The sequence below is a fragment of the Pseudomonadota bacterium genome (assembly GCA_039033415.1).
Taxonomy (GTDB): Bacteria; Pseudomonadota; Gammaproteobacteria; order Xanthomonadales; family SZUA-38; genus JANQOZ01.
The window spans coordinates 57,672-115,342 of sequence record JBCCCR010000004.1 but is presented as its reverse complement, the minus strand read 5'-3'; the positions used below and the strand labels follow the sequence as shown (position 1 = coordinate 115,342).

General features: G+C 60.1%; 43 protein-coding genes (2 of these 43 cut by a window edge). 22 read left to right on the top strand and 21 right to left on the bottom strand.

The genetic code is table 11. From position 1 onward, the window contains the following. A protein-coding gene (locus tag AAF358_04450; GenBank protein MEM7704778.1) for a TonB-dependent receptor crosses the window boundary here: on the bottom strand, positions 1-1,018 show its start. Its footprint begins 1,940 nt before the window's first position; only the first 1,018 of its 2,958 coding nucleotides appear in the window; the start codon lies at positions 1,016-1,018; its stop codon lies beyond the left edge, outside the window. A gap of 309 nt (positions 1,019-1,327) precedes the next feature. On the opposite strand from AAF358_04450, the gene AAF358_04445 reads away from it, so the two are divergent. Continuing rightward, positions 1,328-2,782: an MFS transporter gene (locus AAF358_04445; GenBank protein MEM7704777.1), complete on the top strand. Its 1,455-nt coding sequence runs from the start codon at positions 1,328-1,330 to the stop codon at positions 2,780-2,782. A 93-nt stretch (positions 2,783-2,875) separates the two neighbouring features. Here the strand turns inward: AAF358_04445 and AAF358_04440 are convergent, their stop codons facing one another. After that, the gene (locus AAF358_04440; GenBank protein ID MEM7704776.1) at positions 2,876-3,754 is read right to left on the bottom strand and encodes an FkbM family methyltransferase; all 879 of its coding nucleotides are present in this window, start codon (positions 3,752-3,754) and stop codon (positions 2,876-2,878) included. 145 nt (positions 3,755-3,899) lie between these two features. Here AAF358_04440 and AAF358_04435 point away from each other — a divergent pair, with 145 nt between their 5' ends. Together AAF358_04435 and AAF358_04430 are read left to right on the top strand one after the other, a co-directional pair. Further along, complete coding sequence (locus tag AAF358_04435) at positions 3,900-8,492, top strand: Ig-like domain-containing protein (GenBank protein ID MEM7704775.1); 4,593 nt, start codon at positions 3,900-3,902, stop codon at positions 8,490-8,492. After that, positions 8,485-9,327, top strand: a complete 843-nt coding sequence (locus tag AAF358_04430) for an FkbM family methyltransferase (protein MEM7704774.1) — start codon at positions 8,485-8,487, stop codon at positions 9,325-9,327. The genes AAF358_04435 and AAF358_04430 overlap by 8 nt, the downstream gene beginning before the upstream one ends. A gap of 75 nt (positions 9,328-9,402) precedes the next feature. Here AAF358_04430 and AAF358_04425 read toward each other — a convergent pair whose 3' ends face one another. Further along, entirely contained in the window at positions 9,403-10,932 is a 1,530-nt protein-coding gene (locus AAF358_04425; GenBank protein ID MEM7704773.1) for a carboxypeptidase, read from the bottom strand. Between the two features lie 266 nt (positions 10,933-11,198). On the opposite strand from AAF358_04425, the gene AAF358_04420 reads away from it, so the two are divergent. Beyond that, on the top strand, positions 11,199-11,837 hold the full coding sequence (locus AAF358_04420) for a hypothetical protein (protein ID MEM7704772.1): 639 nt from the start codon (positions 11,199-11,201) through the stop codon (positions 11,835-11,837). 126 nt (positions 11,838-11,963) lie between these two features. On the opposite strand, the gene AAF358_04415 is transcribed toward AAF358_04420, so the two are convergent. Next, positions 11,964-12,572 carry a TetR/AcrR family transcriptional regulator gene (locus AAF358_04415; protein ID MEM7704771.1) on the bottom strand — a complete coding sequence of 203 codons (609 nt, stop codon included), beginning with the start codon at positions 12,570-12,572 and terminating at the stop codon, positions 11,964-11,966. Positions 12,573-12,802: 230 nt separating this feature from the next. Here AAF358_04415 and AAF358_04410 point away from each other — a divergent pair, with 230 nt between their 5' ends. Beyond that, a complete protein-coding gene (locus tag AAF358_04410; protein ID MEM7704770.1) occupies positions 12,803-13,585 on the top strand; it encodes a sterol desaturase family protein in 783 nt (260 codons plus the stop codon). An 87-nt stretch (positions 13,586-13,672) separates the two neighbouring features. Here AAF358_04410 and AAF358_04405 read toward each other — a convergent pair whose 3' ends face one another. After that, on the bottom strand, positions 13,673-14,710 hold the full coding sequence (locus tag AAF358_04405; protein MEM7704769.1) for an alpha/beta hydrolase: 1,038 nt from the start codon (positions 14,708-14,710) through the stop codon (positions 13,673-13,675). A gap of 239 nt (positions 14,711-14,949) precedes the next feature. Then, entirely contained in the window at positions 14,950-16,011 is a 1,062-nt protein-coding gene (locus AAF358_04400) for a hypothetical protein (GenBank protein ID MEM7704768.1), read from the bottom strand. Positions 16,012-16,213: 202 nt separating this feature from the next. Here AAF358_04400 and AAF358_04395 point away from each other — a divergent pair, with 202 nt between their 5' ends. Next, positions 16,214-16,618, top strand: coding sequence for a hypothetical protein (locus tag AAF358_04395; protein ID MEM7704767.1), 405 nt, complete (start codon positions 16,214-16,216; stop codon positions 16,616-16,618). Here AAF358_04395 and AAF358_04390 read toward each other — a convergent pair. Further along, positions 16,615-17,517 (bottom strand): hypothetical protein, encoded by a 903-nt coding sequence (locus AAF358_04390; protein MEM7704766.1) that lies wholly within the window; start codon positions 17,515-17,517, stop codon positions 16,615-16,617. The two genes, AAF358_04395 and AAF358_04390, sit on opposite strands and share 4 nt — an antisense overlap. Positions 17,518-18,027: 510 nt before the next feature. On the opposite strand from AAF358_04390, the gene AAF358_04385 reads away from it, so the two are divergent. Together AAF358_04385 and AAF358_04380 are read left to right on the top strand one after the other, a co-directional pair. Then, entirely contained in the window at positions 18,028-19,944 is a 1,917-nt protein-coding gene (locus AAF358_04385) for a bifunctional serine/threonine-protein kinase/formylglycine-generating enzyme family protein (GenBank protein MEM7704765.1), read from the top strand. A 234-nt stretch (positions 19,945-20,178) separates the two neighbouring features. Beyond that, positions 20,179-20,637 carry a GNAT family N-acetyltransferase gene (locus AAF358_04380; protein MEM7704764.1) on the top strand — a complete coding sequence of 153 codons (459 nt, stop codon included), beginning with the start codon at positions 20,179-20,181 and terminating at the stop codon, positions 20,635-20,637. Between the two features lie 78 nt (positions 20,638-20,715). Here AAF358_04380 and AAF358_04375 read toward each other — a convergent pair whose 3' ends face one another. After that, on the bottom strand, positions 20,716-22,929 hold the full coding sequence (locus tag AAF358_04375; protein ID MEM7704763.1) for a putative Ig domain-containing protein: 2,214 nt from the start codon (positions 22,927-22,929) through the stop codon (positions 20,716-20,718). A gap of 108 nt (positions 22,930-23,037) precedes the next feature. Here AAF358_04375 and AAF358_04370 point away from each other — a divergent pair, with 108 nt between their 5' ends. Next, complete coding sequence (locus AAF358_04370; GenBank protein ID MEM7704762.1) at positions 23,038-25,230, top strand: acylase; 2,193 nt, start codon at positions 23,038-23,040, stop codon at positions 25,228-25,230. A 14-nt stretch (positions 25,231-25,244) separates the two neighbouring features. Here the strand turns inward: AAF358_04370 and AAF358_04365 are convergent, their stop codons facing one another. Next, positions 25,245-25,901, bottom strand: coding sequence for a Crp/Fnr family transcriptional regulator (locus AAF358_04365; GenBank protein ID MEM7704761.1), 657 nt, complete (start codon positions 25,899-25,901; stop codon positions 25,245-25,247). A gap of 84 nt (positions 25,902-25,985) precedes the next feature. Here AAF358_04365 and AAF358_04360 point away from each other — a divergent pair, with 84 nt between their 5' ends. The 4 genes from AAF358_04360 (at position 25,986) to AAF358_04345 (ending at position 31,447) form a co-directional block, all read left to right on the top strand. Beyond that, entirely contained in the window at positions 25,986-26,810 is an 825-nt protein-coding gene (locus tag AAF358_04360) for a sterol desaturase family protein (GenBank protein ID MEM7704760.1), read from the top strand. 163 nt (positions 26,811-26,973) lie between these two features. Beyond that, a complete protein-coding gene (locus AAF358_04355; protein ID MEM7704759.1) occupies positions 26,974-27,324 on the top strand; it encodes a hypothetical protein in 351 nt (116 codons plus the stop codon). Positions 27,325-27,327: 3 nt separating this feature from the next. Further along, complete coding sequence (locus AAF358_04350) at positions 27,328-27,816, top strand: ATP-binding protein (protein ID MEM7704758.1); 489 nt, start codon at positions 27,328-27,330, stop codon at positions 27,814-27,816. Between the two features lie 250 nt (positions 27,817-28,066). Then, on the top strand, positions 28,067-31,447 hold the full coding sequence (locus AAF358_04345) for a mechanosensitive ion channel domain-containing protein (GenBank protein ID MEM7704757.1): 3,381 nt from the start codon (positions 28,067-28,069) through the stop codon (positions 31,445-31,447). Between the two features lie 31 nt (positions 31,448-31,478). Here AAF358_04345 and AAF358_04340 read toward each other — a convergent pair whose 3' ends face one another. Together AAF358_04340 and AAF358_04335 are read right to left on the bottom strand one after the other, a co-directional pair. After that, a complete protein-coding gene (locus AAF358_04340; protein MEM7704756.1) occupies positions 31,479-32,789 on the bottom strand; it encodes an MFS transporter in 1,311 nt (436 codons plus the stop codon). 102 nt (positions 32,790-32,891) lie between these two features. Beyond that, complete coding sequence (locus AAF358_04335) at positions 32,892-33,584, bottom strand: HAD-IA family hydrolase (protein MEM7704755.1); 693 nt, start codon at positions 33,582-33,584, stop codon at positions 32,892-32,894. 262 nt (positions 33,585-33,846) lie between these two features. Between AAF358_04335 and AAF358_04330 the strand changes: the two genes are divergently transcribed. Next, entirely contained in the window at positions 33,847-34,704 is an 858-nt protein-coding gene (locus AAF358_04330) for an alpha/beta hydrolase (GenBank protein ID MEM7704754.1), read from the top strand. A gap of 89 nt (positions 34,705-34,793) precedes the next feature. After that, a complete protein-coding gene (locus tag AAF358_04325; GenBank protein MEM7704753.1) occupies positions 34,794-36,410 on the top strand; it encodes an AMP-binding protein in 1,617 nt (538 codons plus the stop codon). A 12-nt stretch (positions 36,411-36,422) separates the two neighbouring features. On the opposite strand, the gene AAF358_04320 is transcribed toward AAF358_04325, so the two are convergent. Then, complete coding sequence (locus AAF358_04320) at positions 36,423-38,390, bottom strand: M64 family metallopeptidase (GenBank protein MEM7704752.1); 1,968 nt, start codon at positions 38,388-38,390, stop codon at positions 36,423-36,425. A gap of 200 nt (positions 38,391-38,590) precedes the next feature. On the opposite strand from AAF358_04320, the gene AAF358_04315 reads away from it, so the two are divergent. Together AAF358_04315 and AAF358_04310 are read left to right on the top strand one after the other, a co-directional pair. After that, positions 38,591-39,145 (top strand): TetR/AcrR family transcriptional regulator, encoded by a 555-nt coding sequence (locus AAF358_04315; protein ID MEM7704751.1) that lies wholly within the window; start codon positions 38,591-38,593, stop codon positions 39,143-39,145. A 63-nt stretch (positions 39,146-39,208) separates the two neighbouring features. Then, on the top strand, positions 39,209-39,982 hold the full coding sequence (locus tag AAF358_04310) for an SDR family oxidoreductase (protein MEM7704750.1): 774 nt from the start codon (positions 39,209-39,211) through the stop codon (positions 39,980-39,982). A 72-nt stretch (positions 39,983-40,054) separates the two neighbouring features. Here the strand turns inward: AAF358_04310 and AAF358_04305 are convergent, their stop codons facing one another. From AAF358_04305 to AAF358_04290, 4 genes are all read right to left on the bottom strand, one after another. Next, the gene (locus AAF358_04305) at positions 40,055-40,546 is read right to left on the bottom strand and encodes an anthrone oxygenase family protein (GenBank protein ID MEM7704749.1); all 492 of its coding nucleotides are present in this window, start codon (positions 40,544-40,546) and stop codon (positions 40,055-40,057) included. After that, positions 40,546-40,977: a DUF4345 domain-containing protein gene (locus tag AAF358_04300; GenBank protein ID MEM7704748.1), complete on the bottom strand. Its 432-nt coding sequence runs from the start codon at positions 40,975-40,977 to the stop codon at positions 40,546-40,548. The genes AAF358_04305 and AAF358_04300 overlap by 1 nt, the downstream gene beginning before the upstream one ends. After that, on the bottom strand, positions 40,974-41,783 hold the full coding sequence (locus AAF358_04295) for an NAD(P)H-binding protein (GenBank protein ID MEM7704747.1): 810 nt from the start codon (positions 41,781-41,783) through the stop codon (positions 40,974-40,976). The genes AAF358_04300 and AAF358_04295 overlap by 4 nt, the downstream gene beginning before the upstream one ends. Before the next feature lie 157 nt (positions 41,784-41,940). Then, the gene (locus tag AAF358_04290) at positions 41,941-42,963 is read right to left on the bottom strand and encodes an AraC family transcriptional regulator ligand-binding domain-containing protein (protein ID MEM7704746.1); all 1,023 of its coding nucleotides are present in this window, start codon (positions 42,961-42,963) and stop codon (positions 41,941-41,943) included. 121 nt (positions 42,964-43,084) lie between these two features. Between AAF358_04290 and AAF358_04285 the strand changes: the two genes are divergently transcribed. Both AAF358_04285 and AAF358_04280 read left to right on the top strand, forming a co-directional pair. Beyond that, positions 43,085-43,489, top strand: a complete 405-nt coding sequence (locus AAF358_04285; protein ID MEM7704745.1) for a VOC family protein — start codon at positions 43,085-43,087, stop codon at positions 43,487-43,489. Positions 43,490-43,652: 163 nt separating this feature from the next. Further along, positions 43,653-44,510, top strand: a complete 858-nt coding sequence (locus tag AAF358_04280) for a hypothetical protein (GenBank protein ID MEM7704744.1) — start codon at positions 43,653-43,655, stop codon at positions 44,508-44,510. 374 nt (positions 44,511-44,884) lie between these two features. On the opposite strand, the gene AAF358_04275 is transcribed toward AAF358_04280, so the two are convergent. Next, positions 44,885-45,373 carry a MarR family transcriptional regulator gene (locus tag AAF358_04275; protein MEM7704743.1) on the bottom strand — a complete coding sequence of 163 codons (489 nt, stop codon included), beginning with the start codon at positions 45,371-45,373 and terminating at the stop codon, positions 44,885-44,887. Between the two features lie 114 nt (positions 45,374-45,487). Between AAF358_04275 and AAF358_04270 the strand changes: the two genes are divergently transcribed. After that, entirely contained in the window at positions 45,488-46,024 is a 537-nt protein-coding gene (locus AAF358_04270) for a VOC family protein (GenBank protein ID MEM7704742.1), read from the top strand. A gap of 214 nt (positions 46,025-46,238) precedes the next feature. Here AAF358_04270 and AAF358_04265 read toward each other — a convergent pair whose 3' ends face one another. After that, positions 46,239-46,799 (bottom strand): hypothetical protein, encoded by a 561-nt coding sequence (locus AAF358_04265; GenBank protein MEM7704741.1) that lies wholly within the window; start codon positions 46,797-46,799, stop codon positions 46,239-46,241. Positions 46,800-47,081: 282 nt separating this feature from the next. Here AAF358_04265 and AAF358_04260 point away from each other — a divergent pair, with 282 nt between their 5' ends. Together AAF358_04260 and AAF358_04255 are read left to right on the top strand one after the other, a co-directional pair. After that, positions 47,082-49,439 (top strand): TonB-dependent receptor, encoded by a 2,358-nt coding sequence (locus AAF358_04260; GenBank protein MEM7704740.1) that lies wholly within the window; start codon positions 47,082-47,084, stop codon positions 49,437-49,439. 36 nt (positions 49,440-49,475) lie between these two features. Next, entirely contained in the window at positions 49,476-50,603 is a 1,128-nt protein-coding gene (locus tag AAF358_04255; protein MEM7704739.1) for an NAD(P)-dependent alcohol dehydrogenase, read from the top strand. A gap of 42 nt (positions 50,604-50,645) precedes the next feature. Here AAF358_04255 and AAF358_04250 read toward each other — a convergent pair whose 3' ends face one another. The 3 genes from AAF358_04250 to AAF358_04240 form a co-directional block, all read right to left on the bottom strand. Next, complete coding sequence (locus AAF358_04250) at positions 50,646-51,917, bottom strand: calcium-binding protein (protein MEM7704738.1); 1,272 nt, start codon at positions 51,915-51,917, stop codon at positions 50,646-50,648. A gap of 252 nt (positions 51,918-52,169) precedes the next feature. Then, positions 52,170-53,660 (bottom strand): alpha/beta fold hydrolase, encoded by a 1,491-nt coding sequence (locus tag AAF358_04245; protein ID MEM7704737.1) that lies wholly within the window; start codon positions 53,658-53,660, stop codon positions 52,170-52,172. 59 nt (positions 53,661-53,719) lie between these two features. After that, on the bottom strand, positions 53,720-57,671 hold the 3' portion of the coding sequence (locus tag AAF358_04240) for an ATP-binding protein (protein ID MEM7704736.1). The gene runs 62 nt beyond the window's last position; the window shows 3,952 of its 4,014 coding nt (coding positions 63-4,014); its start codon lies off the right edge, out of view; its stop codon occupies positions 53,720-53,722.

Here is a 57,671-nt window from a genome sequence, read left to right as displayed (position 1 = left end):
CGCCGCCGATGGACTGCGGGCCGATCACGGTGACGCCGCGGGCAAAGCCCGTTGAGTCGAACTGCGAGTAGTACGAATCAAAGGTCAGCTCGAAATCGTCGTTGGGCTGCCACTGAAAGGACGCAATATAGGCGTCGCGTGTGTCTTCACCGCCAAGCTCCTCGGCACCATAGCGGAATGGAACGAAGTCGTTAACGCCGTTGCCGTCAAAGTCGGAACCGGTCTGGGTGAAAGTGTCGGTGCCGAAGCGCGAAGCCACGTTCGCCTGCTGCAGCCTGGCGTAGCCCAGCACAACGCCGAAGGTCTCGTCGGCGAAAAGGCCGCGGTAGGTGAAGCTCCCGCGGTAGCCGTAATCGTCGGAGTCCACCGAGTCGCCGGCGAGGTCGTTGTAGGACGCGCGCAGGTTGAGATTCAGATTGTGCTGCTTATCCAGCGACTGCGACAGCGGGCGCGCCAGCTTCAAAGCCACCGTACCCCCGAGGCCTCCCTCAATCAGCTTAGCCTCGCTGCCTTTGTAAACGTCGACGCCGGAAATCAGCTCCGATGGATACTGGGAGAAGTCGATTGCCCGGCCGCCGCTGGTGGCAACCTGCTCACGACCATTCAGCGTTGAGAGCACGAGGCCCTGGTCGAGGCCGCGGATGTTGATCGCGCCAGCCTGACCTCCGGTCCGCTGCGCCGTGACGCCCGGCAGGCGTGCAATTGAATCGGCGACGGAGATATCCGGCAGTCGGCCGATGTCTTCAGCCGATATTGATTCGATAATCGTTCCCGCATCGCGCTTGTTGTCGATGGCGTTTTCCAGGCTGCGGCGGAACCCGGTGACCACAAGTTCTTCCAGGACTGCCTGATCATCATCACCCTGGTCATCCGCGGTTTGCGCAAACGCGGGCACGCCGGCGAAAGTGGCGGCGGCAACCGCTGAAGCGATAAGGTTGCGTCGCAGGCCTGGAAGCCCGGGCGCCGTGATTTTGTTTTGGGCGGCTGCTGTTTGAAGCCGGCTGCGGGAGCGATTCATGTGCACCTCGTTATTTGGACTGACGGTTCCCTATTCCAGATTCCAGGAATGTGCTTCAAACAGCAATGGCCTGCATACGTATTCACTATTGAGCAGGTCCGCCGGAGCGCCCTAAGATCGACGGATTCGCGAATTTACCGGCCAAAATTTTGACAATAGACGAGAATCGATCCGCTTTCCGGCCACCACGGTCTTGGGACCCACTGTCAAACCTCTGGCCCGATTTTTCGTTGAGCCGGGTGCGATTCGCTTCGCTTGCAGGGGTCGGTGAAACGCGTCTTTTGTCCCCTGAGCCCCGGGTGTCCTGTCATGCTTGAGATGCAGCGCAAAAGCACGTCGCCCTTTCTGGCGCTGCTCAGTCTCCCCGCAACGGCCATGGGCTTTGCTCTGTCGGTCCAGATCTCGGCGCTGAGCTGGATTCTCACAACGCAGTACGGGCTGGACATTCATGATGTTGGTTTGGTGTGGGCTGCCGGCCCGCTGGCGGGCATCATCGGCCAGGTCATCATCGGCATCGTCAGCGACAACACCTGGCTCTGGGGTGGACGGCGCCGTCCCTATATTCTCATCGGCGGTGTGCTGGCCGCCCTCATGCTGCTTGCATTGCCCAACATCGACGTGATTGCGGACGGTCTGGGCGTTGAAGGCATTTTGGGCATTGCGATTCTGATTGCCCTTGCCCTGGACCTCTCGATCAACGTTAGCTTCAACCCTACCCGATCGATCATCGCTGACGTCACCACCAGTGGTCCGAACCGCACGCGCGGGTATACCTGGATGCAGACCATTTCAGGTAGTTTTGGTGTGCTCGCTTATGGCATCGGCGCGGTCTGGGACAACTACACGCTCATCTACTTCGGCGTGTTCTTGGTGCTGCTGTTCTCTGTGCTTCCACCGCTGTTCGTGGAAGAGCCCCGCGAGCTCAAGGAGAGCCACGAGGCTAAAGACCAGCAGCCGGTGAATCTTGGCGCTGTGCTGATGAACATTCGACCCCTTTGGGGGTTTTTGGTCTATGGCGCTTATGCGCTCACGATGAGGCTGCTGCATATTGAGGTGGAGCACTACTGGATCGAGGGGATATGCGCCGTCGCCACGTTAGTGCTCGTCGTCCAGACACTCTTTAGCCGCAAATCCACGGACGGTCAGGGCGGTGGCAGCCTCGAGGGATTCCGGCGCGTGCTGGCAGCCCATGCGTTCAGCTGGCTCGGCGTTCAGACCATGTTTGTCTACATGTTTGCCTACGTCCAGCAGACGTTGCCCGACCTGAACGACGTGGATATGGGCCGGGTTGTATCCATCAGTTTTCTGATTCTCAACGCCGTCGCCGCCGTGCTGCCGGCGTTTGTTCTGGAGCCGTTGACCCGTCGGCTAGGGCGGGTCAAAACGCACGTACTGTGTCTGCTGATCATGACGATCGGCTATGGGGCCATTCTCCTGGCGGGCAGTTCGCTAACGATGCTGTACGCCTGCATGGCGCTTCTGGGAGTCGGCTGGGCCGCGATTGTCAGCCTGCCGTTTGCCATTATGTCCAACAAGGTGGACCCGGCCCGCATGGGGCTGTTTATGGGCCTGTTCAATCTGGCGGTTGTTCTTCCGCAGCTGACCGCGAGCCTCGGGGTTGGCGTGGCGGTAAGTCGCGCGGAGGACAAAGGCTTGATCTTCGTGATCTGCTGCGTGTCGTTGCTGCTTTCCACCATCGTCTGGATGCGGGTCGAAGAAGACAAAGGTGCAGAATCGGAGCTGGTACCGAGCTCGGGTCACTAGGCCGAGTTTCCTTCGGCGATCGTCAGCACGTGATGGTCGGAGTCGATGGCAGGCCGCCACTTGTCTGGCCGTGAGCGGTCTTTGTTCAGGGTGTCACTCGATCGGTTTATGGCGTCCAGGCCAGTCGGGCAGGCTCGGATGCTCGTCTGGGTGCACAGGAATCAGTTCTGGGCCAGTGAGGTGATCACTCTCATGGGCCGCCACCATGTTGGTGCTGACCACACCAGGAAACAGGTTCTCACTGTTGCCCGCAAAGTTGTTGGGGTTAAAGAGCATGACCCGGTGCCAGTAGAGGCGGTAATTCAGTGCCTGGACACCTTCGATCAGTGCCTTTGATCGTTCGACACGATCGTTCTCCAGGTATAGCAACGGATGGAATTGGTGAATGAGGCCTGCCGCACCGTTGACCACCGATAGCTCCATGCCCTCAACATCCGCTTTGATCAGGCGCAGGGAAGGCGGGTCCAGATATCGGTCCAACGCCTCCGCCCGGGTCGCGCGGCCCAGGCCATCCGTCTGGAGTGATACTCCCCCGACATTCTGCTCAGACCGGTCATAGAACAGCGGGCGCACCGACAGTGTCTGCTCGTGCTCCGCCAGTGCCAGCGGATGCATATGAATCTGGCGAAGCCCATTTATGGCCGCGTTGGCGCCAAGCAGGCTGGCCGTCTCAAGCTGAGGCTCGAAGGCATGCACCTGCCCCTCAGGCCCTACCGCACGAGCGAAAGCCAGGGCGTGAGATCCGACGTTGGCACCCGCGTCAACCACGACGTCACCCGGTCGACAGGCGCTTCCCATAAGGGTCATTTCTCCTTCGCACCACTCCCCGTAATGGCCCAGCGAGCGGCCGATGTAACGATCGAATCGCCAGTGCAGCATCAGGCCGTAACGGGCCTGAACCAGCCCGCAGGTATCAGATGTGCCGTCGAGAAAATTGGTGATCGTCATCGTTTGCCCCACTTGAATCGGCATCAGCTTAGCCGATTCGGCGAGGCCGGCACCCTGACTTTTTGGGGCTTGAAGATATTCGTTAAGGAACAAAATTTTGTTCGTTTTTCCGTCCGCTGGCATTTAATAGGTAGAGGGCCCAACCCAACCGCACGAAAAAGGAAGCAGGATGCCCACCAAAGTTCCCGGCAATAGAGTCCAGCTAACGCTTGCCATCCGTCGTGCGATAGCCGCTGCGATGGCCAGCGGTGCTGCCGCCACGGCCATAGCTCAGGACTACACTCGCTTTGCCGGGCTGGACGGCGTGGACAAAGGTGCCCAGTCGGGAACCGAGCTGGTGGTTAACAGCAGCGCCGGCGACTTCGACGGCGAATGCGGCGTTGCGGTGGACGAATGTTCTCTGGCGGACGCTTTGGTGGTTGCCAATCAGCAATCGCCGCAGCCCGTGTCTATCACGTTTGACCCGGCGGTGATGACCGGCGCCACCATCATGCTCACGACCACGCTGCCGACCGTGACCAACAACATCACGGTGACCGGGCTGGCCGGCTTGAAGGTTCAACGAGATCCCGCGTTGGGCTGCAGCTTCAACAACGAGCTGGACGCCGGTGAATTCCGTCTGCTGACCGTTTCCCGCGGTAGTCTGGATCTTGCTGACGTTACGCTTGCGGGTGGCTGCGCCGACAGCATCGATGGTGGCGCCCTTGCCGCCGGCGTGCCGGTGACGCTCAGAAGAGTCACGCTGCAGGGCAACTCTGCCTCCAGCGGCGGTGGTGTGGCCGCCAGTGACGCGCCGCTGACCCTAGTGGACAGCACCGTAACGGGCAACTATGCCGAGGACAACGGCGGCGGGGTCTACGGGAATGGCGGTGATGTCTCCCTGATCCAGTCGACCATTTCCGGCAACACCGCGGAGAATGGTGGCGGTGGTCTCTTTCTCTTCGGTTCTTCCGCCGGCGATCATCGCCTGATCGATTCCACGATTGCCTACAACTTTGGTCTGGAAGGCGCTGCATTGGCCTTGAACGGTGCCGACCTGGTCGCCGAGCGATCGCTGTTGGCTGGTAGCGAATCCCAGTTGCTGTGCCAGATCAGCGGTGGCCAGGTTAATGCGACGAACGTGTTGGCCTCGGACGCCACCTGTCAGTCGAACACGATGGATCTCGAACAACTGAGGCTGGAGCCGCTACAACAACTCGGCGTCGCCACGCCCTTACACCCTCTTGGGGAAGGCTCCGCGGCCATCGACGCTGCCGGGACCGGTTGTTCCGGGTTAGATCAGCGAGGTCAGCCGCGCGGGTTCGACGGCGACGGCGATGGTGAAGGCCAGTGTGACGTAGGCGCTTTCGAGGTTCAGGAGCGACCTCAGCAGAGCCAGAACCTAGTGGTGAACAGTGCGGAGGGAACCTTCGACGGCATCTGTGGCGACACCGAGGGTGGCTGCACACTCCCCGATGCGGTGGCGGCAGCCAACCGAACGCCTGGCTTATCGGAGATTCAGTTCGATCTTCAGGCCAACACCATCACCCTCGAAAACAGTCCCTTCGACACTCTGGCGAACGGTCTGAGTGCCCTACCGCCAGTCATTCAGCCGCTGGCGATTGAGGGTGGGGAGGGCGTCACAATCGGTCTGTCATCGAGCGGCTTGTGTCGAAGATTCCTCTACGCCAACGGCTTTGATCTTCGCCTAAGCAATCTCTCGCTTTCCGGCGGCTGTGCCACAGGCCAAGCCGGCGGAGCGCTGTGGGTGAATGACGCTGCCCTGGTGTCGAATACCGTTACGCTCACCGCGAACACCGCGGATCTTGGCGGGGGAATCTACGCCAGTGCCGCCACTGTCTCGACGGTGAACTCCTCGCTGTCGGCCAATACGGCTGTTCGCGGCGGCGGTCTATTGATGCTCGGGTCCACCTTGGTCGCCAATACATTCTCGCTGCTCGGCAACACCGCGTTCGAACAGGGCGGCGGGCTGGCGGTGACCGACACCGAGGTAACGCTCAACGGATCAACCATCACCGGGAACACCGCGTCCGACGGCGCAGGTTTTTATGGTGATGTCACCCAAACCTGCTGCCCGGCTAGCGCACAGGTCACCATCGACCAGAGCATCATTACCGGCAACACCTCATCAAACCGTGGCGGCGGCGTCATGCTGGCTGGCATCCCGAGCCCCACGGTGAAGTCGAGTGTCACCGGTAGCCGCTCGCCAAAGGGTAGCGGCAGTGAGCGGCCGGTCACCATCCAGCTCACCAATAGCTCTATCAATGACAACGGCGCGCAGACGGGCGGCGGGCTCTGGATACAAGAGGCTACGGTGCTCGCCAACACTTTCGACCTGACGGGAAACACGGTTTCCAACCTGGGTGGCGGCGTTTACGGCTCGGCAATGACCCTGGACCTGTCCAACTCCACCATCTCGGGCAATACCGCCAGCTTTGGTGGCGGTATCTATGGTCGCGCTCAGACCTGCTGTCCAGCTAACGCAAATGTTCGGTTGAGCCAGAGCACCATCAGCGGCAACAGTGCGCTGGAAGCCGGCGGTGGGGCGATGATCTATGGCAACACCTTTGACATCTCCAACTCGTCCATCGTGTCCAACACGGCCCAGCGCGCGGGCGGCATATTGAGTGCCGGCGACAGCCGCCTGGCCGTGACCGATAGCGCCATCGCAAGCAACAGCGCGGGTGAAGCGGGCGGCCTGATGATCAGCGACAAGAGCGCCTTAGCAGCCAGCAACAACACCTTCAGCGGCAACACCGCCAGCAGCGGCGCCGCAGCCCTGTTGGTCAGCGATGCGGTCGAGGGTACCGAGGTCAATATCTCCGGCAACGTCTTTTCGCTTGGCGGTGGCGTGCAGCAAAAGGGTGGCTCGCCGGTCGGCCTTTGTGATCTTGCGAATACGGCCGCTGCAGCAACCAACTTCGCGACGGATGGCAGCTGCGGCGAGGCGACCGTTGTGACGGAGGAAGCGCTAAGTCTGGCCAGCGACGGCAACGGCGTCTTCGCCATTCCTGGACCTGGATCGGTGCTGGTTGACGCCGTGTCGGACTGTACTGGTTTCGATCAACGGGGCTTGCCTCGAGGGGTGGATGCTGACGGTGTGCCGGGCAACGACTGCGATATCGGTGCCGTTGAAGTCCAGAACACACCCGTCATGGCCACCGCCGATGAGGGTGCGACCAGTCAGAATCAGGCCACCGTTGGGGACGTAACCGGAAACGACGTCGACCCGGCAGATGAGGATAGCGGCACGCTGAACGTCACCGCCGTGGCCGGAAGCGAGGCCGCGGTCGGTGTTGCGCAGCCCGCCTCCGGCGGCGGGACGGTCACCATCTTTGGCAATGGACAGTGGACCTTCGATCCCGGGGCCGACTTTGTAGCTCTGGACCAGGGCGGTTCGGGCAGCGCCACGGTCAGCCACACCGTGAGCGATGGCTATGCGGAGGATATGACGGAGCTGGTCATTGAGGTGATGGGCCTGAACGACCCACCGGTGGCGAACGCCACGTCCGCCAGCACCGACCAGAATACCTCGGTAGAGGCACCGTTCTCCGCAACGGACCCGGACCTCAACGAGCCGCTGACGTTCTCCGTGTTGAGCGCTCCCGCCTCGGGCGCGGTGACCGAGGTCAACAATGATCTGGGGACATTCACCTTCGACCCGCTCACGGCGTTTCGCGACCTGGACGATGGCGAATCGCAAGAGGCAAGCTTCAGCTTCGGTGTCGCAGACGAAGCCAGCAGCGACACCAACGTGGTTACCGTCACCGTCAGCGGTGTGAACGATCCACCGGTCGCGGAAAACGATCGCTATTTTGTTGTGCAGGGTGAAACGCTCAATGTGAGCGTTACGGAGGGACTTCTGGCCAACGACGTTGATGTGGACGTTGAGCCTCTCAGCGTGACCACCGTCGGGAGCTTTAGCGCCGGCGGAGCCGGAGGTGATCTGACCCTGGCGGCGGACGGAAGTCTTCAGTTTGACGCTCCCTCGCAGACCGGGGTCTCCACGCTGACGTATATGGTGTCGGACGGCGATCTCTCGACCTCGGCGGAGGTGCTCATCGACGTGGTGACAGCCAATTCCGCGGACCTTCGCATTGAGAAAAGTGACGGCGAGACCGTGGTGGAAAACGGGCAGCTTGTGACCTACACCATCACCGTGGCGAACGACGGGCCCGCGGACGTAACCGGAGCGCAGGTGGAAGACCTTTTGCCGTCGTCGCTGGTCGCGGCCAGCTGGACCTGTACCGCCTTTGGCTCAAGCCAGTGCACCGCCAGCGGCGACGGTGATATCCAGGAAGCGGTGGATATCGGTGCCGGTGACCGCGTGGAGTTTGAGCTCACCGCGATGGTGGCTGCGTCGCCCGACGCCTTTACTGTCACTAACGTTGCCTCCGTGACCGCGCCGCCGGGCACCCCGGAGATCAACAGCGAGAACAATGACGCCACCGACAGCAATCAGACCGGGCTGGTTTTCCGCAGCGGTTTCGAAACCCTGCCGGTATTGAAACGATTCGAGAGCCGAGGGGCGTTGTTGGGCAGGAAGGAAATTACTGGGCTGCTGAGCGCGGGCCAGGAGCCACAGCTCGTGTTGCGTGCACCCAGCGCTCCCGGTGTACCCTTGCGCCTAGTACTGGTGTTTGCCAGGTGGAATGAGGGTGAGCTCGAGCTACGGGTTGACCGGTTCGGGAATGCCATTTGGCAGCGCGGTGGCTGGACTCGATGGGGCCCGGAAAATCTAAACGTGAAGATCGATTGGTAAGCAGAAAACCAAGCTGACCCCCGAGAGCTTTCGGGGGAGACCGCTCCAGGAGCTCATCGATGCTGCCGCAGACCTGGCCCGGCAGGGTGGAGCGCAGCTGCAGCAGTCCGCGGAGCTTCTCCGCACGGCCGTCGAACATCCGGTCGAACCTTACGCGCTGGGCATCCTTAGACAGCAGCTTTGGACGGTAGAGCAGCAGCTTGGCCTGCACAGGGCCTATTATTCTCAGGCTGGCCAGGACCGCTTCGCGTATGAGCGGTTCTTCTCCGACACAGCGTCCGGCACCTTTGTCGAGATTGGCGCCTACGATGGTGTCAGCGGGAGCAACACCTGCTTTTTCGAAATATTTCTAGGGTGGCCGGGGGTATTGGTTGAACCGGTGCCCAGGCTTGCGCAGGCGTGCCGGCAAAATCGCAGCACAACCGTTATTGAGGCCGCGGTCAGCAGTCGCGAAGGATACGCCGATTTCCTGGACGTGACTGACGGTTTTCTGCAAATGTGCGGGCTGCTGGAACACTACGCTGAGGACATGCTGGCGACCGTCCGCCAAAACGTCGGACACGATGAGCAGACTATCCGTGTGCCCGTCATGACGCTGAACCAGATCCTGGCTGAGAACGATTTGAAACACGTGCAGTTTTGTTCGATCGACACCGAAGGCGCGGAGCGCGAGGTTTTGAGCGCGATAGACTTCGATCGATTTCGCATCGACGTGCTGGCGGTGGAGAATTCGGGGATGAAGGCGGAAACGGGTGTCCGCGACCTGCTGGAGGCAGCCGGCTATGAGCTGGAAGCCGTGATCGGCGTCGATGAAATCTACCGGCGGCTGCGTTGAGCAGCGCCGCTAGCCAGACCAAACCCGGGCCCGATGGTGCTGGGTTTGGCCCCCCAAAGCGAGCCAGTTCGTTCGTCAGAGCCGGTCCGTATCTCGAATGAAGCCAGCCAGGTCGCGCCGGAACTTCTCCAGCGACGGCTCGTGCAGGTACATCATGTGGCCGGCCTCGTAGTACTCCATCCGAATGCGGTCGCGAGCTTCTTCCGGGATGTCGAGGTGCTTGATATCGAACCGGGTGGCGCCGATCGGCGTCGCCATATCGTAGTAACCTTGCTGCACCAGCAGATGCAGCCCCGGGTTGGTGCTCAGCGCCATGGAGAGATCCGGGCGCAGGTCCGCCCACGGCATGGCCCAGCCTGACGAGGGAGGCGTGTGCGACCAGTCCCAACTTGAGCCGACTTCCCCAAAGGCGGACACCTGATAGGTCTCGTCCTGCCCGAACTCGAGCTCGTTGTGCAGGTAATCGAGAAACGCCGCCGTGTAGGCGGGGCCAACGGACGGGAAGAACGGGTCATAGTTCATCGCCTCGGCGAGTGGATTAACGGCCGGGCCGAGGAAGCGGCTGTCGACACGGCCAGTCACGATGCGTTTATCACGCTGCAGTTCCTGCAAGAACTGCTGATGGCTAACGCGTAGGTCGGCCTTCAACCAATAGTCTGCAGAGACGCTCGTGTAGGCAGCCAGGCGCTCGGCTACGGCCGCCTTCTCTGCCGGGGAAATCGTGTAACCCTTCAGGAGTGCTGCGGTGTATTCCGACAGCGCAAACTCGTCGACTTCCTGGACAAAAGCTTCAAGATTCTCCGGCCGATCGTCGAGCAGGTTGTGATACCAGGCGGTGGCCGCAAAGGTCGATAGATAAAGCGCGTGCGGCAGGTCGATGTTCGCTCCATCGAAGCCTGAACCCATGCTCAGGAAGGGTGAAACCACGACCACCCCGTTGAAGTGCATGCCGTGATTGTTCTGCAGATGGTGCACCAGGCCAGCGCTTCGGATGCCGCCATAGCTTTCGCCGAGGATGTACTTCGGCGAGGCCCAGCGGCCATGCTCAGAAATGTACTGTTTCATGAAGGCGCCGACGGACTCAATGTCGGCGTCGACACCCCAAAAGAGTTCCTTGGGATCTGCCTCACCTAGCGGCTTACTGAAACCGGTACCGACCGGATCCACCATCACCAGGTCAGTAACGTCGATGACGCTGTAAGCATTGTCGACGCGCTGGGCCGGCGGGGGCGGTGCAAAACCTGCATCATTCACAACGGCGCGCTGCGGCCCCAAGACGCCCATGTGCAACCATACCGATGAGGAGCCCGGGCCACCGTTGAAGGCGAACATAATGGGCCGCCGTGCTGGGTCGCTGAAACCGGTACGCGTATAGGCCGTATAGCCGAAGCGGGCGATGGGTTTGCCCTTTCTGTCGCGCAGGATCAGCCAGCCGACGGAGGCGTCGTACTCGATGTTGTTGCCTTCGATGCGGATCGAGTGTCGCGTGGTTTTAACGCGGGGCTCGGCATCCATCGCGACTGGCTCTTCAGCGTTCTTTTCCGCAGCAATCGCAGGGTTTCCTGTGAGGCAAAGCGCCAGCAACATAAAAAATAGAATTCGCATCGGCGGCTCCAGAGTGAAAGGGCAGGGGACAGTGTACCGTTTGTGGCGCGGTCGGAGTCACAGGCGGCTGTGCCGATTGGCTAACGTGACACCAATGCGGGATTGATCGGCGATCCGGCCTTCCCGGCGCCTGCGTCAGACGCCGCGCGCTGGAGGTTTTGACGTTATCGCAACGGATCCATAGCTAGGTTCCGAAGCCTCGGTGCTACACTCTCGCCCCGAGCCAAAAGGGGGTTTCGTTCGTGTCCGTAAGAGTAAGAAGGCCCGTGTGCGCTGTCGCTCGGCTGTCCGTTGTCCTGATCTCTATCGTCATGATGGGAGCGTGCCGCCATGCCGACGTGCCCAATGCAGATTCGCTTCGATTCATTTCGGCGGAGGAGGCTGCAGCGTTGCCGGACTTGGAGCGTGCCGGCTTCGACATCGACGACACGCTCCTGTTCTCGACGCCGGCTTTTGACGTTGGCCAGGCCAGTCCGCACGCCTACGACACCGAACCCTTCTGGACGCTTGTTAACGGGAGCGACCGGGGAAACAGCCAGGTAAAGTCCTCAACGCGTTCGATTGTTGCGCGCTACCAGCAGCGAGGGATCGAGATCTACGCCATCACCGCTCGGTCAGGATTTGGTGGCGATGGGCTGCGAGCCTTCCTCAGCGAAGAGCTGGGTATACCGATGAGTCATGTGTTCTTTGAGCCGGACGGAAAGGCCGAGCGAATCCGCAGTCTGGGCCTGGACGTTTACTTCGGCGATTCCGACTCCGATATCGAGGACGCCATGGAAGCGGGCGTGCAGGCTGTTCGCGTCCAGCGCTCGCCCGAGTCTTCCTACCGAAACAAGGATGGCAGCCTGCGTAAGTATCAGCCCGGTCGCTACGGCGAGGTTGTGGTTGCCGACAGCGAGAACTAAGCGCGCTGACTCATGGCTGAGCGGGATGCTGGACCCCTGGCGGAAGCTCTGCCAAGAAAGCCAACCCAACCAGCAATCAGCGCTTTAATGAAAAGGCTGAAGTGGTTGGCGTCGACAGTAAGGACGCTACGCGACTGGAACAACCAGCTCCATCAAACCTTCAATCAGCTCGTCGCGGGTCAAATGATCCGTTTCCGCAGCAAACACCGGATGGTCTATCAGCAGCGCGGCGCCGAATGGCACTGAATTGTTGAATAGGGCCAGCAGCTTCGGGTCGGCGTCCGGAAATCGGCCTTCACCCTGCGCAGCGATCGATGCATCGCGCACGGTCAGCTGGAATGCGCGCATGCTGTCCAGGAGTCTCGTGTCGGCGCTGCGTTTCACATCCGGGTGATTGAGCGCCGTAAATAGCGCGCGCTCGTCCAACGCCCAGCGAAGAAAACCGCGGCCCATGGCGTTGAGTTTGGCAATGGCCGAGCCTTCGCAGGCTTCTGACGCAGCAATCGACGCATCGCGCGCCTGCTCATAGGCCTCGGTCGCCAGCGCCGCCAGCAGCTCGGCCTTGCTTTTGAAATGGCGATTGGGCGCGCTGTGCGAAACCCCTAGATCGCGAGCGATGCTGCGCAGCGATAACGCCTCGACGCCCTCGTCATCAATAATCTCGGCCGCCCGTTCGATGACGGCGCGCCTGAGATCCCCGTGGTGATATGTCTCTTTCTGCGGTGGTTTGGCCATTAGGGCAGTAAAACAAAAAATGTAGACAATGACTACTTTGTGAGCTAATGTAGTCAATGTCTACATCAGGATCGCAGCATGGACAACAGAACAATCCTCGCGTTCGTGATCTAGGACCAAAGGGTTCTCCAAACCTAGAACCCAACCCATTCGAATAGGTCGACTGACCAGACGGCGCTGCTTTGGGGCGCCGCACTCTGCTCTGCGTCCGAGATTTCTGGAGAAATATCATGCCAACACCCATCGTACTTTTGCTGGACCCGATTTCACTGGGCGTTTTTTTGCTTTACGCCGGCCTCATGATCTGGGAGCGACTTCGCCCGGCGCGGAAACTGCCCACCGTTAAGGGCTGGAGAATGAGAGGTCTCTTGTCTTTTGCACTGTTTTTTTTCCTGTCGTCCTACTTACCGATTCTCTGGGATGCAAAATTGGCTGAGTATCAGCTGCTGGACCTATCCGAGCTGGGCACCGCCGCGGGGGCCCTGGTTGGACTGCTCGTATATGAAGGGTTGCTCTACCTATGGCACCGATCTCTGCACGAGAGCGGATTTCTGTTTCGGGGATTCCACCAGGTGCACCACAGTGCAGAACGCGTGGACACGTTCGGGGCGTTCTATTTCAGCCCGCTTGATATGGCCGGTTTTACGTTTGTCGGCAGTTTGAGTCTCGCGCTATTTGTTGGCTTAAGTGCCGACGCCATTACCGTGTTTCTGTTTGCGACCCTGTTTTTGGGCATCTTTCAGCATGCCAATATTGCGACACCACGATGGCTCGGATTCCTCATTCAGCGGCCGGAGAGTCATGCGCTTCATCATGCTCGTGGCGTGCACTACTACAACTTCTCCGACCTGCCCATTTTCGACATGTTGGGAGGGACGTTTAAGAACCCACGTCAATTTCCTAGTGAAACGGGTTTTTACCACGGCGCGTCAAACCGCATGGTGGATATGTTGCTGTGGCGAGATGTGACCGAAGAGGACGGTCACAAGCTGGAGACATCGCAAGCTGTCTAAAACACTAACGACCAGAACTACTAGACCCGCCAGCCCTCAGGGGTCGGCGGGCCTCGCAACGAGACCGTGGGTCAGCGAGGTTTTTGTTTAGGGTTTCGGCGGATGGAGTTCGCGAATCCAGCGTGCCATGGCTTCATAGTAGCCATCACACGCTGGAGCGTCAGCGGGAAGTTCCTCGTAGATGCCGCCAGTGACACTTTGCTGCATAACGTGATTGCATCCGGCCAGATAGACCGGCGAGAGTTCCATATCACCCTTTTTCGCCGCTTTTTCGTAGAGCGCACCGGTGGCCTTCCAGTCAACCTGCGTATCGAGACTTCCCAGGATAGCCAGTACCGGAATGTTCATGTTGGTGAGGGTCTCCTCGAGGTTTGGATACATCACCGCGAGATTGGTTGCCTCATCAAAAGTGAGTTCGCCGGACTGAAAAAATGACTGGATGTTGTGCAGGACCTCTTCGGTCATTTGGAAGTCATTGGAATTGAAATAGGGGTCTGCCATCAGATGCTGGGTGCCTTCAGAAAACTCTTCGAGCGTGCCACCCCTGACCAGGATACGCTGGTAGTGATCCCATTCAGCCATCAATAGCTCGACGTCTTCCTGGCTGCGCTTTTCGGCTTTCAGGTTCGCTTCGAGCATGTAGCGGCTGTTGTCCAGCTCCGTCGTGCCACTCACCGAAATCCAAAACTTGATCTTCGGCAACAGCTCCGAGATTTTGGGCACGATCCAGCCTCCGCGGCTGATACTCCAGAAGCCCAGGTTGTTTGCACCCGGAAATTTTTGCGCTTCGATGGCTGCGATTGCCGCCACCGCCTCTTCGGCACTGCTCTGAATACTCTGATTGTGGTCGTATTCTCCTTCGCTCAAGCCATTTCCGGCTTTGTCCCAGTAAGCAACGCTGTAGTGTTGGTCTACCAGGAATTCCCGTAGCTCCAGCCACTGATCGCCCCCGACAAATTCCGTCGGCCCGTGCCCGGGAATGACGATGATTAGGCCTTTTGCCGGTGCCTTGGGAATGAGGACTTCGCCGGTGTACTTCAGATCCTGGTAGTGAAAAACAAACGTCGAATTTTCCTGCGTCTCGGCAAAGCAAGAAAAAAAGGATCCCAGGAAAAAAATTAGCATGGCAATGCGCTTCAAAACGACCTCCAGACCATTGGTAGATCCCAAGCAGTTCTCTGCATCGAGTTGCTTCAATCGTCAAAACGGTCCAGGTGCGCGATGGTTACAGGGAGCGATCAATCGATGGCTGACCGGAGCACCACAGTTACGCCCTGGTCCGTCGCCAGAAAGCAGATGCTGCTTAATCGGTCATTGAGGTGTTGACCCAATCGAAACGCGAATACGCAAGATCGCGTTGTCAGTTAGCGGCGGCCCTGCTCTCTGTGTTGCCGGAGCAAATCGTGGGCAAGCTCCTCAGCATCAGCGATTTGTTCCTGGGTCATAAGAAACCGGGTGATTTCTTTCCACTGGCTGCCTGCTTGCAGGATTCCGGCGCTACCTTCGAGGGTCGCAGCTTGGCCGTAGGCATAGGTCATAACCAGATCTCTGGGATAAACGTCGCCCTGGTAGTACATCCGGGCTAGCAGTGTCAGCGCGTGTGGCGTACCGGAACGCCAGAGCGTGGTGGCATAGCGCTCTGCCCGACTCTTGAATTCTTCGATGAGCATAGGTTGCTCAAAGCCTAAGACTCCACGTTCAAAACGACCGTTATTCATCAGTAGGTTAAACCCGTGTGCGTGGTAAGCACGTTGAGCCGTCGGATGCCCTAAGTCCGCTGCCAGGCCAAAATAGTTAAAAGATTCCAGGACCAGATCTGGCTTTCCGGGAATGTCGCTGCACATTTCAAACTTGTCGATGGCCTCTCGGGTAGCCCGATCGGGCCAGTCTCCTAGGTCTGCTTCAGGGTTGCTTTCGTAAATGTTTTTGACCTGCTGCTCTACCTGGTTGAGACGCCGATCAAGAAGGTCATAAGTTGGTGCCGCGCCGGCGCATTCCTCAAAGAGCATCGCTAGCCATAAGGCCGCTTCGGCGTTGCCCTCAGAGGCGTCACTTTTGCGGGCTGCGACTTCGGCTGCGCTTGTTTCACTGAACTCCGTCTTAAGTGCTTTGAGCGTGTCTTCGATCGATAGTGAAGTGTCCATTGGGCCAGGATTCAAACCGGATGCTGTCGTTGTGTCCGTCCATCCTTCTGGCTGAGTAAGTGGCGGCGCAGCAAACGTGTTTGGGTTTTTGTCTTCCGGCGTTGGCAAAACCGGTGCCACGGATGGCGTCAAACCCTCCGAGCCGGAGCCATCCAATACCGGCGTGTGTTCCGCGCCTTCAGGCAAGCTGACATCGCTGACAGCGGCTTGATGCGGCACATGCCCCGACCACCATATCGCAGCCAGTAGCGCCAGAGACGCGGCAACGGAGATGCTGAGCAATACTTTTCTGCCAGGGACCATGACGCCGGCTCCGTCGCAGGACAATGCCTTGAGTTTAGCGGCATTCGGGAGAAAGTTCTGCAGGCTGCGTGCGCGAAACGAGGCCGTGATGAGGCTATGGGCGGAGCGACCAGGCGGGTTCGTACGATCGTATGTAGTACATTGAAATCATTCCGATTTCGCTGATGCCATCCGAAAACTATTGAGCGCACAGAAACCGCCGCCCAAACGCTACGCCATAGGTGTAATCATTCTTGGATTCTACCCGCTGTCGATTGCGCTTGGCTGGCTGCCAACCGAGGAGGGTGGTGCCGGCAACTGGCTGCTCGCTTTAGCCGGATTGGCGTTTATTCTTGCCGGGCTGATTATGCTGCTGCAGCCGGGCGATCGTCGGGCGGACGCGCTGGCGGGGCTTCTACTCATGGCATTTTCTTTGATGGGCTTCTCAATCGCCATTGGCATGGACGAAACGCCAGGGCAGAGCGGGCCTGCCTCGATGAGTTTTCCGCAGCTGCTGGTCGGCCTGGGGTCGCTGGTCAGTCTGTTGATGTCGCTATGGGCCGTTCGGCGCTGGCTCCGTTCGGGTGAGCATACCGAGGACACCTAATCTCCCAGGTGGTTCTCCAGCTGCCAGTGCAGGACATCCCCCGCAACGTTCGCTCTTAGCCACGCGGCGGCGTCACGAATCGCTGCGCCGTGGGTCTGCATCATCATCTGCTGAGACTGATGTCTGCGTAAGGCGTCAAATGGCTGGTCTGGGGCTTTGGCGTTGATCTTGAGTGGCGCCAGATCGTACGAGCCCCTGGACTGTTCAAGGAACGATACTGCTTGGTCAAGGTACTCTTCCGGCGTCGCAAGAAATCGCTCGAAATCCAAAGAGGCGGTGCGACCGGGGGCTCGCTGCATAACCTCTCGCATACGGTTCATATGGTGCGCCCAAAACACTGCGGCGGATTGAAAGGTCGTTCGCGGGTTGGGCAGGCCCATCGCTTTGCCCCAAAAAGCACCAAGCTCAACAATTCGCCGAATTGTCTCCAAACCCTTCTTGGCGACCGACAGAAGGTATGACTCCAGAGGCAGCACCATGCAGAGAGCTTTTCCACGGGTTTCAGCGAGAGCCTCTTCGGCCAGATCGACCATCAGGTTTGTCGGCTTGATGCAAACCGATTCGCCGCGTGCGCTCGGCTTGGATAGCAGGGGCAGGACCAGCCGCAGCAATTTTCGCTGGCGTGCGCTGTTGAACTCTTCCGGATAGAGCTTGCCGACCTCCCAGATTTGTCTGAGTACCAGCGGCTCCCTGAGCGCGAGTCTTTGCCCCGGCACATCCAGGCAGCGCGACAGCAGGGTGGATCCGCAAAATGAGATATGGAAAACAAAATCAACCGCTGGTTTGGGCCGGTTCCGGTCAAGGCGCTTTTTGTCGAACAGCAGGTGCCTTTTTTGATCGTCAGGACGCACTATCCGATGGTCCAGGAAGGTCGTCTCGTGATAGCTCTTTCGGTCCATCCGAACCTGCACGCCTCGCATAGCTCGGGGATTGAGCTCGGTCAGGTGCCATTGCTGAGTTGGGCTCCGCAAGCAATCCGAATACGTTTGGACCGGGAGTTTAGGGTCCTGCATTGAGCACTCCTGAGGTTCGCACGGCGCACAGTCTGCGAAAAAAGCCGTACGAGGCTACAGGTAGTTTTCATCACAGGGTGTTGCGAAAATCAGAAAAATTGCCCAAATCGAAAAATCCGATTAAGAGCCGAGAAAAGAGCGAGTTTGTTCGAAGGGTTTTGGCGTCGATCCGCACTTGACTCGTCCACGGTTTTGCGGCTTCAATCGCGCCGCCCTTGACGGATTCTGGCGTGGTGAAATTCGGATCATCGCCAAGAGTTGGCCGGCCCAGCTGCGCAGCCTCGCAGCCCTCTCACTCCCGACAGCCCAATCCTATTCAGCGTCAAAGTCGTTTTGGCGAGCTAATCCCTTCCGGTATGCTCGTCGCCTCATGTCACGGATAGGACTTTTGACCGAATGACTGCGGTGAACATCCCCGGTCATACCATCTTGCGCGAGCTCGGGCGTGGGGGAACCGCCGTGGTTTATCTGGCGCTGCAGGAGCAGCTGAAGCGCGAGGTTGCCGTGAAGGTCCTGCGCCCGCCCGACAACGACGATGGCTCGATCACCGAACGATTTCTCAATGAAGCGCGCACCATCGGTCGCCTGCAGCATCCGAACATCGTTTCCATCTTTGATTTCGGAGAGTCTGCGGATGGCGGGCTGTTCTATACGATGCCCAACCTCCCCGAGGCTTTGGTGGACTTCACCTACGAGTCAGACGCCCAGCTGAGCGAGATTCTCCTGCAGGTCTGCGACGGGCTGAACTACGCCCACCGTCAGGGGATCGTGCATCGGGACATCAAGCCTGAAAACCTTTTGGTTGATCAGCGGGGCAACGTCCAGATTGCGGACTTTGGCATCGCGTTTTCCACCCGCTCGGTTGCCTCTCGGGTGACTCGCGAAGGCCATACGATCGGGAGCAGCCATCACATGAGCCCGGAACAGGCGCGAGGCAAGCCGGTGGATCCGCGTTCCGATGTGTACAGTCTGGGCGTCGTTTTGTTCGAGATGCTGACCAGCGAACCACCCTTTCACGGCCCCGACGACGTGTCGATCTTAGTTGCGCACGTTTCTGATCCGGTGCCGGCGTTGCCGAATACTCACCGCCGCTGGCAGCGCATCGTGAACCGCGCGCTGCAAAAGAAACCGCAAGACCGTTACCAGACGGTGGCCGCCATGGCCGAGGACATTCGCCGCGTGGGCGACAGCCAGCCGGGGATCACGACTCCGCTTGCTTCGCTATCACCAAATACGAGGCGACCAGTCATGTGGGGCATCGTGGGGGTGAGTGCTGTCATGTTGTGGTGGTTTTTCCCACGCGAGCGTGAGGCGACGGATGAATTCGAACAATCGGTGGTGTCCGTCGCCGAAGCGCCGACGGGTTCGGCCATTGGCGTAGGTGCGATAGAACCGCTGGAACTCGCTGCAGCAGCGCCGCCTGAGTTGTTGAATGAGCTGGAAACCCAGGAGGCGGTTCCGGAAAACACTCCATCGGAGAGACCTGCCGAAGCGCCACCCGAGCAAGATGGCTCGCCACCGCCGCAAAGCTCGGCGGAGCCTACTCAGACGGAGGAACCCGAGGAGAAAGAGTCATGGGAAGCGGGTGATTTGCTTCGTGATCCTTCGGGCATCGACTCCTACTATGTTCCGCGCAAACTCACGGGGGAGAAGGGCGAGGGCAGCGAGGTGTCCAAGGCCTTTGCGATGGCGGGTGTTGAAGTCACCGTGGGGCAGTATCGCGAATTCACCCAGGCGACGCGCCGGCCAGGCGGGCCGTGCAGTCAACCCGATGGCATCTCGCTGCGGCGTAAATCCTGGTATGCACCGGGCTATATTCAGAGTGATGACCATCCGGTTGCCTGCGTCAGCTATCAGGACGCCGTCGACTTCGCGGCCTGGCTCTCAAAGCGCAGTGGACATCGTTACCGGATTCCCAGCGCGCGCCAGTGGCAGCACGCGGCTCTGATTGGGCACGAGGCGAACACCGCGTGTCAAACCGGCAACGTTGCCGGCCGAGAACGCAAAAAGTTGTTTTCCAGCGGCCAGTTCAGCTGCGCCGATGGCCATCGCTTCACGGCGCCGGTCAGCAGCTTTAAGGCGAACCGACTGCAAATCTCAGATCTGCGAGGCAACGTGAGCGAGTGGACCAGCGACTGCGCCGAGACCGTGCCGGAAGGCGTGGAGCGATGCTCGCTTCGGGTCGTCCGCGGGACGTCTTGGGAAGACGGGCGCGATCTATCCATGCTGGAACACGAGGAGACGCTTCAGGCTGACCAGGGCTATCCAACCGTTGGCATACGCCTCGTTCGAGAGACTCCCGAAAGCCCCTGATCGCTTGCTGCTCCGCTGGGGCTTGGCTTGGGACCCAGCTTTGCGACCACGCCGCTTCGTTCGACGCTGGTCGTCCCGAGCTGTACCCTTAAGTCGCGTTTCACTAGAGATTTTCATGGCTGCGTAAGCGGGTCGCGCAAGGACCCAGAAATCTGATGCTTTTGGACGCGCTGATGCCTGTCATCGGCGCGCAGGGGCGTGTGCCCTGACAAAACCCATAAAGGATGATTCGCAGTGAATATCAGAATTCCTACCCAGGCAGACCTGCCTGCAATCTCGTTGGTGTTAAAAGACACCGAGCTTTTTCCCGTCGAAATGCTCGACGACTTGATCAATCCCTTTCTATCTGGCTCCGGCAGCGACGATCGATGGTTGGTGTGTGAAACCGACGATCGTGATGTCGTCGGCTTTAGCTACTGTCGACGCGAACCGCTGACGGAAGGTACGTGGAACCTCCTCGCGATCGGTTTGCGAAAGCAGCAGCAGGGCCGCGGCCTCGGAAAGGCGCTGTTGGGTGGCGTTGAGCAGTCTTTGGCCGATGAGCGGTTACTCATCGTTGATACCTCCGGTCTGGAGGCCTTCTCGGCAACCCGAGCGTATTATGAACGGTGCGGCTATGAGCGGGAGGCTGTGATCCGTGACTACTGGACTGACGGCGACGATAAGGTGACCTACCGGAAACCGATGCGATAGCTAGGTTGCGCTACGTCAGCTCAGGCTGGCGTAGCGCATTTCGTCTTAGCCCTCACTCGGGATCATCTGCGGCGTGTTTCACTCAAAACCGTTTTCGAACACGATCTGGTTGGGGACAGCCACGTAATCGAAGGGCACCAGCTCAACTGTCGGAACAGCGATTGAGTTGCCGGCGGTCACCGTAACCGGGTCGATCTCCGCGGTTCGGTAGTCCGGGTGAAATACGCTCAGCTCCAGAGGCCCAACGAGCGCAGCAAGGTCGAAGTCGCCCGTGGGGTCGGAGAAGGTTGATCCACCATCGCCACTAATCCATGCCCCGAGGATTGGGGTGCCGTTGGTTGCGTCTACGATGCTGCCGGTGATCTGACCAAGCTCGATATTGCCGGAGGTGAAAGTCGAGTCTCCAACTTTTCGAAATTCTATGGTGTAACTACCGACACTTTGCTCTTCGCAGGCCTGGATTCGGAAGTACTCCTGTCCAGCCGGCGCTAGAGCGCGAGTTAAGACCAGATTGTCCGACGCGCAATCACCGGCGGCCCGATCTGGATTGAACTCGGCGCGTTTGTCGAACAGGTATCGGTAAACCTGCACCCGCAGATTGTTGCTTGTACTTACCTCTGCCTCCAGAGTCTTGACCTCGTCTATCGGCTGAACCACTCGATACCAGTCCACCTCCTGCGTGCCGTTCAGCATCCCGCTACGGGTCGCGCTGTCGGTGCTGGTCAAATCCACCAGCTCCGCGGAGCCGGGCAGGTTGGCCTGCGGGAAAACCTGGTTGCCGTCGCGGTCGACCTGTAGAGCCAGGCACCAACCTTCCAGGGTGGCCTCAGCGCTTCCCGCGTTATTGATCTGAAGACGCCAGGGTTGCGAGCCGGCAGCGGGAAGGTTTCGGAAGCCGGCCAGCGGGACGTCGGGTTCAAGTTCTCCGAGGATGGCAATAGGGCTGGCACACTGCGCCTGAGCAGGCCAGCGCGCGGCGTCGCTGAACAGCGCGTTGATCTCCGCATTCTCACAATTCTGATTTTGGCTGGCGCCAGGCTGTGCCAGCAGTGGCTGCACCGAGCCGTCGGGGCTCGCAAGCAGCAGGGACAGATCCGCGACGCTCGGATGGTCGATGTGGGTCTCAACCCATGCATTGATCACGCGCGCGGTTTCGTCGATCGGCTCGCAGTTGGGGCCGCTATACCGGCCGCAGTCGCCTGGCTCCGAAAAGTCCACGCTACTGGAAAAAGTGCCTGAGGAGGATGCCTGGCCGCCACAACGAACCACCACATCGCTGGCAAAGTCTGGCAGCTGGACGCCGTTGGCGTCTTCTACCCGTAGCGCTACGTCTAGATCTCCGTCGCTGGCGATATCGTTCCCGCTTCGTCCCGTACTGTCGGTGGCAATCAGCGAGAAAACCGGGTCGACCCCGATCAGCGATGAATCAACCGTACCGGTGATATCGGCATTGAGGGAGTCGAGCTGCAGACTGCTCGGCAAGCTGGGCGCTGCACTGAAGGTTAGCGGGTCACCGTTGGGGTCAGAGAACAGGCTTGCGTAGTTCAGATCGACCGGTGATCCCGCGATGACCGTTTCCTGCACAAGCTGCTGCGTGACGAAGGGTCCAACCTGATTGATGACGCTGCCCTCCATCGAGTAACACAGGTCGCGTCGGGTGGGCTCTGACACACAACTTGGCGCCGGGCCAAAGCTCGTGCAGCTGATCTCCGGGATATCGCTTTCCGGATCCCGGATGGCCCACTGCAGTGCGCCATTACCGTTGTCTACATTAGCCCAGTACCACGGAGGGCAGTTGTCGCCGCCGCAGTTTGCGAGCGGCTCGACGTCCACATACTGCACCGATAGCCAGTAGCGACCTTCGTCGAGCACGCAGGCGGTGGGCAGATCCGTCCGAAGACCAAAGGTGAGCTCAAGTAGGCCTTTGTTAAAAACCGGGGGTTCCGCTTCGACGGTTGTGTCGCAGACGGGGCTGCCTGTGGGCAGGCTGCTGCCGTTCTCGTAGACGCGGATCCGCACATCTTCCCCGACAATATTGATGTCACCGAAGGCCTGCACGGTGTTGATCGTCCAGGTCTCGTCAGCCGGCACAACAAAATCGTCAGCGCTTTCCGTGTTGTTGATTCGATTAGAACCGCTGCCAAAATTGAACGTGAGAGTGAATCGCGTGCTCATGGCCTGACCGTTGGCGATCGTGCAGCCGGCGGTCTGGTCCAGTAGCGTCGTCTGCGCGGCTGCCGGCATAGCCAGCACCGCCAGCAGCAGGGGCGAAAAGCGTTGACGGATCTTCATAGCATTACTGTAGAACAACTTCAGCGTCGCGCCATACCTTGTCGCAGCGGTAGAATGTGCGGGCCCTGTTGCAGGGTAGCCCGTTACCCAACAAGCAAGGCTCAACCAATGACCCATTCTGTGCTCTGGCTTCGCCGTTGTGCGTTCCTTTTCATCGTTTTGCTCGCAGCCTGTGCGCCGCAGCTCAAATCCCCTGTCGAGTCGGAGCTCGAACGCCTGCAGGCGCGGGCGGAAAAGGTCACGATCATTCGCGACGATTTTGGCGTTCCGCACATCTACGCAAAAAGTGATGCTGATGCGGTCTTCGGGCTTCTCTATGCCCAGGCCGAAGACGACTTTCCCCGGGTCGAACGAAACTACTACTGGGCGATCGGCCGCCTGGCGGAAGCGGAAGGTGAAGAGGCACTGTTCAGCGATCTTCGAGCTCGCCTGTATATGACGACAGATGAGGCTGTGGCGGCCTACGAGGCGGCGCCGGACTGGTTGCAGGCTCTTTGCGATGCGTTTGCTGATGGGCTGAACTACTATCTGGCAACCCACCCGAATGTGAAACCCAAGGTGATCACCAAGTTTGAGCCCTGGATGCCGATGTTCTTTTTTGAGGGTTCTATTGGCGGCGACATCGAGCAGATCCCGCTCGATGGTATCCGCGCCTTTTATGGATCGGGAGAGAGTGTGGCGCAGCTTGCTGCCGCCGCAGAGGAGTCTGACGACGAGCCTCGTGGGTCGAATGGCTTTGCAATTGCGGGTACGCATACGCGATCAGGTGACGCGATGCTGCTGATCAATCCGCATACCTCGTTTTACTTTCGCGGCGAGGTGCACGTCGTCAGCGAGGAGGGCCTAAACGCCTACGGCGCAGTCACCTGGGGTCAGTTTTTTGTTTATCAGGGTTTCAACGAAGACACGGGCTGGATGCATACCTCTACCCGGGTCGATTTCATGGACGAGTTTATTGAGGACGTCTCTGAGATCGACGGCACGCTGATGTATCGCTATGGCGATGAAATGCGTCCGGTGGAGGTATCCGAGGTCACGCTCAGATACAAGGACGGCGATATGCTTAACGAGCGGACGTTCCCTATGTATCGGACCCATCACGGGCCGGTCACCCACATGCTCGACGGTCGATGGGTAGCAACCAAGATCAACTGGGACCCGGTCAACGCGCTACGGCAGTCTTTCGTCAGAACCAAACAGGACGGCCACGAGAGCTTCCGGGCGATGATGGATATCCGAACGAACTCATCGAACAACACCGTCTACGCTGACTCAGGCGGCAATATCGCCTACTACCACGGCAATTTTGTTCCCCGTCGCGATCGCCGCTTCGACTATTCGAAACCGGTTGACGGCAGTGATCCCGCCACGGACTGGCAGGGGCTACATACCGTCGACGAGATTGTGACCTTGCTGAATCCCGAGAACGGTTGGCTGCAAAACTGTAACTCAACGCCCTTCACCGCAGCCGGTCCTTACAGCCCAGACTCGGCTGATTACCCCGTATACATGGCGCCAGACCCCGAAAATTTCCGCGGCGTTCACGCCTTGCGCGTTCTGGACGACGTGTCCGATCTGACGCTGGACGGCCTGATTGAACTGGCGTACGACCCGTATCTGCCCGGCTTCGAGAAGCTGATTCCCGGGCTGATCGAAGCGTTTGATACGTCGGGCGCGGATTATCCGCGGCTCGCCGAGGCTGTTGACGTACTCCGCGGCTGGGATTATCGCGTCGCAACCGAATCCGTTGCCATGACCCTGGCCCATTTCTACGGCACGCGATATCGACGGGACGGCTCAGCGCCCGATGGCTTAAGCCGTATGGAGAAGATCAACTTTTACGCAACGCAGTCCGATCACCGCGAACGGCTTAACATCTTCGCCGCCACCGTCGAGATGCTGAACGAAGATTTTGGTGGTTGGCAAATTGCCTGGGGAGAAGTAAATCGATTCCAGCGCCTCACCGGCGACATTGCCCACCCGCATGATGATGACGCACCCAGCCTCCCGGTCGGAATGGCGTCAGGCAACTGGGGCGCACTAGCTTCCTACGGCGCGCGCCGCTTTCCAGGCACCAAGAGAATCTACGGCGTCGCCGGCAATAGCTTTGTTGCTGTCGTTGAATTCGGCGACAGGGTTCGCGCGAAGACGATGCTGGCCGGTGGTCAGAGCGGTGACCCAAGTTCGCCACATTTTGACGACCAGTCCGATCGCTACGTCAATGGCGAGTTCAAAGACGTTGCCTACTACCGAGAGGATGTCGAGGCTAGAGCCGTAAAGACCTATCGACCGGGTGGGTGACAGAAAACAGCCCACTAGGCTGCATTCCCCAGCTCGAGCAGCGCCTGCCGGTCGATCATCGTGATCTTTCCATAGCCCAGCTGGATCAGGTCCCGCTGGCTGAGACGGTCAAGGGCTTTTCCGATGCTGACCCGAGACATGCCCAGCGCAAAGGCGATGTCGGCCTGTCGCAGCGGTAGGTCATCTTCATCAAAGCCACCGGTTCTGGCGATCCGCAACAGCAGCATCGCAATCTGCTGCTCTACGCCTCGCCGCCGCAGATCATCCGCGATGTCGAGTGCTTCATAGAGGCGCTGTGTGACGGTCACGGTCACGGCTCTGGCAAACGGGGGGTGTGCGTCATGAAGGGCGTCGAAGGCTCGCTTTCCGATCGCCAGGACTTCGGTCTCACCAAAGGCTTCCGCGTGGTAGGCGCGCCGTCGATCGGCGAAGAGTGTCGCTTCACCAAAGCAGTGTCCACATCCGAGTAGGCCGGTGAGGTTAAAGGCGCCGGTTTCTGCGTAAAGGCCAAAGCGTACTCGGCCGCGGAGGATTATCGACAGACCCACCGAGGCGGCCTGCTGGGTATGGATCACCTGGCCATCGGCATAGGGCCTTGTGGTTCCCGCCGCTTTGACCGTCGGCAAAAGTTTTGGCGGTATCAGTTCCAGCAGGCTTTGGTGAACCGGCATCGAAAATTCCGAAATGCTAAAAAGTTAGTATTTTAACCTGCCGCTGCGCCGTAGTCTGGCGTGCAAGCTAAACGGTAAACCGCCATGGACAAGCTCGTTATCCTGCTGATTTTTGCCTTTTTTGCCGCGCTCGAGGTGGCGAAAACGCGATTCTTTTCGAAACGCGGTCAATCGCGCGATGATGCCGTTGTTGAGGTTGCGAGCGTTGTGACGCTCCTGCTTTTCACCCAGCCGCTGGCCCTCGCTGGCGGCGGGCTGCTGGCCAGCCTTATCTGGCCCGATTCGGCTGGTGCGCTGAGCACGATTCCGGTGGTGGCGGCCATCGGGCTGTTCCTGGTGTTTGATGATATGACTCAGTACTGGTGGCACCGGCTTTCACACACGGTGCCGTGGCTCTACAAGCTGCATCGTCCCCATCACAACGCCAACTATCTGTCCGTCCGTGTGGTGTACCGGAACAACATCTTCTATTACGCGATGATGCCGGGGCTCTGGTTCTCTGGCGCGTTGATTTATCTCGGCCTCGGCTGGGTCTACGCGGGTTACATTGTCGTCAAGATGCTGGTGATCATCGGCGCCCACTGCGACGTTCGCTGGGACGAGCCGCTGTACAAGATTCGCTGGCTCTCGCCGGTGATGTGGGTGGTCGAGCGGCTGATCTCGACACCGGCGACCCACAGCGCCCACCACGGCAAGTTTGCTGCGGACTCGGCCACACATTACAAAGGCAACTACGGCAATCTGCTGTTCTTCTGGGACGTGCTTTTCGGGACCGCAAAGATTACGCGCACCTATCCCAAGGCCATCGGCGTCGAGAATCTGCCTGACACAACCGTCGGCGAGCAGCTGCTCTGGCCACTGATCAGGTCGGTTGAACCGGCACCGGCGACATCCCGCGAGGCGACCTAAAAATCCGCACGGGCGACTAGTCCAAAACGCGACAATCCTTACCCTCTGGCTCGAGAAAAGCTGACTGGCGACCTTTGGCCCATGCGGGGCCCTGTTGAATCGCGAAGGATGGCTGAATTCAGACGCCGTTCCTGGCTCAATCAGCGATCAAAAGGAGGATCTTATGTCAGCGTTCTTCAGGCACTGCGGTGTGTTTCTCATGACGGTTTTGGCCGTGCTTATCGCTTCGCCGCCCGCTCACTCGGCGCTGGTCGCCGATCGTCCTGACGCCATCATTTGTTCCGTTAAAGACCCAACAGGCGTGCTGCCCTGGGACGAACTCGTTTTCTATATCAGCGCCCACACCAAAACCGGCCGGACGCTCTATAAAACCCTGACCTCCGACCCGGTTGTGCTGATCATCGATGCGGAAAACGTGGTCAACGGGAAAAATCTGGCGAACTGCGACGGCCGTGGGGTGCAGGAGCTGCGGGACGAGGGCCGCGCGGTCAACTGGTCAAAAACTGCGCCTTAAACGATGAGCGAGTCCGGAGTACTGCTGCTCGTCGCTGGAAAAATGGGGGCGGGCAAGTCGACGAAATCGCTACAGCTATCGCGCGAACGAAACGCTGTTCGACTATCGGAAGACGAGTGGCTCGCGGCCCTGTACCCCGGCCAGGTTAAGAGCCTGGATGACTATGTCAGGCTCTCGCGACAGCTTAAGACGGCGATCAGGAGTCACGTTGTCGCGCTCCTGCAGCGGGGAACCAACGTCGTGCTCGATTTTCCGGCTAATACCGTGGAGCAACGGCGTTGGCTGAAGGTGCTTGCCGATGATGCGGGTGCGAAGCACGAGCTTATTTTCCTAGCTAGGAGTGACGAGCGCTGCTTGCGACAAATCGCCAAACGACGAACGGATCAACCGGACCGAGCTGCTTTTGATACGGATGCCGTATTTCGTGAGGTTACGCAGTATTTTGAAGAACCGTCCGAAGACGAAGGGCTGACGATAACAGTCATCGAGTGACCGTCTCATCTCGAGAGGCATGAACTGTCGCTGTGTTTGCAGTCCAAGCACTGGGGCGTCGGCACCGGTTCGGTTAGGTCGTATGAGCGCCGCTGGGGCGGGGTACTCGATCGATTGGCGTGATAATCTCCGTAGGGTGAGCGGGTCCTCCTTCCTCATTTCTCGGCGTGAACCAGGCGGCTTTTTCAGAAGGCACCTTTGCCGTGTGCTCCTCCTCGGGAGCATCCTATTGGCGGGGTCGGGGCTCTCCTTGGCCCAGGAGTCGCCTATCCCTTCGCTTCAGGCTGACGGAACGATCAGCAGCGAGCAGATCGATGCCGCCATCGAGGCTGTCGAGGCTCGTGACGATCTCGGCGAAGATGCCCGAGCTGACGTTGTCAACGAGCTCCGTAAGGCCCGGTCTGAGCTGGCGTCCCGGGCAACTTACGACGCCGATGCCCAGGCGTTCGGCGCGGTTTTTGATAGCGCCCCAACAGAGATTGCGCGGCTTCGCACAGAGCTGGATGAATCAACGGTGGCGCCTTCGTCGCTTGCGGATTTGGGTGTCTCGCCGGACGCGACGCTCGGTGAACTCGAGCAGACGCTTGCACGTGAAACGGCAGCGGCCTCGAATGCACAGGCAAATTTGAATCAACTGGAATCCGCACTTGCTGCGCAGCGCGAACGTCCAGCGGCGATCCGGGCCCGTATCACTGAACTGCAAACAACGCTGGATGACCTTGCGGCACAGCTCAGCACGCCTGCGCCAGCTGGCGGCACCGCTATTCTGGCTGAGGCGCAGCGACTTACCGCTGCGCTTACTCGAGAGACGCGTAGGGCAGAGCTGGCGCAGCTAGAGCAAGAACAGCTCAGTTACGACCTGCGTCTGGAGCTGCTTCGCGCGCAGCGCGACACGGCCCAGCTCGCTTCGGCCGAAGCTTCTCAGCAGGTTGCCCTGCTGGAAGGGACGGTCAACCAGGCACGACAGGCAGCCGCGCAGCTGGCGCAAACCCAGGCGGCCGAGGCGGAGCTGGCCGCCGCGGACAAACACCCGGCCCTGCGGCAAATTGCGGAAGGCAACTTGGAGCTGACCCGCGAGCTGCCCACCGCGGCTGCGCAGATCGAGCAAGCCACCGCCGAGCTCAACGAGGTGGAATCTCAGATCGAACAGGTGGAGCAGGCCCGGGAACGCGCCCGGCAACGGCTCGATATCGGCGGCATTTCCCAGGCTACGGGCAGGCTGTTTGTCGACCAGCGTCGGAGCCTGCCGCAGTTCTCCCAGTACCGCCTCGACGTTCGTCGGCGGCGAGAAACGCTCGCAGAAATCGGTCTGGCGCAGGTGCGCGTTGAGGAGCAGCGGCGTGATCTGACGTCCCTCGACGCCGCCGTCGAGCAGGTGATGGATGCGGTGGGTGAAGACCTTACGGCGGCCGATGACCTGGGGACGATCCGGCGTGAGGCGCTAGAGCTCCTGAGGAATCGGCGTGAACTGCTGGAGCAAGCGGCCCGCACTTACCGCACCTATATCCGTCTTCTGGGCGACCTGGATTCTGCGCAGCAGCAGCTGCTGGTCAGCGCCTCGGCCTTCCGCGGTTTTCTGGACCAAAATCTGATCTGGATCCCCAACAGCAAGCCGGTTGGACCGACGACGTTGGGGGGGCTAAGGCAAGCGGTTTCCTGGGCGGCATCCCCTACGAGCTGGACGCAAACCGCTCGGTCGGCATTCACTACCCTGACTGGAACGCCGCTGCGTGTGTCCGTCGCGCTCCTGATTGTCCTGGGCCTGCTGGCGCTGCAGCCAGCGCTGAAGCGCTGGTACCGCGAGCTCAACAAGCGTCTCGGGAAGCTTTCAAGTGACCGAATTCTCATCACGATCGGTGCACTCGCGATTGCAGCCGTCGAGGTGATTCCCGTGCCGCTGGCCCTGGGGCTGGTCGGCATCGCCGTGCGGAACATCCCAGATCCCACAGACTTCTCCGTTTCTCTGGCGGCGGCATTTCTGACGACCGGGCCGTTTCTCTACAACATCCTGTTTATCCGAGTGCTGTCAGCACCCAAAGGCGTGCTGCGCACCCATTTCAGCTGGAAGGAAGAAAACGTGGCGATGGTGCGGCGTCAGCTGGACCGCCTGATCATGATCGGTATACCCCTGGCGTTTCTGACGGTGCTGGGGCTCTCAACCGCCGAAACGGTTTACCGCGACAGCCTTGGGCGGCTCGCATTTGTGCTGCTCATGTGCCTGTTTGCCGCCGTCGCCTGGCCGCTGGGGCACCCGCGGATGGCCGTCGGTGCGTCTTACTACACTCGCCGGCCTGACAGCTGGCTGAGCCGGTTCAAATGGCTGTGGTTTGGGCTCGATGTCGGCATTCCGTTGCTGCTGGCCCTGCTCGCCTTGGTGGGCTATTTGTACACCGCAGCCATTCTCGTGGAGAAATCGGTTGAGACCGTCTGGCTGGTTCTGGGGCTGGTCCTGATCAGCCTGGTCATCCGTCGCTGGCTGGCTCTCGAGCGCCGCAAGATATTTGTGCAGCAGACTCGGGAGCGGCGAGAGGCGCTCAAGGCGGAGATTGCCGCCAGTGAGGAGCCGGCGGGTGAATCGGACCCTGAGGGTGAGCCCGTGCCCGTAAAGAGCACGCCGCTGGACCTGGACGAGGTGGACCAGCAGACTCAGAAGCTGCTGCAGGCCGGCATGATTATCGCGGGCATCCTAGGTGGCTGGGCCATCTGGGCTGAGGTATTTCCCGCGCTGACGGTGCTCGAAGACGTCAGTCTCTGGACTCAGACGGTGACCGTTGACGGCGAAGAGCTGGTCAAACCCGTATCGTTGGCAGACGTCCTTCTGGCCATGCTGATCGGCCTGGTGACGGTGGTTGTATCCCGCAATCTGCCGGGTCTGATGGAAATAGCGGTGCTCCGGCATCTGAAGCTGCAGCCGGGCGGTCGCTATACGATTAACACGCTCCTGCGCTATGCCGTCATCACCCTCGGCGTGGTGTTGATTCTCAGCATCGTCGGCTGGAACTGGTCTCGCATCCAGTGGCTGGTGGCCGCATTGTCGGTAGGTCTGGGTTTTGGCCTGCAGGAGATTGTCGCGAACTTTGTCTCTGGCTTGATCATCCTCTTTGAACGGCCGATTCGCGTCGGCGACACCGTTACCGTCGGCGATCTGACGGGCAAAGTTTCGAAGGTGCGTATCCGTGCCACCACCATCACTGACTGGGATCGCAAAGAGATTATTGTCCCCAACAAAGCGTTTATTACTGATCACGTGGTGAACTGGACGCTCTCAGACCCGATCACTCGGGTGGTGGTCCCGGTGGGTATTGCGTATGGCTCGGACACGGAGCTGGCCACACGCGTGATGCGTGAAACGCTCAGGACCATGCCGCTGGTGCTCGATGAGCCGGAATCCAGCGTGTACTTTGTGGGCTTCGGCGACAGCTCGCTCGACTTTAAGCTGTACGTTTACTCGCGGCAGCTGTCGGACAGATTGCCGCTGATGCACGCCGTCCACTCGACCATTTTGGACGCGCTGCGCGAGCATGACATCGAGATCCCGTTTCCTCAGCGCGACCTGCACGTGCGGTCTATCGATACTGAGCTCCAGCACTCGCTTGGGGCGCCTAAGTCGGATTCCTCCGACTCACCCTAGTCGCCCACTAACTGGCCTTGGGGATAAGCCGCTAGTCTATGCGCGGTGAGCGCAGGAGAAGCGTTAAGCCAGCAGCCAGGATCAGCGTCAATGCAAACCAACGAAAGTTTGTGCCGATTGCCATTCCGAGGCCCACCAATAAACCACCGACCAATGGTCCGGCAATCGCGCCGGTACGGCCGGCGCCGATCGCCCAACCGACACCAGTCGTTCGGATCTCGGTCGAATACATTCGGGTCGCGATCATATAGAGCCCGATAAAGCCTCCTTGCATGAAAAACCCAATCAGGCCAAAAAGCACAAGCACTAGCAGAGACCCTGCAGCAAAGCCGAATAGGCCCATCAACACTGCGGTTACCAGCAAGAAAAGAGCGATGGTTCGTTTGAGGCCCAGCCACTGAGACAGCAGCCCACAGGAGGCGATCCCGATGACCGACCCAACGTTGAATACGGTGCCTGCGTAGATTGCCATTTCCAACGGCAGTCCGGCGCTTGATGCAAGTTTCGGAATCCAGCTGAGGAGAAAATATAAGGCGGCAAAGTTCATAAAAAACGCCAGCCAGAGAATTATCGTCTCACGGCCCAGCCCGGCGAGGAAGAGGTGACTGACACCGCTTGCCGGCGTTGCAGCTTCGATCGCGGGAAGTTTCTTGAACGGTTCAATTTCGAGCCGCCGCAAAATGTTATTCAGACGTTCAAGCGCTCCGGTCGGGCGGACTCGGAGCAAAAAAGTGGGTGATTCGGGGAGCGCAACCAAGACGAGCGGGACAGTAGCCAGGGTGATGATTCCAGCGGTAAGAAAGCTGGCCCGCCAGCCGTAGACAGGGAGCAGGTCCGCGGCGGCAAAACCGAACAAAGATGCGCCAATCGGATAACCGGCCAACACAATGCCCATGATGAGATTGCGTCGCCGATCAGGGGCAAACTCGGCGGTCATGGTCGCTACGCTTGCCAACATAGCGCCGATCCCGAGGCCACTGATGAGCCTCAGCGTAAGCAACGCGGTCAACGACTCTGCCGCAGCCGTAGCGGTCACACCAATGCCGGTCAGGATGACCGCCCCTAGGATCATCCGCCTTCTGCCGATTCGGTCCGCGGCAGGGGCTATGAACATCGCTCCAATCGTCATGCCCACGAGCCCCGCGCTGAATATCAAGCCAAGGGTTTCGGGTGGAATAGACCAGTCGCTAGCCAGCAGGGGCGCTGCGTAGGAAACCACCAGCACGTCCATGCCGTCGAGCGCATTCATCAAGAAACACACCGAGAACACCATCATTTGCAGAGCAGAGACGGGTTTGCCATCGAACAGATTGTGTTCTTGCTCAGTATTGGCGCTTGGCATGGCCGCTTTCGGCTATGGTTGACTATTGGCGCCCCGGTGAGGCGGCACCGGACTGTAGCAGTATCCAGCAGGATCTTCGACAACCGCTGGCAGGTTTGGCAGTTAGGCTCTCTCGATGATGGGCTTTTTGCCGGACAACGCCAGGCTGTTTAGGTTTACCAGAACCTGGTCGGCTTCGGTGAAGTCCTGGCCCGCGGTAAATGCCCCCGGAGTTGCCACGGTGTAGAGGCCTGCCGCTTTGGCGGCGGCGACGGAAGCCGCTCGGTCTTCAACTGCGATCGCGGCCTCGGGCGGAATGTCCAGCCGGTTGAGCGCAATTCGGTAAACTTCGGGCGATGGTTTTGGCCACTCGCAGTCCTCTCGTGTCAAGACGGCCGAAAATTGGTCAAACCTCAGGGCGGGGCCAGCTGCCGCAGCGACAGCCTCAACGTTAGCGCGCTGGGTGGTGGTTACGAGCGCTACCTTTATCCCAGCGTTGAGCGCCTTGCTAATCGTGTCGGCGACGCCGGGGCGCAGCGGGATCCCTTGAGAAATGATCTGTTCGCAAGCGAGCTCGGTCTTTCGCGCGTGAATGATATGAATCGTCTTCTCAGACAGGGCGGCATCATGGCTGTCGTTCAGCCGTCGCAGACGGTCGATGCCGCCGGGATGGCTCAGTAGCTCCCGGTAGGTTTCGCGGTCCCAATGCCACGTCAAGCCCGCTTCGGCGAGCGCCTGGTTGTAGGCGCGGCGCTGGATATCAGAGGTTTCAGCGAGGACGCCGATGGCGCCCAGAAAGAGTGCTTTTGGCTTCATCTCTGAGACTTACAAAACCCAATACGGTACGCGCTCAAATCTGAAGAACCCATCAAGACGCTGTTGAGACAGTGCATCGGGGGCACCGCTGCCGTAACACAACGGACGTTTGAGTGTTTAGTTTACTGATTCTCGGCGCTCCGCAGAACCGCTTGTTTCGATTATCGCGAGGTTGCGCTGTTTGCGGTTTGCCGGGTGAACAGGCGTTCTTAGAACCGGCAGCGGTTATGCTCCCGGGCCTAAAACGTAGAGCACCGTATCCATGAACCTATTCGAACAACTCCGTGCCTGGATCGCCCTTGTGGTCCTTTCCGTCGTGTCTTTGGCCGCCGCCACTGCCGAGGTGGTTATCGAGGAGCAGGTTGTCTTCGAGAGTCACGGCGCTGAGCTGGCCGGCTCCATCGTTTTCCCGGAGGGCAATGAGGTCCTTGCTGCAGTGGTATTTGTCCACGGTTCTGGCAAACAGCCCCGAAGCCTGGAACTGGCCCGGCTGTTTGCCGGCGAAGGGGTGGCGGCCTTGGTCTACGACAAGCGCGGCGTCGGGGAATCGGGCGGCGAATTTGAGGGCAAGCAGCCCGTCAGCGAAAAGAACCTTGCTCTACTGACGGCTGATGCCGTGGCCGCGGTAATTGCGCTGAGTGAGCACCCCAGGCTGCAAGGGGTTCCGCTGGGGCTGACCGGAATCAGTCAGGCCGGGTGGATCGTGCCGCCGGCGGCCCTGGACCTGCCGCAGCTGGATTTCCTGGTGCTGTGGAGCGGCCCGGTTTGCAAGGTCAGCGAAGAGGACATCTTCAGCAAGTACACCGCCGATCTTGATGCGACGCGGGCGCCCAGCTTTGATGAGGCATTGAACGCCAGGTCGCGGCCGTATGTCTGGCCGGCATTCCTCGGCGAGGACACCGACCCGTCAGAAAGCCTGTCCCGATTGAAAATTCCCGGCCTTTGGATTTTTGGAGCGCAGGACGGCAGCGTACCGACGGATTTGTCGATCCGGCGCCTCGAGCAGCTGATGGATCAGGGAAACGACTACGACTACATTCTGTTTTCCGGGTTAGGGCACAACAATATCGGAGGCTCGTTTACCTCGGTCATCGACTGGATACGGTCTACCGTGGACTGACTCTTTCCGGCTCGCGGGAATTCTGTGGGTCAGACTGCACTGCGGGGTATAGTCGAACGGTCTTGGCGATTGATCGAGGAACTCGGCAAATGAGCGACCCACAGGCAGGCTTGGCGGCACGCGACGCCAACTATGTACCGCTCTCTCCCATTTCGTTACTCAAGCGGACCGCGCACGTTTATCCGGATCGCTGCGCCATCGCCTTTGGCGATCACCGGCAAACCTGGGGTGACACGCATACTCGATGCTGCGCTTTGGCGAGCGCCATTCTGCAGCGTGGCGTCGGAAAAGACGACACGGTGGCGGTGCTCGCGCAGAACATTCCTGCGTCGGTTGAGCTGGCCTTCGGAGTTCCGGGGGCAGGTGCCGTTCTCAATATGATCAACACGCGGCTCGACGCGGCGGCCGTCGCCTTTATTCTCGATCACGGGGAAGCGAAAGTTTTTCTGATCGATGCGGCGCTGGCGGAGCTGGCGGCCGAGGCGCTGGCCCTGGCTGAGGTCAAGCCGCTCATCATCGATATCGCCGACCCGGCCTACCCTGACGCGCCGGCAAGCGGCTCGATCTCCTACGAGGACTTTATCGCCTCGGGCAGCGCCGCTGAGCCGCTGCAGATGCCTGACGATGAATGGGACTCCATCGCCCTGAACTACACCTCTGGAACAACGGGGAATCCAAAGGGGGTGCTCTATCACCATCGTGGAGCCTATCTGAATGCGCTCGGCAACGGGCTCGAGTGGAATCTCGCGAAACACCCGGTCTACCTCTGGACGCTGCCGCTGTTTCACTGCAACGGCTGGTGTTTTCCCTGGACGGTGGCGGCCTATGCCGGCGTCAACGTCTGCCTGCGTGCCCCCGAACCCAAGGCCATCTTGCGGGCGATTCAACAGCATCAGGTGACCCATCTGTCCGGTGCTCCGATCGTTCTGAATATGATTGTGACCGAGGCCGAGCAAACGGACGTGACCTTCGCGCCCGAACTGGCCATGACCACCGCCGGCGCCGCACCTCCAGCGGCCGTGCTGGCGCGGGCGGCGAAGGTCGGCGTGGACGTTACGCACGTCTACGGCTTGACCGAGGTTTACGGCCCTACCGCTGTATGTGCTTGGCAGGCGCCCTGGGATGAGCTGCCCCAGGGTGAGCAGGCGGTCATGCGCGCCCGCCAGGGGGTCAACTACCTGGTGCTGGAAGAGCTTTCCGTTCGCCATTCAGAGACGGTGGAGCCCGTGCCCAAAGACGGTGAAACGATCGGCGAAATCATGTTTCGCGGCAACGTTGTGATGAAAGGTTATCTAAAGAACCCGTCGGCTACCGAAGAGGCGTTTGCCGGCGGCCACTTTCATTCCGGTGATCTGGCGGTCTGGCACGCCGATGGCTACGTGGAGATCCGGGATCGCCTCAAAGACATCATTATTTCCGGCGGAGAAAACATCTCCTCGATCGAGGTGGAGTCGGTGCTCTACGACCACCCGGCGGTCAGTCTGGCAGCGGTTGTGGCTGCGCCGCACGAGAAGTGGGGCGAAACGCCCTGCGCGTTCGTCGAGCTGGCGGCCGGTGCTACCGCGACAGAAGAAGAGCTGGTCGCGCACTGCCGCGAGCGACTGGCCGGCTTTAAGACCCCTCGGCGGTTTGTCTTCGGTGAGCTTCCCAAGACTTCTACCGGCAAGGTGCAGAAGTTTGCTCTGCGAGATCGGGTCAAGGGATGACGGAGCTTTGCTTCAGCACTCGGCCGGCGGCACCGACGCCAGGCGGACGGCCTGAAAGGTTTTTTGGCCGTCCGCGCCGTCGAGCCCGAACGTCGCCTGGCCGCAGTCGGTGAACTCGAGGGTCAGCGAACCCCAGCTCACCAGGGACTCGGGCGCTCCAGGCTGCTGGAAGCTACCCGAGCCGGCGGAAAGCATGTCGAGCGTCAGCGGCACGCCAGGGTCGACGGGCTCAGCGGTGCTTTCGCTAACCAGCCAGAGCCGCTGGCCGTTTGCGTCATAGCCGAAGTAGAAGACCGTGAGCGTATCGTCGGTCTGAATGACGTTGAACCCGTCACCTTCGCTGGCCGGGTCGAACCAAAGCCCGGATATCGCAAGCCCGCCTGCCTCGACGATCCACTGCTGACGAAACAGGCGCTGCGGGGCGTTGAGCGCGCCAGCCAGAAACGGTGAGCGGTCGATGACCTCGAGCGTGAGCTCATAGCGACCGCGCGCGCCGGGCCGAAAGTCGAAGCTGGAGACCAGCGGTGGATCGCCCGCCGTCGGCGCCGCTTGCATGGCCTGTTCGGTGGCGGGGACCCCGTCGACCTTCCACAGCGTCTCAACCCCGTGCGCCGGCGCAACCAGCTGAGCCGAGAGCGTGAGAGTTTCGCCGACGGTTGTGTCCACCGGGATGTCGTTCGTCGGGTTCGCCGTGCCCGGCTCAATGACTGAGACGCCTGCCGCCGGCAGGCCCCAACCGCCGTCGTAAAGCGTCGCCACGTAGGTCTCCGCGCAGACCGGGCAGAATTCCTGTCCGAGCGCACGCATCGCACACTGATTCACCGGCCGGTACATGCCTCGCGACTGGTAGCGAGCGCCTTCAAAGAGTCCGACCAGGCCGCGATTGCCGAAGGTGGGCGGTGTGGGAATCGCTGTCGTCGGTTCAATCCAGTTGCGCCACTTGATCCGATCGCGGTCCACGACGTCCGTCGCGTTCGGTTCGCACGGCGGAAGCGATAGATCTTCGTCGCTACAGGGAAAAACCTGCGCTTCCGTTTCATATTCGTCGGTGAGCCGAGAAAAAGAGTGCCCCCACTCGTGGATCAGCAGCTCGGGCGACAGCGGATGAGTCGAAATCACGGGAAAAAAGCCGCCCGACCCGCCATACCGACTGTCGTTGACCACAACCACCGCACGATCCCAGAAGAACGGCGCCCCGGCTGCAGCCTGGGCCACGGCCGCGTCGTTCACCGTCAGCAGGCGGTCAAAGCCGGCGGTACAGAACGTGGCGTCAAACGCCGTGTCCACGGCCAGCGGCGCCAGTGGGTCAGTGTCAAAACACCCCGGATGATCAGCGCCCGATTCGGCGGAGGCTACAAAGTAGGATTCGATCGTCAGAAACGACCGGTATGAGCGATACGGCTCAATCGATAGAAATCCCTCCAAGGCTCGGGCGACATCCGCTTCAAATTTGGCCTCCTCGCTCGCCTGATAACCCTCACTAAGCATAAGCAGATTCACGCGGTTCAGCGGCGCCTCGTCGATCGCCGGGCTGCCTTTGGCCATGGGCACGGTGCGTTTGGCGCCGTCGATGAGTTCCTGCAGCGACCAGCTTCCCCGGCGCGTTCCGGCAGCGTCCCAATGCTGAACGTGCACATCCTGCGCGGCCTCAGGAATTCTGAGCAGAATCGCGGTTGTCGAGGCCGGCGAGTGGTGAACGGCGGTGGACTCCACGGCAACGGTCTGCCCGTCGCGATCAACTGCCGTCAGCACGTTTCGCCAGCGTCGGGCCGGCAGGCTGCGCGCGGGACGCGCCGGCAAGTCCAGCAGCTGGTAAAAGGCGACGGTCGGTGCGTCCTGGCGAGTCGGGCTGTTGTCGACCTCAAGAAAGATGTAGTGGGTGGGAGCGGCATTTGCCTCGGTACCGGCGAGACCGGCAAACAGCAAAGCAGCAGCAAAAACACGGCGGATCAAAACCGACGCGGAAACTCTCAGGACCATGGGTGGAGACTACCCGAGCCTTCGTAGAAGCGCCAGGCGGGTTGATGCCTGGCATAGGGTGCAAACCGGTGCGCTTGATGAATCGTCCATGTCGCCAACCTCCTGGGCCCTTCGGCAGCGGATGCATTAGGAAAGAGCATTTGATTGACAAGGTATCTATCAGTAGATAGACTTCATTTCGAACTCAGGGGATACATGTCGTGTCAGCAAAACGCAGCGAAATAGAGCAAGCCGCAACCAGCGCGATCAAGCGCGAAGGCTTCAAGAGCGTGAGCTTTCGAACGCTGGCTGACCAGGTCGGCGTCAAGTCTTCGAGCGTGCACTATCACTTTCGCACCAAAGACGACCTGGCGGAGGCGGTGATCCGCTCCTACACGGAGGCTTTTAAGGCGGCGCTGCACGCAATCGAACAGGAAAACGAGACACTGCTGGGCAAACTCGACGGGTTCCATGATCTGTTCGCGGAAGTCGTCGCCCAGGATGACATTTGCCTGTGCGGCATGATGGCCGCGGAGGTGAGTTCCCTTGGGGAAGGGGCCAAGCAGGCGCTGCGCGCATTCTTCCGCATCTCTGAAAGTTGGCTGGAGACAACCTTTGCGGCGCACGCCTCGGAACTTAGTGGCCAACTCTCCGCAACGGAGCTCGCGGGCATTTTTATGGCTGGCCTGGAAGGTGCCACCCTGGTTGATCGGGTCGACGGCAAGGTCTCTAGGCTGCAGGCTTTTCGGTCGCTTTCCCGATCGCTGATCGCCTGACCCTTTTTTTGATTTCTTAAACTATCTATCGATAGATACCTTTTGTACCAAGGAGACATAACCATGAACCATCAAACCACCGAACAGAAAATTGCCTTGATCGTTGGCGGCACCACCGGCATGGGCAAGGCCAGCGCCCGGGCGCTGCTCGAGCGAGGTGTTCCGGTCCGCATCGTTGGACGGAACGCCGATCGACTGAGCCAAGCCAAAGCGGAGCTCAGCGCGCTTGGTGAGGTCGAAACCATCACAGCCGATTTATATCGAGAGTCCGACGTGGCAGCACTCATCGGATCGATTGACGCTGATTCGCGGGCCTATGGCTACCTCGTCAACGCCGCTGGGACCTTCAACCCAAAACCCTTTCTGGAGCACACGGAGGCTGACTACGACAGCTACCTGAACCTGAATAGGGCGACCTACTTTATTACCCAGGCGGTGGCCAGGAATATGCAGAAAAACGGGGGCGGTTCCATTGTGAACATCGGCTCAATGTGGGCCAAGCAGGCGGTGAAGGCCACGCCTTCGTCCGCCTATTCAATGGCCAAAGCAGGGCTGCACTCACTGACACAGCACCTGGCTATGGAGCTGGGTGAGCAGGGCATTCGCGTGAACGCGGTGGCGCCAGCCGTCGTTGCCACTCCCATTTACGAAACCTTTATCGACCCGGCTGAGGTTGATGAAGCGCTGGCCGGGTTCAATGACTTTCACCCGATCGGCCGCATCGGCAAGCCTGACGACGTGGCCAGCGCGATCGATTACCTGCTGTCGGATGATGCGGGCTGGGTCACCGGAACGGTGCTCGATGTGGATGGCGGCGTGATGGCCGGTCGCAACTAAACTGGCCTTCGAGGTGAGTGACGGTTGGGCGCCACTCGGCGCCGAACCGGTTACTTTGCATGGCGCGGCAACTTACCCGCCGGCAAACGCTCCTGCCGCCAGCAAGAACAGCGCGGAGCTGAGGATAGCGCCGACCGTTCGCAGGTGGTTCCAGCGAGTCCAGACCTTCCGGTAGTGATGCCAATACGTTTGGGCTGACAAGTCCTGTGGCTCCATGCCGTCAAGTCGCTGGTTCATCGGCACGTTGGCGGCGATCGTCGTCAGAAATACGGTGGCAACATAGATCACACAGGCGGTGACAGCGTAGTAGCGACCAAGGCCCGCCCCATGGGTTGCTGAATACCAGCCGAACGCCACCGAAAGCGGAACCAGCGAGAGAAACGAGGTCAGAAACACGGAACGCAGTACCGTGCGGTTGATCTGACGCATGGCGTCAGCGCCGGCGCCGCCTTCAGCTTGCCCCAGACCTCGCATGATGAAATCCGAGAAACTCAGAAACACACCAGCAACCAGGGCGCTGACAAACCCCATCCACAGACTTCCGTAAAACAACCAATTCATCATTAATTTCCCTCGCGTACCGCCTCTACGGGCAAACCGGAGTAACTCGCATGTGCCAGTCCCGCTGCCGCCGCGAGGCACGCCAATCCGATCACCCATTCAACCACCATCGCCTGAACCAGCGTTGACGAGGGTGCGCCGTCGATGACGTAACCCAGCAATCTTGCGCCGCCATAAGAGCAATAAACCAGAGCGCCGGCCCACAATCCGGTCGCCAGATGTCTGCGCGAGAAAGCGCTCACCAGCATCAGCAGGCCGACCACAACAAGCAGACCACCCGGCGCGCGGTATTCAGACAGGACGCTGACGTCATTGGGCAGCACCACGCCGTTGCTGGCCGCAAAGCCCAGCGGCTCAAAGACCAGCGCCGCTCCTATCGCCAAAAGCACCGCGCCCGAAAACCCCGAGATCAATCTCGCCGTTCGAAAACTCATGCCGCTGCTCCCCACTGACCCGAAGCGGCGACCTCGCGCGCATACGCAGAAAAATCTTTGGGTTGCCGTCCCAGCGCACGCTCAACGCCGTCGGTAAGGCTGGCATTCCGCCCATCGAGTACCACCGAGAACAGGTAGTCCATCATCCAGACCACCACCTCCGGCGCACCCGACTCGGCAACACCGCGAACAAACGTTTCATGAGGAATCTCTGTGAACGCTATCGAGCGACCGGTCGCGCGAGATAACTCTTCGGCAATGTCGCCGAACGTCAGCAATCGTGGGCCGGTGACCTCGTAAACCTGTCCATTGTGACCGGGCTCGGTCAGCGCCACTGTGGCCACTTCTGCGATGTCGTCGACGTCAACAAATGGCTCGCCGATCTTGCCGGCGGGCACCTGGATAACGCCAGCGTTCACCATCTCCATAAAAGCGCCTTCGGAGAAATTTTGATTGAACCAGCTTGCCCTGACGACCGTCCACTCAAGGCCGCTCTTCATCACAATCTTTTCGCAGGCCTGTGCCTCGGGCTCACCGCGACCTGACAGGATCACGACGCGCTGCACGCACTGCGCCCGCGCTGCTCTCATCAGCTCAACGATGGCATCTCTTGCCCCGGGTACCGCCAGATCTGGCGCATAGCTGATGAAGATGGCGCTTACGCCGCTGAGGCAAGCTTCCCAGCCTGACGGGTTTTGCCAATCGAAGGGCGGGGTTGCAGAACGTGAACCGCTCCGCACCCGCAATCCACGTCGCTTTAGGTTGTTGACGATTCGTGAGCCGGTCTTGCCGGTCGCTCCGATCACCAAAATTTCCGCCGTTTGGGTTACTTTTTCTGTGGGTTTCATAGTGAAGCACTCAAGCCGTTGATTAATGAGGCTTCAGGATGGCAGTCGGTCAATCGAAAGGATTGACGCCTGACGACAGAGTTTTGACCGTGCGCGCCACGAGCGGCGTTCCGGGTCAGGCCGCGCCGGCGCTCAGTCGAAACGAGCGGGGCGTTTGTCCGGACCACCGCTTAAAAGCCCGGTTGAAGGCACTTTGCTCAGAAAATCCCGTCAGGAACGCGACCTCAACCAGTGAATAGCTGGAATCACGGAGCAGGCGCCGAGAAAGGTCTCGTCTAGCGGTGGTCACAAGCTGTTGAAAGGTGTGACCGTCCCGCGCCAGCCTACGCTGAAGCGTCCTTCCGCTCATGCCCAGCGCCTTCGCGACATCGTTGATTGCCGGTAGTCCTTCACTCAGCGACTCGGCAATCTGATTCAATACACGCTGACCCAGCGCTTCATTCGCGGGCAGATCAGCGAGTTCCTGGTTGAGATGGGCCTCAAGAAATTTCGAAACGCCGGCGTCACCAAGCTGGTTCGGCGCGTCTAGGGTCTCGTCACTGACCAACAGTGCGTCCCGGTCCATCGAAAATCGTACGGGGCAACCAAAGAAGGCTTTATGAGCCGAGGTGTCGCGGGGCGCGTCGTGAATAAACCAGACTTCTTCGGGTACGAAGCGCTCCTGTGCAACCTCACGACTGATCTGTGCAATCGCGGCGATCGTCTGCTCGTTGGAGATCCGCAGCCCCAGCTCGCGTTCGCCACTTCGATGCAGCGTCATGAAGTTACGTCCGTCCCTGGCCCGAAGATCGTAGGTCGATACGCTCGTTAACACCAGCCCGTAACGTTCTGCCCGTGCGTAGGATCCTCGAAGCGTCAGCGCCGTTTTCCACGCCAATCCGAATGCCCCGTAATCGTCGCAGCGCATGGAGCCACCAACACGCAGGGATAACGAAGATCCTTCGGGGTCCTCCCGAACCGCCCTTTCGCACAGCGCATAGTAGGCCGTGTCGTCCACCATCACCTTGGGATCGATCGGCAATGCTGGATCAACCGCAACCGATTCAAACAGTTGAATACGTCGCGCGCTGTCGGGAGGTTCAACGGCCGTGGCCGCAGCAATCACCTTGTGGACAAACAACGAAGAGATCAGGCCCATCGCCTTATCCTATGTGTGGTTCGCCGCAAATCCCAGGCGATGGCCTGTTCGACGAGCGATGAACTGAGCGGGTCGGAGTAAGATGAGGGCTGGCAGTGACTAAACCTAAGAGAGTCGGACAATGGCAAAGATCACGGGAATAGGCGGCGTGTTCATTCAGTCGACCAAAGACAGCAAGGCGCTGAGCGAATGGTATGCCGAGCATTTGGGTCTGCAACTTGAGGAGTATGGCCACGCGGCGCTTGAGTGGCGTGACGACACGGCGGAGGACGGTGGGCTCACCGTGTGGTGTACCGCCGCCCCGGACTCCGACTGGTTTGCGCCGAGCCAGGCCAGCTTCATGATCAACTATCGAATCGACGATATGGACGGCATGCTGCACCAGCTCGAGGCGGGCGGGGTAGAGATCGTGAAAGGTCCTGAGTCCCATGAAAACGGTCGTTTCCTCTGGGTGATGGACCCAGAGGGCAACAAGATTGAGCTTTGGGAACCTAAGTTGTGGGACGAAAAGAACAAAGAAGGCTGAATGGTCGACCTGGGTTGGCACGCCCTAGTCAAGCATCTTCTTGCTGTCGCAGGCTGAAGCTCCGGTGAGCCATCACGGAGGCCACAACGAGTGAAGTCCTCCGCCGTCGCTCACCGGAATCAATTCGGGTACGCTGGTATTTTGGCGGGGGGTGATTCTCAGCATGCAGGAGCGCCAGCAGATAAAAAACGGTGCTTGTATCTTCGCTCGATTCATCGGCTGCATCTTTGTGTTCCTTGGCTTCTCGCTACCGGCGATGGCGACCGACGAATTCGAGACGGACAACTCACCTCTTGGCGCTTCGGTTATCAATGAGGACGACCAAGTCGTCCTGACGCCGCGGATCTGGAGTCAGACCCGAACCTTTCATACCTCGACCGACATTGATTGGGTTGCGATAAAGGCCAATCGCTTTCAGGGCACTGGGCCTCCATCTCGTGGAACTTACCGATTGAGCGCGACTGAACTGGCATCGAACAAAGGTGGCTCGGGGCTGGCGCTCAACGTACAGGTCTTCAGCGAAAGGATTTTGATCGATCCCGAGCTCGCCCCAAGCCAGGAATTCAATCCTTGCACAGGATCGCCACAGCCGCCCGCCGGGGTCAGCGACGCGTTTATAGGCGTTCCGTCCAACGTGCTGGCGTTTGTCCGCATTGAGGACTGCAACGGGCTAGGAAACGTCGATGTTCCATACCAGCTCGATCTGGTGATTGACGCACAGGCGCTGCCTGCACAAGGGGTGCGCATCGAAGGGAGAACTGTGGATTCGGTGAGCGGCGATCCCGTCGGACCGCTGTTTCTGCTAACAAACCTCAACAATGTCACAATCGCCTCGCCGGGCACTGGGCAGTTCCAGTTTTTGGCGCAGGATGGCGACCAGCTCGTCTTGTCCCTCATCTCTGAGGTATACAGCCTTGATCCTCCGCTGGATATCGGGACCGCCATGGTCGGGACGGACATCCTGCTGGGCGATGTTCAGGTGATGCCGATGGACGGACTTTTTCGCGACGGGTTCGAGTAAGGCCGCGCAATCCATGGGTGTGGCTACGTCTAGGCACACGGTGAACGAGACAACTTCGCAGGATCTGCGTCTAGGAAGAGAGCCTCCCGCCAAGTCGTCCCGTTATGAGCACAGCAAGCTGGCCCCTGAAAACCTGGTTGTATCAATACGCAATCGTGTTTCCCTTGCTGTCAGTCTTGCTGCTCGGGAAGAACCTAATCGACGGGTTGCCACCAGCATCCGCGGCAATTGACGGCGTTGGCTGGGCCGCGGTAACCGTTGTCCTTTTCGCAGGTATCAGAGCAGTCTATTTTTGGCGGGGCCGCCGCTGCGCCCTGTGTGGAGACGTTGACCCATCTTAGCGTTCGCCCGGCGGTCGTGAGCGTCTGTTTCCCCTAGCCATAGCTCTTCAGCTCTAACGATTTTTCCCGGAGCTGTTCCATCATTTCCTGAAACTCTTCCTGCTGTTTCGCCGACAGCGCGGAGAGCAGAAACGACTCGCGGGCTAGCACGAGTGGCACAATCTCTTGATACAGCCGTAATCCCCGGCTGGTCAGCGCCAGCCTCAGGTGACGTTTATCGCTCTCGTCCGACTGCTTGTCGATCAGCCCCTTCTGGTTGAGCTGCTCGACGGCTCGGCTGACCTGCATTTTCTCCAGCCGCGTCTGGCTGGCAATCACTTTGGCTGACAGGGGTTCGCTGTTGCCAAGCGTCGCCAGTACCCGCCATTGTGGTCGCGTGAGCTGGTAGCGTTTGGCGTAAACCTGGGCCACCGATTGGCTAATTTCGTCGTAAAGGATCGACAGGCGGTAGGGAAAAAACGTCTGTAGGTTGAGCGTTGAGTCAGTCATTGGGTCGGTCGGGTTGATCACTTTGGTGACCATAATCCAACAATATCTTTTGACGTTCCAACTTGGGCTTAGAGGGAAAAAGATTGCTTTGACAACTTATAGTAACAGATGTTACTAATACTCGTGCCAAGCTCAGGAGCTTTCGTCATGATCGTCGAACGTATTCACCATGTGGCCTATCGGTGCAATAGCGCCAAGGAAACCGTGGAGTGGTATCGCGATAACCTGGAGATGGGTTTTGTGCTCGCCATCTCGGAAGAACACGTTCCCTCCACCAAAGCGCCGAACCCTTACATGCACGTTTTTCTGGACGCGGGGAACGGCAATATCCTCGCGTTCTTCGAAACGCCCACGCTGCCGCCGATGGGGAGAGATCCCAACACACCGGAATGGGTGCAGCATCTGGCGCTGAAGGTCGCCGACGTTGAAGCGCTGGAGAAGGCCAAAACCAAGCTCGAAGCCAACGGTGTCGAAGTGCTCGGGCCGGTGAATCACGAGATTTTCCAGTCGATCTATTTTTTCGATCCCAATGGGCATCGGGTTGAACTCGCCGCTGACACGATCAAACCGGGCGTCATGAAAAAACTGCACGCACTGGCGCCGGGCATGCTGGAGGAGTGGGATAAGAGTAAAGCGCCTGTGCGGCAGGCGGCCTTTCTCCACGCGGAAGAATTCGCCGGCTGACGGGAGAAGGTCGATGCTCGACAGCGGTTGGTATCCGCGCGTCAGGATTTGGGCGACCTGGCGTGCAATCTTTGCCTGCCGCTACCCGGCTGCGTTGGTGGTCGCAAGACTTTGAGCCAGGCGCTCAGCGCTGCGCATGGCGCCGCGCTGAAAAAAGCGGCCTCGTCCATCCGGACAAGGCCGCAGCTGTTCGGCGGATCAGGTTCTTGGGAGGTTAGCCGCCGAGCAGATCGTTGGCCTCCTGCTGCTCGCGGAGGCACTGCCGCCGAGCCTGTCGCAGGCGAGCCGCCCGACGCAGCGGGCGCCTGACTTCGCTGCGTTCCAGCTGTCCGTCAGCGTTTTCGTCGAGGTTCATAAACCGTTCGACCGCGCGATCCTCCGCGCTTGTCAGGGCCTCCTCCAGAGTGATGGCGCCGTCCCCGTTGAGGTCGATGGTGTCGAAGCGGGAACCTGGCTCCGGCGGCTCGGGAAGCTCGATCCCCAGCGCGTCTTCGACGCAGGCACGGAGCGCTTCGCGATCAACGTCCGGTGGCTCCGGCCGGTCCGCCAGATCGGCTTCGGTGATCTGGCCATCGTCGTCGCGGTCCAGACGGTCAAAGCGGCGTTCAGCCCTGGCCAGCCTGGCTGCCAGAAACTCATCCTGCGAGACCATGCGGTCGCCGTCTGCATCGAGCGGCGTGCGATCGGCAACGCCACTTCCGGTTTGCGCCAACGCCGGCATCGTCGTGAGCACCGTCAGCGCGATGACCAAAAAAGATGATTTCCCGTAGTTCATGTACATGCTCCTGTCTGTTGGGTTCATGTGTTGCTCAACGCCCGGCCGGAGCTTTGGTTGACACGCCCTTTACGCCTTTTGGGTATCCTGCCGATGGGGTTTCAACGGGGGAATGAGCAGCTGCAACGTCTTATTTGAGCCGGCTTAGATCGCCAGATCCACCAGTCGAGCGATTTTTTCTATAGCTGGTATAGACAAATTGTGTTGCTCTCGCACCGCTGTCTGAGGCCTTATACACGCTGTCGTAACTTTGTTTCCCGAACGCGAAGGAGCTGACCCAAGATGACCACACCCATTAAACGCCCGTTGGCGCTTGCCATTATCTCCGCTGTAATGGTTGCCGAGCCCGCTCTGGCCCAACTTGAAGAGATCACCGTGACGGCCCGGAGGGTAGAGGAGAACCTGCAGGATATTCCGATTTCCGTCAGCGCCTTCTCGCAGTCAGATCTCGAGGTCCGCGGCATCCAGAATCTTGAAGACCTCGCGAAATACACGCCAGGTCTGGCGTTTGAGGAATTCTCTGGCGCCCTCGAAGCTCCGGTTATTCGCGGTCAAACCCAGGTCCGCCTGAGCAACCCGGTGCAGAACGTCGCCACGTTCCTTGACGGCGTTTACCTGCAGCGAAGCTACATGATCGACACCGGCATGGTGGCCCTGGAGCGCGTTGAGGTTGTGAAAGGCCCGCAGTCCGCGCTTTATGGTCAGAACTCGTTCGCTGGCGCCATCAACTACGTCACTCAGAAGCCGACCGACGAGCTGACGGGTGACTTCGAGCTGTCCGGCGGATCGGAAGAGTTCCTCACCGCTCGCGCAACGATTGCGGGTCCGATCATCAAAGACAAGCTGCTGGGTCGGATCACGTATGGTTCACAGGAATATGACGGGACTTGGCGCAACGTTCACCCGCTGGCCAACAGCGGCATCAGCCCCGGCACTGACGGCAACCTGGGTGGTTTCGACAACGAAACCATCGCCGCCAACCTGACGTTCCTGGCGACCGACGACCTGAAGGTCGAGCTTGGCTACTACCGCACGGAAATTGAGCAGGAAGCTCAGCCGATTTTCACCCGCATGGGTCGCGACGGCATTGCGTTCTTCGGCTTTGCTCAGGAGAACTCGCTGAACTGCTCTCCGACATTTCAGCCTGGCCTGCCGTTCCTCGGTGCCAACAACGCGCTGATCTGCGGCGAGCTGGACACCACGCTGCCCTCCACGGCCAGCGCTGACGGCGAAAACCTGATCTTTGATCCGCGGTCATTCGGCCAGAGCGGCGTCAATGAAGTCACCACATTCCGCGTGGAATACCAGATCAACGACGAGTGGGATGTCACCTACCTGTACGGCAACGCCGACTCGCGGCTGCGGTCCGGCGGTCAGTCGATTCCCGACGGGCTCAACGGCTCAGGCAACCCGAACTCGCTGCTCAACTTCTTTCCGGGCGCCGTGATCTTTGACTCCCAGCCCAACGGTGGTCTGGAAGCCGATTCTCACGAGATACGGTTCAACTACCAGACGGATGGCCTGATCGACGCGCAGGTTGGCTTGTTCTATTACGAAGCCGACGACACCTACGAGGCGATCGGCTACTTCCTGCAGCCGCTCGGCACCGCGCCACTGCCCTCGCTGCCCAACACCGATCCCAATCCGGATTTCTTCGCGGACGAGACGACCGCCGTCTTTGGCCAAGTTGGTTTCAACCTGATGGACGGTCGGCTGAAGATCAGCGCTGAGGCCCGCTACTCGCAGGAAGACAAGTTTGTTGAAACCATCGGAGTGCCCAACACGGCCGCTTCGGAAACCTTCAACATCCTCACGCCGCGGGTCACCGTCGACTACGCCCTGACCGACCAGAACCTGCTCTACCTCTCCCTTGCGGAGGGCACCAAAGCCGGCGGCTTCAACAGCCCGATCCTTGGTGGTTCCGGCAACCCGATCGACCCGTCACAGGCCAGCTACGACGAAGAAAGCAACATCACATTCGAGATCGGCTCCAAGAACCGCTTCCTTGATGGCACCCTGGTGACCAACGTGGCGCTGTTCTACATCGACTGGACCGACCTGCAGATCAACACGTCTGCCATCGGCGGCGCAGCCAACGACCCGGTTGTCATCGACAACGTCGGTGGGGCGTCAACGTGGGGTATCGAAGTGGACGGCATCTGGCAACCCACTGACAACATCACGCTGAACTACGGCTTGTCTTACAACGATCCCACCTTCGACGGCGGTACGATCTTCATCGAAGCGGCCAACGACGGCTGGTGTGACGACGTGGTCTGCCGGGCCGACGGTGATATCGGTGGCAACAACCTGAACCGGACACCGAAGTTTCAAACCAACTTTGGCGCTCAGTACAACGGCGACTGGAGAAGCGGCTGGGAATACTATGCGCGTGCGGATGTGACCTACCAGTCCCGCCAGTTCCTCAGCCTGCTCAACACCGGCTGGGTACCGTCACGGCAGCTCCTCAACACCCGCTTTGGCGTCTCCAATGACAACTGGGATATCTCGCTCTGGGCTCGTAACCTGGCCAATGAGCGTTATGTTTCCAACTCGCTGTTTCTTGGGTTTTCCAATGCCTACGTGGCCGCCCTGGGTGAGCAGCGTACCTACGGTCTGACTGCGCGGTACCGCTTCTAACTCAGCTACCGCTATCCAGCCAGTCAGGGAGATGACATGAAACGACGGAGTTTTGTTACAGGCTCCCTGACCGCGGCGGGTGCTGGGGTTTTAGCCCAGCTTCCCGAGGAAGCTGCGGGACAGTCTGCCGGCGAAGGCCGGCAGACTTACCAGGCCTGGGAAGTCGGCCCGAAAGGACCCTTCAACACGATGCGGCTGGTCGACCGGCCGCTGACGCCGCCCCCGCCGGGCCACGTCCAGGTCGAGGTGGCCGCCAGCGGCATTGCCGGCCGCGATCGCGCCATTACCCGCGGCTGGTTTCTTCAGGACAAGAAACCCGAACGGATACCGCTCAGCGAAGGGGTGGGAACCGTCACGGCCGTGGCACCCGGAGTCAGCCGGGTTGCGGTGGGCGACCGCGTCACCAGTATCCATTTCCCACGCTGGGTCTCAGGCGACTGGACGCCGGCCAACTACGTCGCTGACGTCGGCAACACCGTCGACGGCTGGCTGACAGAAGTCGCCACGCTGAGCCAGTACGGCTTGGTGAAGGTGCCAGCATCGATCGATGACGCCACCGCAGCAACCCTATCGGGTTCCGCGCTCACCGCCTGGCAGGCGCTTTATCATGTCGCTAAGGTGAAGTCCGGTGACACGGTCCTGTCTCTGGGTACGGGAGGGGTTTCCAGCTGGGGGATCATCCTGGCGAAAGCTGCCGGGGCACGCGTGGTGCTCACCTCGTCCAGTGATGAGAAACTTGCGGCCATGCGGGAGAAATACGGGGTCGATATCACCGTCAACTACCGCAAGACCCCGGAATGGGGACAGAAAGTGACCGAGCTGACCGGCGGCAAAGGCGCCAATATCGTGCTGGAAAACGTTGGCTGGCCAACGCTGGATCAGTCGCTTCAGGCTTCTGCGGTCAACGCCACCGTGGTGATGATCGGCACCGGCCCACGGCCAAAAAAGATCCTCAGCATGCCGGACTTTTACATCAAAAACGTCACGATGAAAGCGATCAGCAACGGTAGCCGAGCCATGATGGAGGAGCTAGTCCGCGCGATCGACTCGGTGGGCATGAACGCCTTGATCGCCAAAGAGTTTCCGTTCGAGGAGGCGGTGGCTGCCCTCGAGTTTATGGATCAATCCAACCACATGGGCAAGGTGGTCATCCGGCACGCCTAGTCGACCGCCGGAGCCCGGTCGGGCTCCGGCCCATCCTCAACGCTACTGCACCTTTTCGCAGCTGATCAGCCGATCGCTGCCGCCGTTGCGCTCGCATAGATCGCGTCGCCCGGGGCCGCCGTTCAGCACGTCTGCGCCGTCACCACCGATCAGCAGGTCGTTGCCCTCTCCGCCGTCTAAGTTCAGGGAAACCAGACCATTTAACCCAACCGAACCGATAATCACGTCGCTGCCCCCCTGGCCGTTAACGTCCAGCGTTTCAACCTCGCTGAGGTCGATGGTGAAGTTGGCCGGTGCGGTTCCTTCGACTCTTACCCGATTTTTCGCGGGCACAATTTGGATGTCATCGGACCCATCGTCTGCGCCAAACAGCTGCGCAAGGTCATCGCCAGGGCCACCCTCCAGGAAGTCGCTGCCGTCGCCATTGTTGACGATCAGCAGATCGTTGCCATCTTGGCCGAGCACGATGTCGTTGCCGCGATTGCCGAGCAGCGTGTCATTGCCCGCTCCGCCGCGTAGCACATCGACGCCGTCACCGCCGATCAGCAGGTCGTTGCCTTCACCGCCATCGAGCTCCAGCTGTGCAACGTCGGCGGCAAGCAGCTCGGCAGAGATGCGGTCGTCGCCGCCCCGCCCGTTGACACGTACAGTCTCGACCGTTTGCACGCTCGAATCGAGCCCCGCGGGAAGCGCGTCACTGACAAAAATCACCGACCCGTCGGATCGCAATTCGATCTCGTCCCGCTCGCTGAGCCTACCCTGAATCTGCAGCGTATCGTTGCCTTCGCCGCCCTCGAGGAAATCGCTCCCATCGCCGTTGTTGACGATCAGCAGGTCGCTGCCGTCTTGGCCTTCGACCGTGTCATTGCCGGTATTGCCCGCCAGGTAGTCCCCGCCAGCGCCGCCAATCAGGACATCGTTGCCGGCTCCCGAGAACAGAATGTCGTTGCCATCGCCGCCGTCGAGTTCTGCATCTGGCAGTGGAGCTTGCCATTCGTTCAGCGCGATTAGATCGTCCCCGCCCAGGCCGGCAACTTTGATGAGGGAAGTTTCGGCCAATAGCGGCGGTCCTCCGGCGATTTCAACGAGCCCGCTGTTGACGTAAATCACGCCATCCTCGGCGGCGACGGTGATCTGATCGTCTCGGTTGGTGCCGGTAATCACCAGTTCACCCTGGTTCCATCTGGCGGAAACGGAGCTCTCCTGCGCGATCGATGGGCCTGTCGCCAGCAGGACGACGACCAGTCCGGGTAGCATCGCCAGCTTGGTTGTCAATTTGGCAGCGATTGTTGTTTTGCAGTTTCTATCCATCATGTTTTCTCTCCATTGAGTGCTTGACGGAGCGCCCCTCTGGCCCGGCGTTTCAGGAATCTTCCATTTCCCTTCCCGCAGTTGCCCCGTATACCCGCTCAAACGCAAAGCGATGGCGGAGGCGACAGAAAAAATGAAAAAAGTTGACTGCTGAGTGGCGAAGGTGGGTGGGAGGGATGGACGCCCAAGGCCGCTAAGTTAGGGGCACAACAACCTGAATCGCCCGAATGGGGCGGCAAACCGGGGGGCGGTTCGTCAACTTCCGGCAAACAGGGGGAAGCTGACACCCAGCGCCCACGCTAGGCAAAGGCCCAGGCCCAGACCGGCGGCAGCGGCGCCGCTGCGCTGGCCTATCCAGCGGCCCATCAATCCCTGGACGACAAAAAACAATACGATGACCGGGAGGACGATCAGCACAAAAGTCAGTCGCTCCGGATCCAGCGCTGCCGCTGCCACCAGTGACGCAAAGAACGGGACCCGCGCCCCGACACGGCGCCAGATGTTCGCTCGCCCAGCCTGAGTGATCGCGCTGTCGCCAACCATAAACGGCACCGTGCCGAGTGCGAGCACGCCGATCAGCGGCAGGCGTTCCGCCGTGGGAAAAAAGCTGGCGGCATAGCGGTCCAGCGCAAACCCAAATGCGCCGATGCCCCAGACAACGAGCAGGGCCGTTCCCCACAGCGATAGCTTTCGCAGCGAGGACCAGGGGGCACCCAGCAGCAGCCATTGGAGCAGTCCGTATAGCACCAAATGAATCATCAGATAGTCGGCGACAAGCACGGGCAGGAACTGCACGTAGACCGCGGTGGCGACCAGCGGCACCAGCACCGCCGGCAGCCATGCGGCGAGCAAAAACCTGCCCCGTGGTAACGCCGGCAACGGCGACGGGTCCGCAGCTAAACTGTGGGCCAGCGGGCGCAAAAGCAGCACCACCGAAATCAGCAGCAGAAGAATCCATAGCCCCAGAGAAATTAAGGCTGCGGTGCTGCTGAGGTCGAAGGAGCGATCCAGCCATTGTCGGGCTTCTTCGACAGCCGTGTCGCTATAGAGCACGCCAACGTGTTCTACCCGAGGCGCCACCACCGCGCGACGTTCTACCGAACCGGAACGAATAGTTTCGCCCGCCTTCGCGTTTGGATCGACCTGATGAAGTGCCGCGAGTGCCGCCTCCCGTAGGTACGACTCGAACTGACCGGTGATCATCAGCAGGCGCTCCGGAGTCTGTGCCGTCACCGCTTCGGAGAACATGGAGATGGCTACAACTGCTTCCACCGGCTGACCTTCCAGTCTTTCCTCCGCGGCGGCACGGACGATGATGTCGGTTGCCATCGAGTGACCCAGCAGTGCCGCACGCCCATCAACTTGCGGCAACGATCGGCCCGCTTCCAGCACCCGCCGGGTTTCGGCAACGAGAAGCGCCGTCGTGCCATCGATCTGGGTCACGTCGCCCGACATCGGTCGCGGGTTACGACCATGGCCCTCAAAGTCAAAGGCCAAAACGATGTAGCCGGACCGAGCCAGGTTCAGGGAAAAGGTGTGCATCAGCTGTCGGGAACCGGCAAAACCGTGGGCGACCACGACGAGCGGTCCCCGCTGCTCCGGTAGCTGGTAGCGTGTCACCGGCGTGCTGCCGACGCGCATATCGGTGATTGTCAGCCCTGCCCGGGCTCCCTCGAGCTGGTAGCCCGCCAGCAGCACGGCCAGCAGAGCTGTCAGGCTCCAGGCCAGATGAGTCTTTCGGGTCATGGGCGTTCGCTTCGGTTCAGCAACCCGGCGGCCACGGCCACCGAACCTTGCGGTTTGGCTTACACCGTCCCGGCATCGGCTTCTTCCGCTTCAGCGCGCGGTGCCGACTGGCGTTGGCGGTAGGCGGACGCGCTGATCCCATACTGCTCTCGAAACGCCCGCCCGAAGCTGGAGAGCGAAGAGAAACCCGCGCCGTAGCCAATTTCCGAGATCGATAGATCCATGTCGTCCAGCCATGCGCGGGCGGCTTCCAGCCGAATGCGTCGAATGAGCAGCGTGGGCGTCGTCTGCAGCTCGCTTTTCACCTGGCGAAACAGGTTGGATCGACTCATCCCCAGGGCCGACGCGATACTGCTGACGCTGAGCTCGGGGTCGTCCAGATGCTCCATGACAATGCCGCGAATGCGTTGCTCCAGTTCGGGTCGCGCCTCGGGTTTGGTTTCCTGCCCACACTCAGGACACGTCGGCAGCGCTCGAACCCGAACTCGGTCTGCACTGGCCATCACCGCGTTGACGCGGGCCAGCAGAACCTCGCTGTCAAAAGGTTTGGCCAGAAACTGATCCCCGCCAGCCGCCAGGGCCGCGATCTCATCGTTCGCGCCGCCCCGAGCAGTCAGAAACACCACCGGAATCGCCGCCTCGTCACCTCCCTGACGCAGCTCAGCGACCATGGCCATGCCGTCCAGGTCAGGCATCATGACATCCGTCACCAGGACATCGGGCAGCTCCTCTCGGGCCAGCTTGAGACCCTCTACGCCGCCGGCGGCCTGCAGCACGACAAAACTCTCGTCGAGAATGGAGGCGACGTAGGTTCGAAAATCCGGATTGTCGTCCACGACCAGGGCCTTGCGCTGTCCGTTCGGGGCAGCGGGCGGCTCGCTAAAGGCTTCTACGGCGGGGAAATCCAGCAGGAGCATTGCACCGCCCAGGGCTTCACTGGTCTTGATGCTGACCAACCCCTGATGCAGCTCGACCAGTTCCTGGACTAAGGAGAGGCCGATGCCGGTCCCCGGCTCGTGAGCGTCGCGCTTGAGTCGAGAAAAACGAGCAAAAGCTTCGGCTCGGTCGCGCTTGGCGATGCCGGGCCCGGAGTCCTCGACTGAGATCAAGACCCTGCCATCGCTGGTTCTACAAGTAACCTGAATCTGGCCGCCTTTTGGCGTGTATTTCACGGCGTTGGAAAACAGATTGGAAAACACCTTTTCCAGCTGCTCGCGGTCACCCAGCACGGGGCATCCATTGGATATGTCCAGTTTCCAAGCCAGACATTTGTCGGCGGCCAGCTGAGAGAATGGCTCAGCAACGGCCCGAACCAGCGCGCCGCAGCTGACCGGCTCAAGATTGAGCGCCATCACCCCAGACTCCACTCGTTCCAGATCAAGAATCTGGTCAACCATCCGGCTCAGCCTGCGCGCGTTGCGCAGCATCATTGACTCATCTTCCGCCGTCACCGGCCGTCGCCTCCGCGACCGCTCCTCCAGCGGACCGAGAATCAGCGACAGCGGCGTTCGAAGCTCATGGCTGATACTGCCGAAGAGCCGGGTCCGTGACTTGGCGCTGGCTTCGATTTCGTCTTTCTGCCGGCTGATCTGATCAACCGCCTTGGACAGCTCGCTCGTCCGTTCATCGACGGCGAGCTGGAGCTCTCGTTGCCGCATGCTGAGCTGCCGGATTCGCCACCAGGCGGCGGTCAGAATCAGGCTGGTCGCCAGCAGCGCCAGGAAGATCCGGAAGCCGAGCGTCTCATGAAGGTGGGGCAGAACCTGCAGAGTTAGCCGGTCACGCTGTCCTGACCAGCCCCCGTCTTCGCCGCTGGCTTCCACCTCAAAGACGATTGTGCCCGCCGGCAGGGACGTGAGGCTGGCGAAGGTCCGCTGCCCGGCGTCGAGCCAGGCGCTGCCCGAACCGCCCAGCCGATAGCGATAGCGGATACGTTTCCGATTGCCAAAGCTGGCGGTGGAATAGCGGACTTCCAGGTTTCGGTTTTCCGGCTGCACTTCAAAAGTTCGGGTGGCCTGCTGCGGCACCGACTCATAGATGATGCCGTCGATTCGAACCCGGGTATCTGAGGGCGCCGCCACGTTGGCGGGTATAATGCCGGCAAGACCTTCCTGGGTCGGAAACCAAAGCCAGCCGTCGTCGGTTTTGAGACCGGCACTTTGGCCGCCGCCGTTGGCCTCCCGGTTAGCCATGCCGTCACTTTCATCGAACGCCATGCCGAGCACCCAGTCGGCCGTGCCGTCAGCCACCGCATTCAGGGAGCTTGTTGGGGCGTAGAAGAGGCCGTCATTGCTGGACATCCAAAGCCTGCCCTGGCTGTCGTCGAGCATCTTGTGCACGCCGTCGCTCCACAGTCCCTGCCGGGTGGAGATACAGCGTATGTCGGGCGCGGATTGCCAGCTCCGAATGCGGCAGATGCCGCCATCTTCGGTGCCGGCCCAAACCGAGTTGCTCTCAGCGTCAAAATACAAAGACCGGATGCGATTGGATGACAGACCGGCGCTGCTGTCGATCACGCGTGTTGCCACACCCTCATCAAACAGCACAATCCCGCCGCCGCTGCTGCCGAACCAGACCGTGCCGTCGGGTGTTTCTAGGCCAGTGCGAAAGCCCACCTCCAGCTTTACCCACGGCAGTTCGACCAGTCTCCAGAGGTTCGTTTTATCTCTCAGGGCTAACGATTGCTCTGCACCAACCCAGATGTTGCCCTTCGAATCTTCCAGCAACGCGTAAACGAACTGGTGGCGCTGGACGTTGGTCAGGGAATCAATATTTCGACAGTCGTCCTGCCCCTGCGCGACCACGCAGATGCGGGCGCCAGCGCGCCAGCGGTTGCCTTGGCTATCGGTTAGAAAGGTGTAGTAGCCATCCTCAGCTTCAAGTGGTTCGACGACAGCTGTCGGGCCAGCCAGCGACACCTGGTACGCCACCGGGTCTACGCTACCCGCCAGCAGCTTGTCGTTTTCCTGGGTGACGGCGTAGAGGTTGTCGTTGATCAGGCCCTGTTCCTGGCCGACGTTCAACACCGGTCGCGGCCGCAGGCGGAAAAGCCCCGCCCCGTTGGTCGCAATCCATGCGTGGCCGTCCGAGGAGGTAACAAAATCGCTGATGATGCTGTCGGTTTGAAAAACCGTTTGACCGTTTCGCTCTAGCTCATACAGGTGGTTGTTCCACCAGGCGCCGTCAGCGCTCTTCACGACCATCGAGCCGGCATCGATCGGGTGCCGCGGCATCGATCCGGTCCGTACCCAGCGCCCTTCCTGCCAGCGGAGCTGGTTTGGGTAGGCAAATGCGAGCAGGCGATCTTCGGCCGCGATGACACGCACCGACTCCATGGGGCCCTGTTTCAAGGCGTAAAAATTCTGGATGCCGGTGCGGTCCAGCAGCGCGGCGCCGCCGGACGCACCAACCGCCATCAGGCCTTCGAAATAGGCCAGGCTGCTGACGCGCCCGAGCCCCTGGGGCATGGGCAGGGAGCGCGGTGGCTCGCCTTGCTTGAGCAACACCAGCTGTCCATTTTTTGTGCCCACAGCCAGTCCCTGGTTGGGCCAGTGAGCCAACGACTGGACGGGGCCCGTGAACGACTCGACAAACGGCTCGAACGTGCCGTCCGACCGCAGCTTGGCTACGCCTGCCAGCGTCCCGACATAGAGGGCCCGATCGGTTGCCAGCAGCCGCCCGACCTGTGGGTGGGGTAAGCCCAGCGATTCGTCCACCAGCTCGAACTGGCCGGGTGAAGTCATGCGTACCAGCCGCTGGTCCGCCGTCACTATCCACAGGTAGCCGTGAGACCAGAGCATGCGCACAAGTCGATTGCCGGGCAGCTCCGGATTGGAGGCTCGATCGAAAACAACAAACTGCTCACCGTCGAACCGCGCCAGCCCATCAAAGGTGGCAATCCAAAGATAACCCTCGGGCCCCCAGGCGAGCGCGTTGACGCCGTTCACCGGCAGGCCGTCGTCCACATCGAACTGGTCGAGCAGCCAGTGCTCTTGTTTCAGGAAAGATTCC

Excerpts from the sequence above, each read along its gene's own strand:
- AAF358_04445 (MEM7704777.1), top strand. The coding sequence starts at position 1,328 with ATGCTTGAGATGCAGCGCAAAAGCACGTCGCCCTTTCTGGCGCTGCTC.
- AAF358_04440 (MEM7704776.1), bottom strand. The coding sequence starts at position 3,754 with ATGCCGATTCAAGTGGGGCAAACGATGACGATCACCAATTTTCTCGAC.
- AAF358_04435 (MEM7704775.1), top strand. The coding sequence starts at position 3,900 with ATGCCCACCAAAGTTCCCGGCAATAGAGTCCAGCTAACGCTTGCCATC.
- AAF358_04425 (MEM7704773.1), bottom strand. The coding sequence starts at position 10,932 with ATGCGAATTCTATTTTTTATGTTGCTGGCGCTTTGCCTCACAGGAAAC.
- AAF358_04415 (MEM7704771.1), bottom strand. The coding sequence starts at position 12,572 with ATGGCCAAACCACCGCAGAAAGAGACATATCACCACGGGGATCTCAGG.
- AAF358_04410 (MEM7704770.1), top strand. The coding sequence starts at position 12,803 with ATGCCAACACCCATCGTACTTTTGCTGGACCCGATTTCACTGGGCGTT.
- AAF358_04405 (MEM7704769.1), bottom strand. The coding sequence starts at position 14,710 with ATGCTAATTTTTTTCCTGGGATCCTTTTTTTCTTGCTTTGCCGAGACG.
- AAF358_04390 (MEM7704766.1), bottom strand. The coding sequence starts at position 17,517 with ATGGACCGAAAGAGCTATCACGAGACGACCTTCCTGGACCATCGGATA.
- AAF358_04385 (MEM7704765.1), top strand. The coding sequence starts at position 18,028 with ATGACTGCGGTGAACATCCCCGGTCATACCATCTTGCGCGAGCTCGGG.
- AAF358_04375 (MEM7704763.1), bottom strand. The coding sequence starts at position 22,929 with ATGAAGATCCGTCAACGCTTTTCGCCCCTGCTGCTGGCGGTGCTGGCT.
- AAF358_04370 (MEM7704762.1), top strand. The coding sequence starts at position 23,038 with ATGACCCATTCTGTGCTCTGGCTTCGCCGTTGTGCGTTCCTTTTCATC.
- AAF358_04365 (MEM7704761.1), bottom strand. The coding sequence starts at position 25,901 with ATGCCGGTTCACCAAAGCCTGCTGGAACTGATACCGCCAAAACTTTTG.
- AAF358_04360 (MEM7704760.1), top strand. The coding sequence starts at position 25,986 with ATGGACAAGCTCGTTATCCTGCTGATTTTTGCCTTTTTTGCCGCGCTC.
- AAF358_04355 (MEM7704759.1), top strand. The coding sequence starts at position 26,974 with ATGTCAGCGTTCTTCAGGCACTGCGGTGTGTTTCTCATGACGGTTTTG.
- AAF358_04350 (MEM7704758.1), top strand. The coding sequence starts at position 27,328 with ATGAGCGAGTCCGGAGTACTGCTGCTCGTCGCTGGAAAAATGGGGGCG.
- AAF358_04340 (MEM7704756.1), bottom strand. The coding sequence starts at position 32,789 with ATGCCAAGCGCCAATACTGAGCAAGAACACAATCTGTTCGATGGCAAA.
- AAF358_04335 (MEM7704755.1), bottom strand. The coding sequence starts at position 33,584 with ATGAAGCCAAAAGCACTCTTTCTGGGCGCCATCGGCGTCCTCGCTGAA.
- AAF358_04330 (MEM7704754.1), top strand. The coding sequence starts at position 33,847 with ATGAACCTATTCGAACAACTCCGTGCCTGGATCGCCCTTGTGGTCCTT.
- AAF358_04325 (MEM7704753.1), top strand. The coding sequence starts at position 34,794 with ATGAGCGACCCACAGGCAGGCTTGGCGGCACGCGACGCCAACTATGTA.
- AAF358_04320 (MEM7704752.1), bottom strand. The coding sequence starts at position 38,390 with ATGGTCCTGAGAGTTTCCGCGTCGGTTTTGATCCGCCGTGTTTTTGCT.
- AAF358_04310 (MEM7704750.1), top strand. The coding sequence starts at position 39,209 with ATGAACCATCAAACCACCGAACAGAAAATTGCCTTGATCGTTGGCGGC.
- AAF358_04305 (MEM7704749.1), bottom strand. The coding sequence starts at position 40,546 with ATGATGAATTGGTTGTTTTACGGAAGTCTGTGGATGGGGTTTGTCAGC.
- AAF358_04300 (MEM7704748.1), bottom strand. The coding sequence starts at position 40,977 with ATGAGTTTTCGAACGGCGAGATTGATCTCGGGGTTTTCGGGCGCGGTG.
- AAF358_04290 (MEM7704746.1), bottom strand. The coding sequence starts at position 42,963 with ATGGGCCTGATCTCTTCGTTGTTTGTCCACAAGGTGATTGCTGCGGCC.
- AAF358_04285 (MEM7704745.1), top strand. The coding sequence starts at position 43,085 with ATGGCAAAGATCACGGGAATAGGCGGCGTGTTCATTCAGTCGACCAAA.
- AAF358_04280 (MEM7704744.1), top strand. The coding sequence starts at position 43,653 with ATGCAGGAGCGCCAGCAGATAAAAAACGGTGCTTGTATCTTCGCTCGA.
- AAF358_04275 (MEM7704743.1), bottom strand. The coding sequence starts at position 45,373 with ATGGTCACCAAAGTGATCAACCCGACCGACCCAATGACTGACTCAACG.
- AAF358_04270 (MEM7704742.1), top strand. The coding sequence starts at position 45,488 with ATGATCGTCGAACGTATTCACCATGTGGCCTATCGGTGCAATAGCGCC.
- AAF358_04265 (MEM7704741.1), bottom strand. The coding sequence starts at position 46,799 with ATGAACTACGGGAAATCATCTTTTTTGGTCATCGCGCTGACGGTGCTC.
- AAF358_04260 (MEM7704740.1), top strand. The coding sequence starts at position 47,082 with ATGACCACACCCATTAAACGCCCGTTGGCGCTTGCCATTATCTCCGCT.
- AAF358_04255 (MEM7704739.1), top strand. The coding sequence starts at position 49,476 with ATGAAACGACGGAGTTTTGTTACAGGCTCCCTGACCGCGGCGGGTGCT.
- AAF358_04250 (MEM7704738.1), bottom strand. The coding sequence starts at position 51,917 with ATGATGGATAGAAACTGCAAAACAACAATCGCTGCCAAATTGACAACC.
- AAF358_04245 (MEM7704737.1), bottom strand. The coding sequence starts at position 53,660 with ATGACCCGAAAGACTCATCTGGCCTGGAGCCTGACAGCTCTGCTGGCC.